The sequence below is a fragment of the Alteromonas sp. K632G genome, from assembly GCF_017653625.1.
Classification (GTDB): Bacteria; Pseudomonadota; Gammaproteobacteria; order Enterobacterales; family Alteromonadaceae; genus Alteromonas; species Alteromonas naphthalenivorans.
The window spans coordinates 1-57,671 of record NZ_JAGGDM010000021.1; the positions used below are offsets into that span (position 1 = coordinate 1).

The 57,671-nt window shown below is 43.8% G+C and carries 52 protein-coding genes and 1 other RNA gene; 27 read left to right on the forward strand and 26 right to left on the reverse strand.

Annotation, left to right across the window (positions count from 1 at the left end; all coding sequences use genetic code 11):
* Positions 1 to 51 precede the first annotated feature (51 nt).
* Positions 52 to 1,926, forward strand: a complete 1,875-nt coding sequence (locus tag J5X92_RS17805) for a cache domain-containing protein (protein ID WP_208806226.1) — start codon at positions 52 to 54, stop codon at positions 1,924 to 1,926.
* 37 nt (positions 1,927 to 1,963) lie between these two features.
* Here the strand turns inward: J5X92_RS17805 and mgtE are convergent, their stop codons facing one another.
* The 12 genes from mgtE to J5X92_RS17865 form a co-directional block, all read right to left on the reverse strand.
* On the reverse strand, positions 1,964 to 3,322 hold the full coding sequence (mgtE, locus tag J5X92_RS17810) for a magnesium transporter (protein WP_013785365.1): 1,359 nt from the start codon (positions 3,320 to 3,322) through the stop codon (positions 1,964 to 1,966).
* A gap of 158 nt (positions 3,323 to 3,480) precedes the next feature.
* Complete coding sequence (locus tag J5X92_RS17815) at positions 3,481 to 3,753, reverse strand: HPr family phosphocarrier protein (RefSeq protein ID WP_013785364.1); 273 nt, start codon at positions 3,751 to 3,753, stop codon at positions 3,481 to 3,483.
* Positions 3,753 to 4,598 carry an RNase adapter RapZ gene (gene rapZ / locus J5X92_RS17820; protein WP_041453031.1) on the reverse strand — a complete coding sequence of 282 codons (846 nt, stop codon included), beginning with the start codon at positions 4,596 to 4,598 and terminating at the stop codon, positions 3,753 to 3,755. The genes J5X92_RS17815 and rapZ overlap by 1 nt, the downstream gene beginning before the upstream one ends.
* Positions 4,599 to 4,636: 38 nt before the next feature.
* A complete protein-coding gene (gene ptsN / locus J5X92_RS17825; protein ID WP_013785362.1) occupies positions 4,637 to 5,080 on the reverse strand; it encodes a PTS IIA-like nitrogen regulatory protein PtsN in 444 nt (147 codons plus the stop codon).
* 8 nt (positions 5,081 to 5,088) lie between these two features.
* Entirely contained in the window at positions 5,089 to 5,376 is a 288-nt protein-coding gene (hpf, locus tag J5X92_RS17830; protein ID WP_013785361.1) for a ribosome hibernation promoting factor, read from the reverse strand.
* Positions 5,377 to 5,405: 29 nt separating this feature from the next.
* Positions 5,406 to 6,890, reverse strand: a complete 1,485-nt coding sequence (locus J5X92_RS17835) for an RNA polymerase factor sigma-54 (protein ID WP_013785360.1) — start codon at positions 6,888 to 6,890, stop codon at positions 5,406 to 5,408.
* 75 nt (positions 6,891 to 6,965) lie between these two features.
* Positions 6,966 to 7,691, reverse strand: a complete 726-nt coding sequence (gene lptB / locus J5X92_RS17840; protein WP_013785359.1) for an LPS export ABC transporter ATP-binding protein — start codon at positions 7,689 to 7,691, stop codon at positions 6,966 to 6,968.
* Positions 7,692 to 7,693: 2 nt separating this feature from the next.
* A complete protein-coding gene (lptA, locus tag J5X92_RS17845) occupies positions 7,694 to 8,257 on the reverse strand; it encodes a lipopolysaccharide transport periplasmic protein LptA (protein WP_013785358.1) in 564 nt (187 codons plus the stop codon).
* Positions 8,226 to 8,804 (reverse strand): LPS export ABC transporter periplasmic protein LptC, encoded by a 579-nt coding sequence (gene lptC, locus J5X92_RS17850; protein WP_013785357.1) that lies wholly within the window; start codon positions 8,802 to 8,804, stop codon positions 8,226 to 8,228. Before lptC ends, lptA begins: the two co-directional genes overlap by 32 nt.
* On the reverse strand, positions 8,801 to 9,367 hold the full coding sequence (gene kdsC / locus J5X92_RS17855) for a 3-deoxy-manno-octulosonate-8-phosphatase KdsC (RefSeq protein ID WP_208806227.1): 567 nt from the start codon (positions 9,365 to 9,367) through the stop codon (positions 8,801 to 8,803). The genes lptC and kdsC overlap by 4 nt, the downstream gene beginning before the upstream one ends.
* Positions 9,367 to 10,341 (reverse strand): KpsF/GutQ family sugar-phosphate isomerase, encoded by a 975-nt coding sequence (locus J5X92_RS17860; protein ID WP_013785355.1) that lies wholly within the window; start codon positions 10,339 to 10,341, stop codon positions 9,367 to 9,369. Before J5X92_RS17860 ends, kdsC begins: the two co-directional genes overlap by 1 nt.
* Entirely contained in the window at positions 10,341 to 11,297 is a 957-nt protein-coding gene (locus tag J5X92_RS17865; RefSeq protein WP_129740554.1) for a calcium/sodium antiporter, read from the reverse strand. Before J5X92_RS17865 ends, J5X92_RS17860 begins: the two co-directional genes overlap by 1 nt.
* 435 nt (positions 11,298 to 11,732) lie before the next feature.
* Here J5X92_RS17865 and mlaF point away from each other — a divergent pair, with 435 nt between their 5' ends.
* The 7 genes from mlaF to murA all read left to right on the forward strand — a co-directional run bounded on the left by mlaF (position 11,733) and on the right by murA (position 16,437).
* Positions 11,733 to 12,533: a phospholipid ABC transporter ATP-binding protein MlaF gene (mlaF, locus tag J5X92_RS17870; protein ID WP_126872501.1), complete on the forward strand. Its 801-nt coding sequence runs from the start codon at positions 11,733 to 11,735 to the stop codon at positions 12,531 to 12,533.
* Entirely contained in the window at positions 12,530 to 13,306 is a 777-nt protein-coding gene (gene mlaE, locus J5X92_RS17875) for a lipid asymmetry maintenance ABC transporter permease subunit MlaE (RefSeq protein ID WP_013785352.1), read from the forward strand. The genes mlaF and mlaE overlap by 4 nt, the downstream gene beginning before the upstream one ends.
* Before the next feature lie 9 nt (positions 13,307 to 13,315).
* Positions 13,316 to 13,789: an outer membrane lipid asymmetry maintenance protein MlaD gene (gene mlaD / locus J5X92_RS17880; RefSeq protein WP_208806228.1), complete on the forward strand. Its 474-nt coding sequence runs from the start codon at positions 13,316 to 13,318 to the stop codon at positions 13,787 to 13,789.
* A 98-nt stretch (positions 13,790 to 13,887) separates the two neighbouring features.
* Positions 13,888 to 14,553: an ABC transporter substrate-binding protein gene (locus J5X92_RS17885; RefSeq protein WP_126872502.1), complete on the forward strand. Its 666-nt coding sequence runs from the start codon at positions 13,888 to 13,890 to the stop codon at positions 14,551 to 14,553.
* On the forward strand, positions 14,550 to 14,858 hold the full coding sequence (locus tag J5X92_RS17890; protein WP_126872503.1) for an STAS domain-containing protein: 309 nt from the start codon (positions 14,550 to 14,552) through the stop codon (positions 14,856 to 14,858). The genes J5X92_RS17885 and J5X92_RS17890 overlap by 4 nt, the downstream gene beginning before the upstream one ends.
* 44 nt (positions 14,859 to 14,902) lie before the next feature.
* Positions 14,903 to 15,160 (forward strand): BolA family protein, encoded by a 258-nt coding sequence (locus J5X92_RS17895; RefSeq protein ID WP_126872504.1) that lies wholly within the window; start codon positions 14,903 to 14,905, stop codon positions 15,158 to 15,160.
* A gap of 14 nt (positions 15,161 to 15,174) precedes the next feature.
* Positions 15,175 to 16,437: a UDP-N-acetylglucosamine 1-carboxyvinyltransferase gene (gene murA / locus J5X92_RS17900; protein ID WP_013785347.1), complete on the forward strand. Its 1,263-nt coding sequence runs from the start codon at positions 15,175 to 15,177 to the stop codon at positions 16,435 to 16,437.
* A gap of 114 nt (positions 16,438 to 16,551) precedes the next feature.
* Here murA and J5X92_RS17905 read toward each other — a convergent pair whose 3' ends face one another.
* The 3 genes from J5X92_RS17905 to J5X92_RS17915 all read right to left on the reverse strand — a co-directional run bounded on the left by J5X92_RS17905 (position 16,552) and on the right by J5X92_RS17915 (position 19,762).
* Positions 16,552 to 17,622 (reverse strand): trypsin-like peptidase domain-containing protein, encoded by a 1,071-nt coding sequence (locus J5X92_RS17905; protein ID WP_041452585.1) that lies wholly within the window; start codon positions 17,620 to 17,622, stop codon positions 16,552 to 16,554.
* A 254-nt stretch (positions 17,623 to 17,876) separates the two neighbouring features.
* Complete coding sequence (locus tag J5X92_RS17910) at positions 17,877 to 19,244, reverse strand: DegQ family serine endoprotease (protein WP_126872505.1); 1,368 nt, start codon at positions 19,242 to 19,244, stop codon at positions 17,877 to 17,879.
* Between the two features lie 80 nt (positions 19,245 to 19,324).
* Positions 19,325 to 19,762 (reverse strand): DUF1043 family protein, encoded by a 438-nt coding sequence (locus J5X92_RS17915; protein ID WP_013785344.1) that lies wholly within the window; start codon positions 19,760 to 19,762, stop codon positions 19,325 to 19,327.
* A 263-nt stretch (positions 19,763 to 20,025) separates the two neighbouring features.
* Here J5X92_RS17915 and zapE point away from each other — a divergent pair, with 263 nt between their 5' ends.
* Positions 20,026 to 21,123 carry a cell division protein ZapE gene (gene zapE / locus J5X92_RS17920; protein ID WP_126872506.1) on the forward strand — a complete coding sequence of 366 codons (1,098 nt, stop codon included), beginning with the start codon at positions 20,026 to 20,028 and terminating at the stop codon, positions 21,121 to 21,123.
* A 120-nt stretch (positions 21,124 to 21,243) separates the two neighbouring features.
* Positions 21,244 to 21,966: a YebC/PmpR family DNA-binding transcriptional regulator gene (locus J5X92_RS17925; protein ID WP_013785342.1), complete on the forward strand. Its 723-nt coding sequence runs from the start codon at positions 21,244 to 21,246 to the stop codon at positions 21,964 to 21,966.
* 179 nt (positions 21,967 to 22,145) lie between these two features.
* On the opposite strand, the gene J5X92_RS17930 is transcribed toward J5X92_RS17925, so the two are convergent.
* On the reverse strand, positions 22,146 to 23,072 hold the full coding sequence (locus tag J5X92_RS17930) for a DUF2306 domain-containing protein (protein WP_126874039.1): 927 nt from the start codon (positions 23,070 to 23,072) through the stop codon (positions 22,146 to 22,148).
* 199 nt (positions 23,073 to 23,271) lie between these two features.
* Between J5X92_RS17930 and J5X92_RS17935 the strand changes: the two genes are divergently transcribed.
* Positions 23,272 to 24,471: a helix-turn-helix domain-containing protein gene (locus tag J5X92_RS17935; protein WP_126874038.1), complete on the forward strand. Its 1,200-nt coding sequence runs from the start codon at positions 23,272 to 23,274 to the stop codon at positions 24,469 to 24,471.
* 28 nt (positions 24,472 to 24,499) lie between these two features.
* On the opposite strand, the gene J5X92_RS17940 is transcribed toward J5X92_RS17935, so the two are convergent.
* Both J5X92_RS17940 and J5X92_RS17945 read right to left on the reverse strand, forming a co-directional pair.
* On the reverse strand, positions 24,500 to 25,024 hold the full coding sequence (locus J5X92_RS17940) for a YetF domain-containing protein (RefSeq protein ID WP_013785336.1): 525 nt from the start codon (positions 25,022 to 25,024) through the stop codon (positions 24,500 to 24,502).
* A gap of 83 nt (positions 25,025 to 25,107) precedes the next feature.
* Positions 25,108 to 25,536, reverse strand: coding sequence for a ferritin-like domain-containing protein (locus tag J5X92_RS17945; RefSeq protein WP_013785335.1), 429 nt, complete (start codon positions 25,534 to 25,536; stop codon positions 25,108 to 25,110).
* A 199-nt stretch (positions 25,537 to 25,735) separates the two neighbouring features.
* Between J5X92_RS17945 and J5X92_RS17950 the strand changes: the two genes are divergently transcribed.
* The 5 genes from J5X92_RS17950 (at position 25,736) to J5X92_RS17970 (ending at position 31,975) form a co-directional block, all read left to right on the forward strand.
* Entirely contained in the window at positions 25,736 to 26,131 is a 396-nt protein-coding gene (locus J5X92_RS17950; RefSeq protein WP_126873034.1) for a hypothetical protein, read from the forward strand.
* A 69-nt stretch (positions 26,132 to 26,200) separates the two neighbouring features.
* Entirely contained in the window at positions 26,201 to 28,792 is a 2,592-nt protein-coding gene (gene secD, locus J5X92_RS17955) for a protein translocase subunit SecD (RefSeq protein ID WP_126873035.1), read from the forward strand.
* 90 nt (positions 28,793 to 28,882) lie between these two features.
* The gene (locus tag J5X92_RS17960) at positions 28,883 to 30,343 is read left to right on the forward strand and encodes a potassium/proton antiporter (RefSeq protein WP_126873036.1); all 1,461 of its coding nucleotides are present in this window, start codon (positions 28,883 to 28,885) and stop codon (positions 30,341 to 30,343) included.
* Between the two features lie 53 nt (positions 30,344 to 30,396).
* Positions 30,397 to 30,746: RNase P RNA component class A (gene rnpB, locus J5X92_RS17965), an RNA gene on the forward strand.
* Between the two features lie 44 nt (positions 30,747 to 30,790).
* On the forward strand, positions 30,791 to 31,975 hold the full coding sequence (locus J5X92_RS17970) for a glycosyltransferase family 2 protein (RefSeq protein WP_208806229.1): 1,185 nt from the start codon (positions 30,791 to 30,793) through the stop codon (positions 31,973 to 31,975).
* A gap of 107 nt (positions 31,976 to 32,082) precedes the next feature.
* On the opposite strand, the gene J5X92_RS17975 is transcribed toward J5X92_RS17970, so the two are convergent.
* From J5X92_RS17975 to J5X92_RS17985, 3 genes are all read right to left on the reverse strand, one after another.
* Complete coding sequence (locus J5X92_RS17975; protein ID WP_208806230.1) at positions 32,083 to 34,953, reverse strand: ATP-binding protein; 2,871 nt, start codon at positions 34,951 to 34,953, stop codon at positions 32,083 to 32,085.
* Positions 34,953 to 36,092 carry an ABC transporter substrate-binding protein gene (locus tag J5X92_RS17980; RefSeq protein ID WP_244361030.1) on the reverse strand — a complete coding sequence of 380 codons (1,140 nt, stop codon included), beginning with the start codon at positions 36,090 to 36,092 and terminating at the stop codon, positions 34,953 to 34,955. Before J5X92_RS17980 ends, J5X92_RS17975 begins: the two co-directional genes overlap by 1 nt.
* A gap of 211 nt (positions 36,093 to 36,303) precedes the next feature.
* The gene (locus J5X92_RS17985; protein ID WP_208806231.1) at positions 36,304 to 37,218 is read right to left on the reverse strand and encodes an AraC family transcriptional regulator; all 915 of its coding nucleotides are present in this window, start codon (positions 37,216 to 37,218) and stop codon (positions 36,304 to 36,306) included.
* Positions 37,219 to 37,302: 84 nt separating this feature from the next.
* Here J5X92_RS17985 and J5X92_RS17990 point away from each other — a divergent pair, with 84 nt between their 5' ends.
* A complete protein-coding gene (locus J5X92_RS17990) occupies positions 37,303 to 38,451 on the forward strand; it encodes an iron-containing alcohol dehydrogenase (RefSeq protein WP_126873041.1) in 1,149 nt (382 codons plus the stop codon).
* Between the two features lie 213 nt (positions 38,452 to 38,664).
* Positions 38,665 to 39,195 carry an exonuclease domain-containing protein gene (locus J5X92_RS17995; protein ID WP_185864176.1) on the forward strand — a complete coding sequence of 177 codons (531 nt, stop codon included), beginning with the start codon at positions 38,665 to 38,667 and terminating at the stop codon, positions 39,193 to 39,195.
* Between the two features lie 27 nt (positions 39,196 to 39,222).
* Here J5X92_RS17995 and J5X92_RS18000 read toward each other — a convergent pair whose 3' ends face one another.
* Entirely contained in the window at positions 39,223 to 39,723 is a 501-nt protein-coding gene (locus tag J5X92_RS18000; RefSeq protein ID WP_208806232.1) for a hypothetical protein, read from the reverse strand.
* Positions 39,724 to 40,041: 318 nt separating this feature from the next.
* On the opposite strand from J5X92_RS18000, the gene J5X92_RS18005 reads away from it, so the two are divergent.
* Complete coding sequence (locus J5X92_RS18005) at positions 40,042 to 40,569, forward strand: adenylate cyclase (RefSeq protein ID WP_126873044.1); 528 nt, start codon at positions 40,042 to 40,044, stop codon at positions 40,567 to 40,569.
* A gap of 151 nt (positions 40,570 to 40,720) precedes the next feature.
* Here the strand turns inward: J5X92_RS18005 and metK are convergent, their stop codons facing one another.
* The gene (gene metK, locus J5X92_RS18010) at positions 40,721 to 41,866 is read right to left on the reverse strand and encodes a methionine adenosyltransferase (RefSeq protein WP_126873045.1); all 1,146 of its coding nucleotides are present in this window, start codon (positions 41,864 to 41,866) and stop codon (positions 40,721 to 40,723) included.
* 388 nt (positions 41,867 to 42,254) lie between these two features.
* Here metK and tkt point away from each other — a divergent pair, with 388 nt between their 5' ends.
* The 4 genes from tkt to J5X92_RS18030 all read left to right on the forward strand — a co-directional run bounded on the left by tkt (position 42,255) and on the right by J5X92_RS18030 (position 47,552).
* The gene (tkt, locus tag J5X92_RS18015) at positions 42,255 to 44,249 is read left to right on the forward strand and encodes a transketolase (protein WP_013785321.1); all 1,995 of its coding nucleotides are present in this window, start codon (positions 42,255 to 42,257) and stop codon (positions 44,247 to 44,249) included.
* 17 nt (positions 44,250 to 44,266) lie between these two features.
* Positions 44,267 to 45,277, forward strand: coding sequence for an erythrose-4-phosphate dehydrogenase (gene epd, locus J5X92_RS18020; protein ID WP_208806233.1), 1,011 nt, complete (start codon positions 44,267 to 44,269; stop codon positions 45,275 to 45,277).
* A gap of 77 nt (positions 45,278 to 45,354) precedes the next feature.
* The gene (locus J5X92_RS18025) at positions 45,355 to 46,530 is read left to right on the forward strand and encodes a phosphoglycerate kinase (RefSeq protein ID WP_126873048.1); all 1,176 of its coding nucleotides are present in this window, start codon (positions 45,355 to 45,357) and stop codon (positions 46,528 to 46,530) included.
* Between the two features lie 122 nt (positions 46,531 to 46,652).
* Positions 46,653 to 47,552: a fructose bisphosphate aldolase gene (locus J5X92_RS18030; RefSeq protein ID WP_126873049.1), complete on the forward strand. Its 900-nt coding sequence runs from the start codon at positions 46,653 to 46,655 to the stop codon at positions 47,550 to 47,552.
* 130 nt (positions 47,553 to 47,682) lie between these two features.
* On the opposite strand, the gene ppx is transcribed toward J5X92_RS18030, so the two are convergent.
* From ppx to J5X92_RS18045, 3 genes are all read right to left on the reverse strand, one after another.
* Positions 47,683 to 49,212 (reverse strand): exopolyphosphatase, encoded by a 1,530-nt coding sequence (ppx, locus tag J5X92_RS18035; protein ID WP_041453025.1) that lies wholly within the window; start codon positions 49,210 to 49,212, stop codon positions 47,683 to 47,685.
* Positions 49,213 to 49,235: 23 nt separating this feature from the next.
* A complete protein-coding gene (gene ppk1, locus J5X92_RS18040; RefSeq protein ID WP_013785316.1) occupies positions 49,236 to 51,317 on the reverse strand; it encodes a polyphosphate kinase 1 in 2,082 nt (693 codons plus the stop codon).
* Between the two features lie 146 nt (positions 51,318 to 51,463).
* Positions 51,464 to 51,970 carry an ACT domain-containing protein gene (locus tag J5X92_RS18045; RefSeq protein ID WP_126873050.1) on the reverse strand — a complete coding sequence of 169 codons (507 nt, stop codon included), beginning with the start codon at positions 51,968 to 51,970 and terminating at the stop codon, positions 51,464 to 51,466.
* Positions 51,971 to 52,220: 250 nt separating this feature from the next.
* Between J5X92_RS18045 and J5X92_RS18050 the strand changes: the two genes are divergently transcribed.
* The 4 genes from J5X92_RS18050 to phoU are packed head-to-tail and all read left to right on the forward strand — an operon-like array spanning position 52,221 to position 57,542.
* Positions 52,221 to 54,404, forward strand: coding sequence for an ABC transporter permease subunit (locus tag J5X92_RS18050; protein ID WP_208806234.1), 2,184 nt, complete (start codon positions 52,221 to 52,223; stop codon positions 54,402 to 54,404).
* Positions 54,397 to 55,974, forward strand: coding sequence for a phosphate ABC transporter permease PstA (gene pstA / locus J5X92_RS18055; RefSeq protein WP_208806235.1), 1,578 nt, complete (start codon positions 54,397 to 54,399; stop codon positions 55,972 to 55,974). The genes J5X92_RS18050 and pstA overlap by 8 nt, the downstream gene beginning before the upstream one ends.
* Positions 55,975 to 55,982: 8 nt before the next feature.
* Entirely contained in the window at positions 55,983 to 56,789 is an 807-nt protein-coding gene (pstB, locus tag J5X92_RS18060; protein WP_013785312.1) for a phosphate ABC transporter ATP-binding protein PstB, read from the forward strand.
* Positions 56,790 to 56,825: 36 nt separating this feature from the next.
* A complete protein-coding gene (phoU, locus tag J5X92_RS18065) occupies positions 56,826 to 57,542 on the forward strand; it encodes a phosphate signaling complex protein PhoU (protein ID WP_013785311.1) in 717 nt (238 codons plus the stop codon).
* The last annotated feature ends 129 nt before the right edge of the window (positions 57,543 to 57,671 follow it).

Here is a 57,671-nt window from a genome sequence, read left to right on the forward strand (position 1 = left end):
TCACTGGCATTTTCGATGATGTGGCTACCCATGTACTGCTGAGTGAAATATATGCAGCAAAGATCAACAGGCCCTAGCACCAAAGAGAAATTTTCTGAGTTACAAGGTCGGCTCATTCAAAACCTGATGAAAGAGCATTTATTGACGCGTTTGGCTGACGATCATAATAAATCTCAAGTCGCTATCGATATTCTGATTAGAAATTTGTTTGAGCGTACTGCCGATGTAGGCTTTTTGGCTACTGATGATGATATCCGAGCTTTCTTGCTTCACACCGATAGGCAAGTCGAAGACATTGAAAATATTCGCCACCGTTTAGCGGAATACGTAAAAAAATATAGCGTATATGATGAGATTGTTCTTCTCGATACCCAGGGGCGGGTTAAGGCTAATTTGGATATTGATAGCTCAATTGAATTTAGCGAAGATCCGCTAATTTCAAAAACCTTGGCGTCTACAGATGACTATACAGAAACTTTTCGTTATTCAGATCTTCAGCCTCACAAGCGCAATTCATTAATTTATTCGTGTGTCATTAAGGAAAGTAACGAAAAAGATGCCAAAGCACTAGGTGTTCTTTGTCTATGCTTCAAATTTGACGATGAAATGCAGTCAATTTTTAGCAACTTACAATCTGAACGTGCCGCCAGTAGTATTATGATTTTGTCTGAAAGCAGAGAAGTCATGGCAACTAGCCATTCACAAAAGTTTAAAGTGGGTGAAAAAATACCTAACAGTGGGTCTCCTGATTTAATCACCATAAAAAATAAAAGCTATATATCTACAACGTCGGAAACTAAGGGATACCAAGGTTTTAAAGGTTTATCTTGGCAGGGTGTAGCTATGACGCCACTCAACGATGCTTTTAAGCATTCAAAAGAAACTGGAAAACCTCAAACAGACTCTTGTCAGTTACTCAATTCTCAACTCTTTTCTGATGATTTAAAGCAAATATTCAAAACGTCGATGTTAATCAATGACGATCTGAGTTTAGTGGTATTGAATGGCATTATTGCAGCAGCGCGTAATAATGCTGTTGAATTCATGCCTGTACTTTCTGAGATCAAATCGACCGGTGAGAGTATCGCGTTAATCTTTTCTGACTCTATCGATAACCTACAATCTACAGTGATAAGCGCACGGCTTGGTGACGTAAGGTTTTGCGCAAGCTTAGCAGTAGATATTATGGACAGAAATCTGTACGAGAGAGCGAACGATTGTCGCTGGTGGGCGCTTACCACTGTGTTTCGACAGTACTTGCAACTTCCCACCGTAGGGCCTGATGCTCAGCAAGAAATTTCAAATATTCTTGGTTACATTAATGACCTATACACGGTTTACACCAATTTATACGTTTATGACAAAAATGGCATTATTGTCGCGGTATCTAACAAAGACCATGCGTCAGTCATTGGAGACAAAGTCGATACACAGAGCGGCGCTATAGATGCGTTGAGTTGTACAGATTCACAAAAATATTCCGTGTCGAAATTTGTTCCTAGCGCGCAGTACGATAATAAGCACACCTACATCTACAACGCATCAATCACCAGTTTAGAACAAAACAACGTATTTGGCGGTATAGGAATTGTGTTTGACAGTGGGCCACAATTCACTGAAATGTTAAACGACTCGCTACTTAAAGATGAAAGTGGGCATACTGTAACCGGGTGTTTTGGCATGTTTTGCCAGCGTGATGGGATGATTATTTCTGCTACCGAAGGTAGCCCTCAGCAGGTGGGGGACGTTATCGAGATAGACGACACACTTTTAGGTTTAAAAAACGGCGAGAAAGACTCTCGAATTACAAATTACCAAGGTAAGAAATACGCAATTGGTATTGCCGCGTCTAAAGGGTATAGAGAGTACAAAACAACCGGTGATTATCAAAACGATGTGGTGGCGTTCATCATGATGCCAAGCTAAATAGCATTAGAACAACGCCTACACGATTGTCGCGGCATTACATTAAAAACAGGGTCGCAGTGCCTAAGAACGCAAATATACCCACCACATCAGTGATGGTGGTCAGAATTACGCTTCCTGCTAGTGCAGGGTCTATTTTCAAACGCTTCATGATGAGCGGCAAAGTAGCGCCTGCCATTGCTGCGGCTATCATGTTAACCAGCATGGCAAAGGCAATAATAATCCCTAACATGTAGTCTTGTTTCCAAAGCGCTATTACCGAAGCAATTAAGATTGCCCAAATAGCACCGTTTAAGAAGCCAATAGATATCTCTTTGCTTATTAACCAGCGGGAGTTGTTGGCATTAACGTGCCCAAGCGCCATACCGCGAATAACAAGGGTAAGGGTTTGGTTTCCGGCAACACCGCCCATGCTTGGTACTATGGTGTTCAATATGGCAAGTACGGCCAATTGGCTTAGCGTTGCTTCAAACAAGTCGCTTACCATGGCTGCCATTAGCGCGGTAACCAGGTTTACAGCCAACCAAACGGAGCGTCGTTTGGTACTTTGAAGCACAGGGGCGAAAGTATCTTCGTCATCATCTAAACCCGCCATACTCATCATGGAGTGCTCAGCGTCCTCACGAATAATATCTACCACGTCATCAATGGTAATTCGGCCGACTAAGCGGTGTTTCTCATCAACCACGGGGGCCGATAGCCAGTTATAGCGCTCGAATAAGCTCGCCACTTCATCATCTGGCATATGCACAGGAATCGCTTCAGACTCTTCATCCATCACATCAGACACTTTGGCTTCAGTCTCAGCGGTGAGTAATCGCGTTACCGGTACAATACCCACCAAATTATCGGTGCGGTTAACCACATAAAAGGTATCGGTATTTTCAGGTAATTCACCTTTGAGGCGAATATAACGAAGGACCACATCAATGGTGACATCAGGGCGAAGTGTAATGGTGTCGGTATTCATAATGAAACCGGCAGTTTCTTCGCCGTAAGACAATGCCTGTTCAGCACGTACCCTGTCTTGTGCATCCATAGAGTCTAGAATGTCCTGTAATACAGGCTCAGGCAGACTACTAAGGGTAACCGCTAAGTCATCGGTATCCATCTCTTCTAACGCGTCTACCACGTTAGCAGGCAGCATTTTGGTGATGATACCGTTACGTACGTCGTCAGAGAGTTCTTCTAAAATATCACCATGGAAATCACCATCGATAAGCTCCCACAACTCGTCACGAGTACGACTGGGGCTAGATTCTAGAATGTGTGCAACATCAGATGGGGGTAATTCAAGCAGAAGCTTACGTACAGAAACAAATTGGCCATTATTCAACGCGCCATTTAGTGCCCTTAGTTGGCTTTGTACGTATTTTGAGACCAGCGCTTCTGCCACTGCTTTCGCCTAAAAAATGGAATTTCAATAATGGTAGGATATCGCACTTGCCATGACGCTGTCATGACAAAAGCGCAGTAGGTACAGACAATTACGAGCCGTATGGTGAAATTATAGACGGCTTTTAGCAGAATTTCTCAGTCGTATTGGAAGCTGCATTATTCGTCTTCGTTGAAACGGCCTTCAATTAACGTTTCAATGGCGTTTAATGCCGCTTCGGCATCATTACCTTCAACCACAACGTTTACCTGTTCACCTTGGTGGCTTTCCAGCATCATTAAGCCCAGCACACTGTTAGCATCGGCTTTCTTATCGCCTTTCACCAACACGATTTTTGCGTCAAATTGATTGGCTAATTGAACCAACTGTGTGGCAGCGCGGGCGTGTAAGCCCAATTTATTGACTATGGTAAGTGTTTTTTCGATTGTCATTACTGATTTAACTCGCGGTGGCGAATTTGTACATCGGGATGCATTTCGCCAAAGGTTTTCGCTAACGATTGAGCAATAAATACTGAGCGGTGCTGACCGCCGGTACAACCAATCGCAATGGTGACATAACTACGGTTATTGCGTTCTAAGTGTGGCAGCCATGTAGTGATTAGGTTCTGAATTTGCCAAATAAATTTGGTTACAACAGGCTGGGAACCTAAAAATACTTCTACGGGGGCATCTAAGCCAGTTAAGTGTTTTAAATCGGGTTCCCAATGCGGGTTGGGGAGAAAGCGGGCGTCAAATACATAGTCGGCGTCTTTGGGGATACCGTGCTTAAAGCCAAACGATTCAAACACCAATACTAGGCGAGAGCTTTTCTTGCCTAGAATTCGCTCGCGAATAAGCTCTGCGAGTTGATGAATAGTGAGTTTATCCGTATCAATATACAAATCGGCGCGCTCAACAATAGGCGCAAGTAAGTCTGATTCGGCTTTTATCGATTCAGATAAAGATTTGTTGAGCTTAGCTAGCGGATGTAATCGGCGGGTTTCGCTGAAACGCTTCACCAGTACATCGTCACTCGCGTCGATGTACACAATGGTCATAGACCACGATGAGGGTAGGTAATCTAAGATCTCTACCAAGTCCGCTGGATTTTTGGGTAGGTTTCTTACATCGATACTTACCGCAACTTGGTCATATTCATCAACCACGGTATGGGTCAGAGTAGGGAGAAGGTTAACCGGAATATTATCTACGCAATAGTAACCTAAATCTTCAAGGGCACGTAGCGCAACTGATTTTCCTGAACCGGATCGACCACTGATAATAATCAGTTTCACCTGCATTTCTCCCTTTTAAAATATGGTGCAGTGCTTTTTTAGCTTAAAGCCGTAATGATGTCATCACTGGTGGAGGCCCGCCTAATGGCTTTCACCGTTTCTTTATCACTTAGCTTACCCGCCACGGTAGCGAGTGTTTGTAAGTGACCTTCTGTTTTCTCTTCTGGCACTAATAGGGCAAAGAATATATCTACGGGCTGATCGTCAAGCGCATCAAAATCGATGGCAGGGTTGCTGGTTACAATAATGGCGATAACGTGTTCTAAGCCCGGTAATCGACCGTGGGGCAGAGCAATACCATTGCCAATACCCGTACTCCCCATTCGTTCACGGGTTAGTAGACTATTTAATACACTAGCCTGATCGATGTCGGGATTATTTTTAGCAGCAATGTCGCTAATAATCTCTAGAATACGTTTTTTACTGTTACATTGAACCGCACACTCGGTGCGGTCCAAACTTACTATGGCTTGAATTTCCATACTAATATTTAGTGCTTTTTCAGCTTTTCCTTATGCTTGATAACTTGCCTGTCGAGTTTGTCGATCATGCTGTCTATCGCCGCATACATGTCTGTATTATGAGATGAAGCAAACACTTCTGCGCCGCTAAGGTGCATGGTGGCTTCGGCTTTTTGATTGAGTTTTTCGACGTTCAGGATGACATGCACATTAGATATGTGATCAAAGTGACGCTCTAGTTTGCTGAACTTAGTATCGACATAGCTACGCAAAGAATCAGTAATTTCGACATGATGACCGGTAAGGTTGATTTGCATATTTCGTCTTCCTTAAATTATCAAGGCCTTTAAATAAGGCTTTTGCGTTGGTTTGACGGCGGAATCGATAACGATTCCCGGTATTTTGCTATTGTTCGCCGGGCTACTTTAATGCCTTGTTCGGCCAACAATTGAGCAATCTTGCTATCGCTTAATGGCTTGCTGGGCGTTTCCGCTGCCACAAGCTTTTTAATTAGTGCGCGAATAGCGGTAGATGAACACTCACCACCAGATTCCGTTGCTACATGGCTAGAGAAGAAATATTTCAACTCGAAAATGCCACGAGGGGTATGCATATACTTTTGCGTGGTGACTCGTGAAATGGTGGATTCATGCATATCTACCATTTCTGCGACATCATTTAGCACCATTGGTTTCATCATTTCTGGGCCGTGCTCGAAAAAGCCCATTTGTTGCTGCACAATACAGTTTGCTACTTTCATCAAGGTGTCGTTTCTTGACTCAAGGCTTTTTATAAACCACTTGGCTTCTTGCATATGCGAGCGAATAAATTGCGAATCGCTGCTGTTTTTAGAGCGTCGGCTCATGGCAGCGTATTGTTGATTTACGCTTAATTTTGGCAAGCTGTCGGGATTAAGTTCTACTACCCAACGGCCATTCTTTTTGTTTACCGAAACATCAGGAATAACGTATTCGGGTTCTTTAGTAATTAATGCACTGCCAGGACGAGGATTCAACGTTTGCAATAAGCGCATGGCTTCGCGAAGTTGATCTTCTTTCAAACGACTCTTGCGCATTAACGTACGGTAATCTTTGCTGCTCAGCAGGTCTGAGTACTCATTAATAAGCTGTCTGGCTTCGGTAAGCCATGGCGTATCGTCTGAGAACTGGCGAAGCTGCACGAGCAAACATTCTTGCGGTGTACGTGAACCTGAACCAATAGGGTCGAACATTTGAATACGTTTTAGTACACATTCAACTTCGTCCATTTCTACCAACTCTTCAACATCGTCAGAGTTTACCGATTCTAAAATCTGTTCAATGGGTACGTTAAGGTAACCAGATTCATCAATTGAGTCGATAATGGCGGTAGCAATGGCGCGGTCTGTATCTGAAAACGGGGTTAAGCGCATCTGCCAAAGCAAATGGTCTTGAATATTGTCGGTGGTTTCACCCTGAAACAATTGGTCGTCATCATTATTCGATGGGCCAGGAGCGGGGGCAGAAGAGGCCGAGTAATACTCATCCCATGTGCTGTCGATTGGCAACTCGTCGGGAAGATCGTTCTTTTCAAGCGCGTCACCAGCTTCTAATGAATCGCTAGAAGCAGTAGGAGCAGCTTCTACAGAAGGGTCGTCGCCGTCCATGTTGTTTTTCTCAACAGGGTGGTCATCACCGCCTTCTTCAACTTCTAAAAGAGGGTTTGAGTCAAGTGCTTCCTGAATCTCTTGTTGCAGGTCGAGCGTAGACAACTGCAGCAGCTTGATTGCCTGCTGCAACTGCGGTGTCATGGTAAGTTGTTGACTGAACTTTAGCTGTAAAGATGGTTTCATCTACGTCTTATTTTTAAACTCTTGTTGTGAATATACCCGTGCTTAAAACTGAAAATGACAATTCGGTTACAGTAACTATAGCCTGAATTGTTCTCCTAGGTATACATCCCTTACTTTCTGATTACTTAAAACTTGTTCTGCCGTCCCTTGCGCGATGAGTTCGCCTTGGCTCACAATATACGCTTTCTCACACACATCCAGTGTTTCTCTTACGTTGTGATCGGTGATGAGGATTCCAATTCCTCTGTCACGAAGATGTTGAATGATCTTCTTTATATCATTAACCGATATAGGATCAACACCAGCAAATGGCTCATCAAGCAAAATAAATTGCGGATCGGCTGCTAATGCTCGTGCGATTTCTACTCGGCGGCGTTCACCACCGGATAAACTCATACCCGTACTATTACGTATATGGTTGATATTAAATTCATCAAGTAGCGCATCGGCTTCTTGTTCTTGTTCTGATGAACTTAACCCTTTACGGGTTTGCAAGATAGCCATGATGTTCTCAAACACCGTCAATTTTCTAAAAATAGAGGCTTCTTGCGGCAAATACCCAATACCGCGGCGAGCACGTTCGTGCATGGGCTCGTGGGTTAATTCGCTGTCATCAATACTGATTTTGCCCTTATCTAGAGGAACTAAGCCAACAATCATGTAGAAGGTAGTCGTTTTACCGGCACCATTCGGGCCGAGTAATCCAACGATTTGCCCCGTCGATACTGATAAGCTTACATCGCGAACCACTTGACGTGCTTTATACGCCTTTGCAAGGCTCTGTGCGCTCAACGTTGCCATGATTAATTGTCGTCCGCCTTATCGTCTTCGTTATTCGATGACGCTTTACGTATTGCCTCAGGGGTAAATACGGTAGTGACTCTGCCACCTTCGCCGTCTTCGCCGCCTGTTGCAAGTAATTGTTCAGTGACCATGTCGAAGGTAATCTTATCACCTTGTACTTTACTGGTGTCTTGCTGTAGCTCAGCATTTCCTTGTAAAGAAATAGTTCGATTTACTACTTCATAGCGAATTTCGTTGGCCTTCGCTGTGACAGGAGCACCGTCTTCAAGTTTTTGCGAATAGCTGGCTGGTTTGCCGCGAGCCACGAATATCTCTCGTCCATCACCTTCGCTGGCAATCACTTCAACTTCATCGGCATTTATCACCAAAGAACCTTGAGTAATCCGTACATCATCTTTAAACAATGAGGTTTTGTTTTTACCGTCAACAAATTGCGATTTCGAGTCAACTTTAATCGGTTTATTAAAGTCGCTTTCAGCCGCTATAGCCGCAGTAGCAAATAGGCTAACAGCGAGGCTAGTCGCTAATGCTTTAGTGGCTAGGCGAATAAATGGTTTGTACATGGTCTATTAACTCGTATTCCTGGGTACGCAAATTAGCGTTAAACCCATTGCTGTTAATCACATATTGTAAGCCACGTATTTCCACGGGCTGATCAGATGTCATTTGCTTAGTGTACAGGTTTATCTCTATAAACGCTGTGCGTATTGTTCTTACAAAGTCATCGACACTTTGGTTTTCAATAACGACATTATTTTCTAGCTGTATCAATTCGTTATTATACAAAGTGCCTTCTGTCGCGGTAACTTCCCACGGTGACTGTGCATCGTCGGTATACAATGTATATCTGGGCTTTTGGAATAAAACAAAGCCCAATTGGTCGTAATGTTCCATCGACGCTGCAAATACTTTGTGATTTAGCTGTCCTTCTTGATTGTATAAGGTGGTCGTTAGGTTTTTGGCTTTATATGCAGGCTTTAATGCGTCCGGCCCTTGATCAGATTGCTGAGCAGGGTCTTCGTCCATCCAAATAGGGATATACAGGGCGGATGCCAATATAAATAACACCGAAATACTTAAGCCTAATCGATCAAAACCTAATACCTTCATACGCTAGCACCTTGAATTCCGTGTAGCTTGTCGTTTGCTTGAAGCAAGGTGTCACATATTTCGCGAACGGCCCCGAAGCCGCTGGGCAACGTGGTGATCCAATTCGCTTGCTGTGCAACCGCAGGGTGGGCGTCTTTTACCGCAATTTTTACATTAGCGTGAGGATACATGCCCGTATCAGGCATATCGTCACCTACTACCGCCACATGCTCGGGCTTAAGTGATAAGCGAGCCATCAGTTCAGCAAGGGCGTCAGATTTATTTTCTTCACCCTGCACAATGTGTGCGACATTCAGTGCTTTCATTCTATTTTCGACAATGGCAGAACGCCTGCCCGTAATAACCGCCACTGCCACACCTGAATTCACAAGCGCTTTAACACCATAGCCATCACGGGTATGAAATGCTTTTAACTCTTCGCCAGCATTACCAAGGTAAATACGGCCATCTGAAAACACACCGTCTACATCACAAACTAATAATCGAACTTGTTTTAACGAGGAATACAACGCCGTTGGCATAGCGGTATAAAGTGTATTTACGGCTGTTTGGGTGTCGTTCATTATAAAACTCCCGCTTTAAGTAGCATGTGCATATTGAATGCGCCCACAGGCTTGCGGGCATCATCCGTTACCATAAGCGCACTTATCTTATGAGTTTCCATTACATTTAGCGCTTCTACGGCGAGTTGTTCAGGCATGGTTGTTTTACCGCCTTTGGTCATCACCTGCGTAACCGTGGCGGTATGCAAGTCTATGCGGGCATCTAAAATACGACGTAAATCACCATCGGTGAAAATTCCGACTAAAACACCATCGCTATCGATAACCCCGGTCATACCCAGCCCCTTTTTGGATATCTCCAATAGTGCTTCTGCAACCAGGGCGTTTTCGTCTACCAAGGGTAATTCGCTACCTGTGAGCATGATGTCACTCACTTTCAGCAGTAATTTTCTGCCTAAGCTGCCACCCGGGTGGGAAAGCGCAAAGTCGTCAGAGGTAAAACCTTTGCGATCTAGTAGGGCTACGGCAAGGGCGTCACCCATTACCAAGGTAGCGGTGGTGCTAGAGGTAGGTGCTAACCCTAAAGAACACGCTTCCTTTTCTACACTAATATTCAATACCACGTCTGCGTGCTGTCCTAACGAACTAGTTACGCTGTTGGTCATTGCTATAACAGGTACATTTAATCGCTTCACAATGGGCAGTAAATTAACTAGCTCTGCGGTTTCACCAGAATTAGAAATAGCGAGTAGCACATCACCTTTGCTTAGCATGCCTAAGTCGCCATGGTTGGCTTCGCCTGGGTGCATGAAAAACGACGGCGTTCCGGTACTGGCAAGTGTTGCAGCAATCTTGTGGCCAATATGCCCTGATTTACCCATTCCGCACACGACAACTTTACCCACACAGTTTTGTAATAAATTACATGCGGTAACAAAATCATCGTTCATACGCGATGAAAGCGCTGAAATTGCCTGCGCTTCAATCTCTATAACGCGCTTGGCTGAAGTGATGAAGCTATTTTCTTGTGACATTACGCAAAAAGCCAAAATTGATAACCAATAAAGCAAGCAATCAATAAGCCGCCATTTCTTCGGCTTATTCGTCGATTGCCCATTAAGGTGAAACTAAACAAAAATAGCAATAGGGTTAGCCCGAGCACAACGAACATATCGCGGTTATACACATCAGGGTCTAATGTGCCAGGCGCTATTAGGCCAGGCATGCCTAGTACAGCTAGCAAGTTAAAAATATTAGAACCAATAATATTGCCTAACGCTAGGTCATCTTCCCCTTTAAGCACACCAGCAATACTGGCAGCCAGTTCGGGCAAACTTGTGCCCAACGCAATAATGGTCAAGCCGATAACTAAATCTGACATACCTAGGTATTGGGCTATTTCTACCGCTGAACCCACTAAGAAGTGTGCACTTAACGGTAACAGTATTAGACCAACGACAATCCAGAAAACAGCGGAAGAGGTGGGTACATCGTTAGGAATTTCATCTGTCGTCTCACTTACTAATGGGTCTTCTTTATCTACTTTCATAGATAGCCAGCCCATTAGACCCAAAACAATCACGAAGAGGCTAATAAGGATGATGCCTTCAAGGTGAGTCAGTTCTCCATCGAAAAGAAAAGCAACAGCGATGACGGTAATAACAAGCAGAGCAGGGAGTTCACGCTTTAACGTAGAGGACGCAACAAGAAGCGGTTTGACTAGTGCAGTAATACCAAGCACAAGGGCAATATTAGTAATATTTGAGCCTAATGCGTTACCTACGGCCGTATTCATATTACCGTTAATAGATGCCGCGGCTGACACCACAATTTCAGGTGCAGACGACCCCATTGCGACAATGGTTAAGCCTATCATCATGGGCGCCATACCAATATTCTTGGCGAACGCTGATGCACCGTAAACAAAACGGTCTGCACTCCAGCTAAGTACAATCAGTCCAACTAAAAAAATGACTACGTTTAAAAGCACAACAACCAGCATAGTTAGGAATTTCACAAGATTGTCGCAAAAACAATGCCATTTGCCTATGGGAACTATCGCTTATTTTAGCAAAGGTGGTATTAAGTGCCCCTTTGATCGTGGTTACTGATTGAAAATCATTCGAATTTTCTAAATTCGAATAAATCGAACATAACTTGTAACGTTTTGCTTTTGTGCCGCGCTTGAAAAAGCGTACAATGTCACTAAATTACACTGCTCAGTAAACTTTATCGATTTAACGTACTCAAAGGCATAGAACTTGCCTTGGCTTTAGCTGTTATGTAAAGCCGTTATGGAAAACAGTTTAGCGTTAAAGGCGACTTAAGTAGCTTAAACCTTACATCTATAGGAAGTGAGTGATGTGCATCATTACTTGCTTTGCTGGTATCACTTATTATTCAAGGGTCGATAAATAAAATCGCTATGGACCATTTAGTCGAGATAGACAACCTAACCTTTCGACGCGCAGACCGTGTTATTTATGACGGTATTACGCTGAGCATTCCGAAAGGAAAAATTACGGCCGTTATGGGCCCCAGCGGTATAGGGAAGACCACCTTACTGCGCCTTATTGGCGGGCAATTAACACCAGATGAAGGTGATATACAGTTTGATGGCGACTCTGTTGTCGCTATGAGCCGTAAAGAGCTTTATCAAGCACGTCGTCGAATGAGCATGCTTTTTCAAAGCGGTGCTTTGTTCACAGACATGACCGTTTTTGACAATGTGGCGTTTCCGCTGCGTGAACACACCAAGTTATCGGAAGATCTTATCGCCACAACTGTCGCATTAAAGCTACAGGCTGTAGGCCTAAGAGGCGCAGCGCAACTCATGCCAAGCGAACTTTCTGGCGGTATGGCACGTCGTGCAGCATTAGCCAGAGCTATTGCGTTAGACCCAGACCTTATTATGTACGATGAACCTTTTGCCGGCCAAGATCCGATTTCAATGGGTGTACTGGTTAAATTAATCAGAGGGCTTAATGACGCACTAAACTTAACCAGCGTAGTGGTAACCCACGACGTGACTGAAGTGCTCACTATTGCCGATTATATTTATATTTTGGCAGACAAACGGGTAATTGGTGAAGGAACCGCGCAGCAAATTAGAGAAAGCGACTCAGAGCTGGTTCAGCAGTTCCTAAAAGGTAAAGCCGATGGCCCTGTGCCGTTTCATTACCCTGCTCCGGATATAGAAAATACCTTTTTCGGAGGGGATAAATGAAGTTCTTCCAATCGATAGGCGCTAAAACCATTGGCAAGTTAACTGCCATTGGCCGTGCTACCTACATGTTAATGGGAGCGCTACTTGCCCTTCCTAGATTAAAAAACATTCCGCTTACCATTAAACAGGTTCATGTGGTGGGCGTTCAGTCTTTGTTAATTATTATCGTGTCAGGATTGTTTATTGGCATGGTAATGGCGTTGCAGGGCTATACTATTTTAGTTGATTACGGCGCTGAAGGTAGCTTAGGCCCTATGGTGGCGTTATCGCTGCTTCGTGAGCTTGGTCCTGTAGTTACCGCATTATTGTTTGCTGGTAGAGCTGGTTCTGCACTAACTGCGGAAATTGGCTTAATGAAGGCAACTGAACAAATTAGCAGTTTAGAGATGATGGCGGTTGACCCGCTAAGACGTATTGTCGCGCCGCGCTTTTGGGCGGGCATCATTTCAATGCCAATGCTAGCGCTGATATTCAGTGCGGTCGGTATTTTAGGCGGTCACCTAGTGGGCGTTGATTGGTTGGGTGTAGATGTTGGCAGTTATTGGTCAATTATGCAGTCTACGGTGGAATGGGGCGAAGATGTGGTAAACGGCATCATTAAAAGCCTTGTTTTTGCCTTGGTTGTCACCTGGATAGCCATATTTAAAGGTTACGATTCTATTCCTACATCGGAAGGGATCAGCAAAGCTACTACAGAAACTGTAGTGTATTCTTCATTAGCAGTATTAGGGCTGGACTTCGTGCTTACCGCCCTTATGTTTGGCATTGAGTAGGGTTGAGTCATGAATAAATATAAATCTGAAGTATTGGTTGGCATGTTCGTTGTATTAACCATTGGTGCAGTTATGTTGCTGGCACTAAAAGTGGCTAATCAATCGGTAGGCGGCGATGGTGATACCTACACCCTATACGCTAAATTCGACAACATCGGTGGTTTGAAAGCACGGTCATCTGTAAAGGTCGGGGGTGTGAACGTTGGTCGAGTTTCTTCCATCACACTTGATCAAGAAGACTTCACGCCCGTAGTAGAGTTATTGATTTTGAAAAGCTACGACGGCTTTCCAGAAACCAGCTCAGTTTCAATCCTGACTTCTGGCCTGCTGGGTGAGCAATACGTTGGCTTCCAGCCAGGTTTCTCGTTTGACGGGGTAGCAAATCTTAAAGACGGCGATTATTTGCAAGATACGAAGTCGGCATTGGTATTAGAAGATTTGATAGGGCAATTCTTATTTAGTCGCGGTAGTGACGAAGAATAAGAATACGAAGGTTAATTAGAATTAATAAAGACCTGATGAAACCAAAAAGGGAATTGTCAGGTCTGTTGTAATAAGAATTTAGTTTCAGGAGATAGGCATTGAAAAAGTTAATGGTAATAATGAGTGTGTTGATGTTCTCTTTAGTGGGAATGGCGCAAGCTCAAGAAATCAACGAGCAAAACCCGTATGAATTGGTTAAAGGCGTTGCTTCTAAAACCTTCGATAGAATTAAAGCGAACCAAGAAGCGGTTAAAGCTGATCCTGAAATGTTGCGCACCATTATGGAAGAAGAGCTAGTCCCTCATATCGACTATAAATTTGCTGCTTTCATGGTATTGGGCAAGCACTTTAAATCGGTTCCACAAGAAAAAATGGGTGAATACATTACCGTATTCAGACAATATCTTATTACGTCTTACGCGGTAGCTATGGGCTACTACGACAACCAAACGGTTCAGTTTGAGCCTGAGTCATCGTTTGATGATAAAAAATCAGTAACGGTTCGCGCCGTAGTACAAGATCCTAAGCGCCCAGAAATCAAAATTGCGTTTAAAGTACGTAGAGACTCAAAAACAAATGAGTGGAAAGCATACGACATGGTAGCTGAAGGTATCAGCATGCTAAATAGTAAGCGCAGCGAGTTTGAATCTATCCTTCGTCAAGACGGTATTGATGCAGTGATTGCGCTAATGAGAGATAAGATTGGTAAGCCTGTTGAGCTAAACCAAGATGAGCCTATCGATTTTGACGGAGAGAGTGCGTGAGCCTTTTTCAGGTTAACGATAACGCCCAAGTCAGCGTGCACGGTCATTTAGATCGTGACACTCTGTCTAAAAATTTTTTTGAAAGTTTAACCTCATCGCAAAGCGCTATATTGGCTAAAGCCGGCACGTGTTGTATAGATTTGGGCGATGTTGAGCGAGTAGACAGTGCTGGATTAGCTTGGATATTAAACGCAATTAGGGATGGAAAGCGTGAGGGGATTAATGTTAGCTTGCGTGAACTCCCAGAAAAATTACGTAAACTGGCTAAAATAAGCGACGTTGATGGCTTTTTACCAGTAGAATGATCCTAATTAGCTAGGTAAAGAACAAGCAGGTAAAGAAGTAAGTTATGGAATTGTCCGAAATTGAAAAAATTCTCACCGACGCCCTAGAGCTTCATGAAGTTCATGTAAAAGGCGAAGGTTCTCATTTCAACATTATCGCGGTAGGCGATATTTTTAATGAAATGAGCCGCGTTAAACGCCAGCAGGCTGTTTATGCACCTTTATCAGATAAGATTGCAGATGGGTCTATGCATGCCATTACCATCAAAACCTTTTCAGTAAAAGACTGGGAGCGTGAGCGCCAGTTTCACATTCCTCAGTAAGCAGGTCTTTTTTCGTGGATAAACTTGTTATAAAGAAAGGCCCTGCACTACAGGGAACCGTGCGTATTTCCGGTGCTAAGAATGCTGCGTTACCACTACTAATGACCAGTTTGCTTAGCGACCAGCCATGTCGTTATACCAACGTGCCTCGACTGCGTGATATTAATACCACAGTAGCACTACTACGAGAGCTAGGCGTTGAAGTAGCACAACCTGCTGCGAATGACGTGGTGTTAGACTCAAGTACGCTGCAAAGCATTACAGCTTCATATGAATTAGTGCGTACCATGCGTGCCTCTATTTTGGTGTTAGGCCCTTTGCTTGCAAAGCAAGGTAAAGCAAACGTATCACTTCCTGGCGGCTGCGCGATAGGTGCACGCCCTGTTAATCTTCATTTGACTGGCCTTGAAAAGATGGGCGCTAAAATTGAAGTAGACGAAGGGTATATTCGCGCTGAAGTCGATGGCCGTTTAAAAGGTGCTCGCATCTTCATGGACATGGTGAGCGTTGGTGCTACTGAAAACCTAATGATGGCAGCGGCGCTGGCAGATGGCACAACCGTGCTAGAAAATGCCGCACGTGAGCCTGAGATTGTCGATTTAGCTAACTGTCTTATTCAGATGGGCGCGGTTATTTCTGGCGCAGGTACTGATAAAATTACGATTGAAGGGGTAGAAACCCTAAATGGTTGTGATTATCGTGTACTGCCAGATCGTATTGAAACTGGTACTTTCTTAGTTGCTGCTGCGGTAACTGGCGGAAAAATTCGTTGTACTCACGCTGCACCGGAAACGTTAGAAGCTGTTATCGATAAGCTTGAACAAGCCGGTGCGGTTATCACTTTAGGTGAAGACTGGATTGAGCTAGACATGCAAGGCAAGCAACCTAAAGCGGTTCGCGTTAAAACCGCACCACACCCTGCATTTCCCACCGACATGCAAGCCCAGTTCGTTACATTAAACTGCGTTGCGGAAGGCACAGGTGTTATTACCGAAACGATATTTGAAAACCGTTTTATGCACGTGCCAGAGCTACAACGCATGGGCGCTGAAATTGCCCTTGAAGGTAACTCTGCGGTATCTAAAGGGAGTTCTGCGCTTAAGGGCGCACCTGTAATGGCAACCGATTTACGTGCATCTGCAAGCTTAGTGATTGCTGGGCTTATTGCCGATGGCGAAACCCATGTAAACCGTATCTATCACTTAGATCGCGGTTATGAAGCCATTGAAGAGAAGCTAGGTGCACTTGGCGCCAACATCGAGCGTGTAAAAGAATGAAGCGCTAATTAACGGCTCATAAAAAAAGCGCCTTATGATTATTTATCATAAGGCGCTTTTTTGTGCTTGATATAAAAGCTTTTGCTTGTAAGCGTAGGCTTGCGCTACAGCGCCTTATTCTTGGGCACGCAGCTCAGCAACTAAAGCGTTAATAGTAAGCGGGTTACCACCACGGCTAATTTCAAGCTCTAAAGTAGTACCAGGCGCAGTTTCTGCAATCATGTCTAACGTTTTAGATGCACTTTCTAACCGGATGCCGTCAATGGCTAATATAATGTCACCTGGTTGCAAGCCAGCTTCATCAGCAGCGCTACCGTTAGCCACCGCTGTAACTTCAATTCCAGGGCGATTTCGGTACTCACCACCAATAAATCCTAGTTGACCACGAATAACACGGCCGTTATTGATAATTTTGTCCATCACTCGCTTAGCGAGTTCGTATGGTACCGCGAAGTTAATACCATCTACATTCCGAACACGATTACGAGAATCACGTACCTGGAAATTTGCGTTGGTAATACCCAGCAATATACCGTTGCTATCAACCAGTGCACCGCCCGAATTACCTTGGTTCAGCACGGCATCGGTTTGAATGAAATCAACGTAGTTAGATAGACCGTTGCGTCCAGCGCGGCTCACAATACCTTGAGTAATCGTTTGACCTAAATCGAAGGGGTTACCGATAGCCATTACCACATCACCTACATGAATATCTGGCTCAGAAACTTGGGGAATAATGTGTAAGTTGTCTGCAGTAACTTTCAATACTGCTAAATCGGTAAGTGGATCGTTACCAACTATTTGTGCTTCCAGAATTCTTCCGTCTTGTACTGCAACATAAATACTATCAGCATTTTCTACCACATGGTGACAGGTAAGAATGTAGCCGTTTTCGGTCATGATTACGCCTGAACCTAAACTGGCGCGCTCTCTAGGCTGATTACGAAACAACCCAGTGTCGTTCTCGATACTGACACTATAAATATTCACTACAGCAGGGGCAGAGCGGCTTAAGGGGGCAAAATAGCTCTCACGGCTAGCACTCACAGAGGGCTCAGTGAAAAGTCCTTGTGTCAGGCCGCTACCTTGACGTAAATCCGGCAGTAAAAACAACAGAAGCAAGGCTACTATTGTTCCAAGGAATATTGATTTTATGATGAAATTAACTATCGAGCTGCCAGTCACAAGCCACACTTACGTTGTTTTTAATGCCAAAGCACTTCAGCCCACAAATTTGAGCCAAAATAGATGGCAAAATAAGGCTATGTGTTAATGGTATTTTTTATTTGATTAAGTTAAAGGATATCACCTTATCCGTCAATCTGTCGTCTTTAATCCGATTGGGTATAAGCATTTTACGACAAACCCACATTTTCACTAAATTACGCACAAAAAAACAGCGCCTATGGGCGCTGTTTTAATGCATAAGTTTGCTACAACTACTGACGAATCAATAAGTAAAGCGTAGAGTTACCGCGTTTAACATTAAGGGCAATCACCCCTTTTGCTTTATCTAACGCGTCTCTAAACTCAGCCACAGATGGCGTGCGTAGGCGGTTCACGCCCATCACAATATCATCAGGCTTCAAGCCAATACGTGCGGCGGGGCTGCCGTTAGCCAGTTCAGAAATCACCACGCCCGCATTACCTGCTTCATCAGTGCCATTCGTTAAGGTCGCCCCTTCCAATGCAGGGTGAATTTGTGCAGCCGTGACGGTTGATTGTGTAGCATCGCCAAGTACCACATCCATATTCATTTCCTTACCTTTACGCATAATGGTAAGTTCAACTTCTGCACCTGCTCCCATGCTAGAGATTTTAGCTCTCAACTCTTGGAAGCTATGCAAGTTTCTACCATTAATACCGGTAATGATATCACCCGCTTTGATACCTGCTTTGTCAGCAGCGGAGTCTGGGGTTACTTCGCTTACAAATGCTCCAATATTAACATCAGCATTCATGGCTTCTGCAAGACCAGCGTCTATGTCACTGCCTAGAATACCTAATAGACCACGTCGAACTTCACCGTACTCAGCAATTTGATCGACTAAGCTTTTCATCATGTTACTAGGAATAGCGAAGCCAATTCCCACATTACCGCCGTTAGGACCGAAAATAGCGGTATTAATACCAACAAGTTCGCCGCGCAAACTAACTAAAGCCCCACCAGAGTTTCCACGGTTAATCGCAGCGTCGGTTTGAATGAAATCTTCATAACCTCCAATGTTTAAACCCGAGCGGCCTAATGCACTCACAATACCCGAGGTAACCGTTTGTGAAAGACCAAAAGGATTACCGATAGCGACCACAAAATCACCCACTCGTAGTGCATCTGAATCGGCTAACGGCAATGCAGTGAGATCATCTGAGTCGATTTTTAATAAAGCGATATCACTTTGTTCATCAGAGCCTAGTTTTTTCGCTTTAAACTCACGGCCATCGGTAAGCTTGACAGTAATTTCATCGGCATTATCGACAACGTGGTTGTTCGTTACCACATAGCCTTTATCCGCATCAATAATAACACCAGAGCCAAGGCCCCTAAACGGTCGCTCTTGAACCTGTTCTTGCGGTGCGCCGAAAAAATACTGAAACATTTCTGGCACTTGCTGACGAGAAGTTTGCGTTCCCTCAACAGCAATACTCACCACCGCAGGGGTCGCTTCTTCTAGCATGGGCGCTAGAGAGGGCACCTCATCCTTTTTATCTGAAAAGAACGGCAATGCCGCATAAGAGTTCACGCTAAAGCCAAGAGAACTTACTAATACTGCAGACGCCACGATATACTGACGAAAAGACACTTTCATGCTCGCTTATACTCCTTCAGGTTATTGCGATATTGAATCATTTAACTAAAGACTCTGAAATAACTGAAAAAGTTCCTAAATTATGATTTGTCTGCGGTAGATTGCTCAGAACCGCCGACAAATAGCCCCGACCCTGAATTTGCGAAATCTTTTGGTTGGGTGTCGGAAACTTTATTCACTTTAGACTTTTCAGAACTTTTTAAATTGTTGCGAAGGTAAGACGTCGCTTGTTCACCATAGAAGGGGACTTTAGCGTCTTCATCGTCACTGCTTTGCGTGAGCAATGCTTCGTATTCTTCAATTTGTTGCTTCAGTGTTTCGCACTGACTTTCAATACCTTCAAGGCTTTGACGAGTTTGATGAATATGATGTTGAGCTTGCTGAGCTAATATCTCTTTCACTTGTTGCTCAGTTTGAGCCGCACTATTCCCGCCCGTTTTGGTTTGTACAAAACGACCTATAAAAAAGCCAATGATTAAACCCACCACTAGTAAAGCAAGAGACACTAACAGTTCCATTCTATTCTCCGAATTAACGTACTACTCACATTAAGTACACCTTGATACGTGCTACTTAATGCATTCGACCATTACTTGAATATAGCAAGAGCCGGTATGAAAAGCGCATAGAGATCGCATTAATTGTGTTTATACGAGCTATGCAAATTAACTAGGTGCGATTCTACCGTGATTTCCATTAAAATTAAGGTCATAATTGATAATTTCAAGCAGGTCGGTGCAGCCACGGCCACTATTGACATTTTGCGGGAGTGGAATAGGCGATGACGCCATGGGAAAAATATCAAGCAGATTTGACGTCGCCTGAGTTTCAGTACGATGCAGCACAAGAAAATGCAGTTAAAGAATTACAACGTTTGTTCGACGAGTTAACCCAGCCAGAGAGAAAGCATACCTGGCGGGTAAAACTTAAGTCGGCGTTTGGTAAAGGTCAAAAGAACGCAGGCATTCAAGGCATTTATTTTTATGGCGGCGTAGGCAGAGGGAAAACCTACTTGGTAGATACCTTTTACGACTGCCTGCCGTTCGAAAATAAAATGCGAGTACACTTTCACCGGTTTATGCACCGAATTCATGACGAGCTTAAGCAGCTTACAAACGCACAAGACCCATTAAAAACGATTGCTGCCAAGTTAGCGAAAGAAACCAAGGTGATTTGTTTCGATGAGTTTTTTGTATCGGACATTACCGATGCCATGATTTTAGGCACGCTAATGGAAGAACTTTTCGGTTATGGCATTGTGTTAGTGGCGACATCAAATATTGTACCGGATGACTTGTACAAAAATGGCCTTCAGCGAGCACGCTTTTTACCTGCGATCGATTTAATCAATCAGAATACGCGAGTAATAAACGTAGATAGTGGCGTGGACTATCGTCTTCGTACTCTTGAGCAAGCTGAAATTTATCATTATCCATTAGATGGTGAAGCGATTAAGAATTTGCATGGTTACTTTGCTCAGTTGGCGCCTGAAGCGGGTTCTGAAAACGAAACGATAGAAGTTAATAATAGGCAAATAGACACGCTTAGAGATGCCGATGGTGTGTTAATGATAGAGTTTAATGCACTTTGCGGTGGCCCACGAAGCCAAAGTGATTACATAGAACTAAGTCGTTGTTACCATTCAGTGTTACTGGCTAATGTGAAGGTGATGGGGCAACACAACGACGACGTTGCACGCCGCTTTATTGCCATGGTGGATGAATTTTACGAACGCCACGTAAAGCTGATTATTTCTGCCGAAGTTGCGATGGAAAATTTGTACGGCGAGGGGCTGCTAAACTTTGAATTTAGACGCTGTTTAAGTCGTTTGAGCGAAATGCAATCGCACGAATACTTAGCTACTGAGCACTTACCTTAACCAATAAAAACAGCGAGAGTGCCCGTGGCACTGTATTGTTGGGCATAAAATCGGTAGAATTTGCCCAATTTTTTCTGCTACTGATGGCAGAACTCCATTTGTAAAAAAGAGAATCTTAAGATGGGAAGAGCATTCGAAGTAAGAAAAGCCGCCATGGCCAAGACCGCTGGCGCGAAAACTAAAGTGTATTCTAAGTACGGTAAAGAAATTTACGTGTGCGCTAAAAACGGCGGCGCCGATCCAGATACTAACTTGTCGCTTCGTCGCTTAATGGAAAAAGCGAAAAAAGACCAAGTACCCGGTCACGTTATCGATAAAGCGATTGATAAAGCCGCTGGTGGCGCAGGTGAAGATTTCCAACCAATGCGTTATGAAGGCTTTGGTCCAGGCAACTGCATGGTAATTGTGGATTGTCTTTCTGATAACGCTAACCGTACCATTACAGAAGTACGCAACTGCTTCACTAAGACTAATGCAAAGCTTGGCGCTCAAGGTGCGGTATCGCACATGTTCGATCATCAAGCGGTATTCCAGTTTGATGGTGACGACGAAGACGCTATTTTGGAAGTCTTAATGGAAGCGGATGTTGATGTGACTGAAGTGGAAGGCGAAGACGGAAAAATTACCGTTTATGCACCGCATACTGAGTACTTCCAAGTTAAAACTGCGCTTACTGAAGCTTACCCAGATATTAGCTTTGATGCAGAAGAGATGAGTTGGATCCCGCAAACGGAATCAGAAATCAGCGAAGAAGACATGCCAATGTTTGAAAAATTCATGGACATGCTGAACGACTGTGACGACGTACAAGATGTTTACCATAACGGTATAACACCGAACTAGACCGAACACGATCTACTCTTTAAAAGCCCTCTATGATTGAGGGCTTTTTCGTTTGTATAGGCTTGGCAAAAGTAATAGAGGAATGGGGGACAGAGTGCTTTTAGTCTAGATTCACACAGCCTCTATTTTCTGGCTCTATTTCCTAGGCCCAATTCCTAGGGTCATTTACTAAGGTAAAGCTAGGCGACAACGGCGGGATACCAACTCCCTAATGTTAAGCCAAAAAGACCAATAATAAACACAGCAGAGACAACAAGCAGCGTTACGCTTATTAGGTTTTTGAGTAGGGATACTCGATTAGTATTGCCAGCAGCACTGCCAGTAGCACGGTCGGTAGCAGTTACTTTAACTACCCAAATTAACTGCACAATAATATGAGGGGCTACGTAAGACAGTACACTTACACTTATTACGGCAGGACCAGTAAAGTCGGCAGTATTAATGCCAAGGGTGCCAAAAAGTGTCATCCAAGCGAATATGAATAACCTAAAAAAGAGCACGCCATTGGCGGCTAAAAACAAATGTAGCGCCCACCTTTGATGCAGCGTCACGTTAGCGTTTCTTATGGCACGAATCGCAAAGAAACTACTTACAATCACCATCACGCCTGAAAAAGCCGTTAACCCATGTAGTAAAGGATTCCCAACGGTACCCCGAGATAACAGGAGATACATGCCCGCTAGCGAGATACTGCACGCAAGGGTGACAAAAAGCCGGCCATTGTATTTGTGAAACGTTTTATAGTTACGCCTAATGGCTGGTACTAGCTGCAAGCTTCCGCCAATAATCATTACTATCGCCAATAAAACATGCGCGGCGTACATCCCATTGCCAAGTGAGTCGCCCGCAACATAGGCCGTGCTATTAAAGCGATTCCATTGAGATACTCCAACAGTCACAACTGTAAAGCCATAGCCTGCAATCAGATAACTAACAAAAAAAGCTTGTGCGATGAGCAAACAAGAAAATGCTATTTTCTGACTCGCCTCATAAAGTTTCGATGCGGCTGATAAGCTAGTGGGTGTCGCAGTAGTGGGTGTTAGTGGATCGGGAGTTGGGGGGTCAGGTTTAAGAGAAACCGGTGCTAAGGTACTTTTCGCCAACATATCTTTGCCTCTTGAATAAATGCTTTGCCCTCTAATGTCCCTCTATCGTATAGAAAATAAGGGCTCATTCTTCTCAAATTCGAAAAATGAATACCTTAAGTTGGGGCTTTTGACATACTCCTTAACAAAGTTCTTTTGTGCTTGGCGGTGATTCTTCTTACACTGAGGGCAGAGCTATATATTAAGGCGTAGAACCCCTGTGGCATGGCATAACGAGTTACCTTATTACCTTTTAGTGTGCTGTAGTTTGAGCACAATGCTTACTCATGCACTTAAAAAAGATAAGCAATCGGTAGACTATTTAGTTGCCATATTTAGTGCATCGCTTTGTATGATGGCCACGCAGAAATTGAGTGCTGACACCCTTGGTGTATATCAATATGTTATTGGGCTAGCAACCTGTGCGACATGCAATGTGGTTTGGTTAATTGCAAGAACGTTATTTCGAGAACACAACCCCTTAAGTCGTAGGCACTTTGCAGTCGCATTTGTGATTGCAGGATTAGTGATATTTAATCAAACGTGGCACTTAGTAGTATCGAGCGATATTCCACACCTGCTAAACCAAGCACAGATGCTTAAACTTAAACAGGGAATGAATGAAATTACGACTTTGCTTTCATCAAGCATTTTAGCGTTGTCTTTTTGGGAAGCTCTACGCGGGTTCGAGAACAAAAATACCACACAAAAGCGCCAGTCGATTGTTTTTGCCACTGCCTTTTTCCTAGGCTTATTTAATTCTTCAATATTACCTAAGTTTCTATTCACGCCCTCAGAAATTGAATATTACGCACCCTGGTTAATATGTTCTTCGGCAATGCTAATTCTTGGCGCTATTCAGTACGTGGTTCACGCGCAAAAAATGAGTGTTCGACTTAGCGGCCAAATAAAAAAACAACAACAGAATGAACCACGAAATCAAGTTAACGCTGACACAGCTAGTCAATCATTAAATGGCGGCATGTCTGATTCTTCTTGTCTCACTAGCACTTGCAGTGAGGGCGGTGCAATACAACAAGATGAAGCCATTGATATGTCTATAGTGAAAGGAATAAATAGGTTAATTCATCAAGAACAAATATTCCTGCAGCCAAACTTAAAAATTGCTCATTTAGCGCAAGCGTTGAACACGTCGGAATACAAAGTAAGCAAGGTCATCAGAGGCTATTTTGCTACTGCCAACTTCAACCTTTTCGTAAATCAGTTCAGGGTAAAACACGCTAAGCAATTATTACGAAGCAACGAATGCCAGCAATGGAGCATTTTGGTAATAGCATTGGAGAGTGGGTTCTCGTCCTTAGCAACATTCAATCGGGTGTTTAAAGCTATTTCAGGGCAAATGCCAAATGAATATAGAAAGCAGGGAAGCACAATGAATTGTAGTGTGCCAATCCTATAAAAACAGCAGTTCAGATTTACACTAAGAATCATCGATGACCAATAGTTTTAGTGCCTTCTAGCATGTCATCTGCACAATGGTTGCCGTGAAGCACAGAAATGTCGCCGGTGGTTTCCAGTACTACCGCTCTCACTTGCTGCATGTTAAGCACGTTCGCCTCTCGAAGCTTTGCCATGAGATCGCTACGGGCGACCCGCGTTTCGGCTAGCGCAGAATCGATAATTTCACCGTCGCGCATCAATATAACAGGGGTATTCTGCATAAGTGCTTCAATTTTATCGGAACGTCTGCGCAATCGGGCAGTGACGAACTGCACTAAGAACAATGCTGCCATAGCAATCATTGCCTGAAAAAACGCGCTCCAACTATTAGTTTGAGACGCACTTGCTAGCAATGAACCTACTGCTACTGTCATCACAAAATCAAAATTGGTCATTTTAGAAAAGGAACGCAACCCATTCACGCGTACCAGCAGCACCACCCAGAACATCCCCATGGTGGTTAACAGTAAGCCTTTTAGCAGTAAATCTAGGGTAGGGATGGCGCTAAACATGATGTATTCCTTCACGTGGCTGTTGACAACGAAAAGGGTCAGTGTGCTTTTAGGTTTAACTTACACTGACCCCATTAATTTATTTATTCGCGTTTCGCCGCTTCAGAAAACCAATGCTTGTGACGCTTTTCATCGGCCCAATGCCCTTCAATTGCGACTCGCTCTGCTGCAGAAAAGCCATCATGATCTAAGGCTTTTTCATAAGCTTTGGTGGTAACTTCTTCGTTCACTACCATCGCTTTTAAGATAGCTTTGTCATTAATAAGCCCAGCTATCACCACTTTGCCTTTGGTTAGCACTTTCTTAAAGTCAGCCTCGGTAACTTTATCTTCACCTCTTTGAACCAACATGGTGTTAAGAGCGTCGATATGAGCTTTATGATCGTCTCTGAACGTGGCGATAGTGTCTTTAAGACTTGCATCTTCAATACGTTCAAGAGAGGCCTCATAAGCCGCTAGGGCGTCAAAATCCAAATGACATAATTCTGATAAGACTGTTGATGTTGATGACATGAAATTCTCCTTGTTCTGCCTGTTGAGATAATTTGTACCGAAGTAGTCGCCAAAGAGATTAATATTTTTTAACTTGTCTAGAGGAGATTTTTGTATGGATCAAGGTTGGTCGACTTCATTTGCTTTTCACTATTTCGTACCCATATACAGCGCAACGGAATATTAGAAAGTTATCATTACCGCCCTTATGCATCGTTTTATGCCTGAACGTCACAATGACGCTCATTCACCTTCTCAGAAAAACTACGCGTCTTCAGTTTATGCGTGGGTCTTTTCTATTGTGGTGTCGGTGCTTGTGTTCAGCGCGCCATTTTCAGCCTATTGTGCAAACGATACCGCATCTTTTAATGAGCAAACCCCGCAGGTATCCTTTTCCGACTTCGGGCTTTCTGTTGCTACACGCTTTGGGTTTGCCCAGCACACTCAACCGCAAGATGCCGATTTAGATAATTCAGATGAACATCTACTTCTCTTTGGATATCAAAATCATTTAGCTTTCGTCGATTTCTCGAATGCTATCTTTAGCACTCCTTTTGAATATATTGCCCTTTATTGGAAGGGCATATCGAATCGCGGCCCACCTTCTTCCCTGTAATACCTTACTGATATCACGCGCTGCAGTTGCAGTGCTTCTCAACTTTTAAAGGTTTATTGCAGGATTTTTATGACACGATTTTCATTTCGTGGCCTAGTGTATGCGCTGGTTATTTTACTAGGCCTACTTAGCGCCGCGCCCAATATATTGCCCGATTCACTTAAGCAGCATGTACCGCAGTGGTACAGCCAACACACGCTTTCGCTTGGTTTAGATTTACAAGGGGGCTCTCACTTATTGCTGGAAGCTGATACTGACGCGTTGTTTGCTCGGCAATTAGATACCTACTCTTCTGCGCTTTTTAGTGACTTGAGAGAGCAAAACATTCGCTATGTTAAACATACTTCCAAAAACGCGTTAGCAGTACAATTTACGCTTTCGAACCCCGATGACCTTTACAACGTTAAACAGCGGGCAAATGAAGTGTCGCTGCAATCAGATGGCAGTAGCGCGTTGCTTCTGACACAGCAGGGCACTGCTCCAAAAGGTATCAGCCAAAAAGGGAATGTGATTAACCTTTCTCTAGCCCTTACTGAGGAATACCAAGAAGCAGTAGTAAAAGATGCGATTAATCGTAGCCTTGAAGTGGTTCGCAAGCGACTTGACGAGACTGGCCTCACAGAGCCAAGTGTAACCCGCCAAGGTAGCGATGCTATTTTAGTGCAAATGCCCGGTATTTCAGACCCAGCAAGTGTAAAAGCCTTACTAGGTACTACAGCGCAAATGCGTTTTCACTGGCAAACGCAGGTGAAAAATAGCGAGAGCTTTACTCGGGCTGACATTAGCGGCAGGCAGTACTTACTTGAAAAGCATGTCGCGCTAGAAGGTGAGCATATTACAGACGCAGCAGCAGTGTTTAGCCCTGAAACCAGCCAACCCGTGGTGACGTTTCGTTTAGATAACGATGGCGCTCGACAATTCGCTACCATGACAAAAAACAATATTGGTCGCGTGTTAGCGGTAGTGCTAGATGACACGGTCGTCACGGCGCCGGTTATCAATAGCGTTATTTCTGGGGGCAGAGGCGAGATTACCGGTAGCTTTACCATGAGCGAAGCGCAAGACGTGGCACTGATGCTCCGTACTGGCGCATTACCTGTACCGCTGCATATTATTGAAGAGCGCACAGTAGGGCCGGATTTAGGTAGCGATGCTATTGAAACCGGCGTAAAAAGTGGCATTGCGGGGGCGCTGGGTGTTTTAGTCTTTATGGTGGGTATTTACGGTCGCTGGGGCGCAATTGCGAGTGTTGCGCTTACGGTGAATATGGCGCTGGTATTTGGTGTGCTTACGTTGTTTGGCGCCACACTTACTCTGCCTGGTATTGCTGGGCTGATACTCACTATGGGCATGGCGGTAGATGCAAATATCCTTATTAACGAACGTATTCGTGAGGAAACGAAAAAAGGCAGGCCAGCAGGTAGTGCCCTGAAAATTGGTTTTGATAAGGCGTTTGGTACTATTGTTGATTCAAACTTCACAACCCTTATTGCCGTTAGCTTATTGTTTGTTTTTGGTAGTGGACCAGTGAAAGGTTTTGCCGTCACTATTGCAATAGGCTTGATAACTTCACTGTTTACTTCGGTGGCGCTTACTAAGTTGCTTATGCAGCGAGCAACAAGAAAGCATCAAAGAGAGCCAATCAATTTATCTTCGCCATTGTTAACCATGGCGGATAAATTAGGGCCGTTTAACTTTCTAAAATCTAAAAAGATAGCTTTGAGTGTTTCACTGATATTAACCCTGTGTTCCATGGCGTTCTTCTTTAAACCTGGCTTGCAATACGGGGTAGACTTCACCGGCGGTACCATGATGGAAATTTCTGCGCCTCAACTTTCTACTGAACAATTGCGCACAGTGCTAAAACAACACCATTTTGAAGACATTGCTATTCAAGAATATGGCGCCGAAAATCAGTACTTATTGCGTGCGCCCGTATCAGAACAATCGAACACTGTACCTATTGCAGAAGCTAATGCCGGATCCAGTACCGTAGCCACGCAAGGTAGTAATATCGAAGCGCTAAAACAGGTGATACAAGACGCCGACAGTACCGTGATATTCAACAAGGTTGATGTTGTAGGCCCGAAAGTAAGTGATGGCTTTGCCGACTTGTCTATTCTAGCTTTGCTTATTGCTGGTGGTGGAATGTTGGCCTATTTGTGGTTTCAGTTTGAAGCGCATTTTGCTACCGCCGCCTTACTTACCGTGCTACTTGATTTAACCAAAACTATTGGCTTTATTGCCTTAACCGGTATTGAATTTAATCTTACCGCAGTGGCCGCGCTACTGGCCTTAATAGGATACTCAATTAACGATAAAGTGGTAGTGTTAGACCGCGTAAGAGAGTTGCTGCGCATTAGTCCAGAGCGTTCCCTGGCCGATATTATCAACGAAGCGGTAAATAGCACGCTAAGCAGAACGGTATTTACTTCGTTAACCACACTGCTTGCTTTGCTACCGATGGCGCTAGTAGGGGGAGATGCAGTTAACAGTTTTGCCGTACCCATGGTATTTGCAGTGGTTATTGGCACCTCATCGACCTTGTTTATTACTTCATCGTTACTTCACATGCTGGGTAAACGTAGAGAGCAAAAAGGGAAGGCTCAACTTCGTCCTACTTCTGAGGAGGTGAAAGCGTCGCTGGCACATATACCTTAACCGCTCAAATCGAAATTGGTGGAGCGGTGAAATACCGCTTTGCTCATTTCATCTGTATACTGTTATTACTAAGTTAAAGGGAGATAACGTGTGTTTGCTGTAGACCAAATTATTCTACTCAGTGCTTTGTTAGCTATATTTGGCGTGTTGGTCAGCAAACTGTCCCCCCGTTTTGGCGTGCCGGTATTGGTCCTCTTTTTAGGTGTGGGCATGCTGGCCGGTGAAGATGGTATCGGTCGCATTTCTTTTGATAATGCCGATGCTGCCCATTCCATTGGTACCTTTGCACTTATACTTATCCTGTTCGATGGCGGCCTTCAAACTTCAAAGAAGTCTATAAAACGGGCGTGGAAACCCGCCGCATTGCTGGCATCATTTGGTGTGGTAGGTACAGCCGCCATAACAGGCGTAGCAGCTATGTATATTTTAGATTTGCCACTCTATCTAGGTCTGCTTCTTGGCGCGATCGTAGGGTCTACTGACGCCGCAGCTGTCTTCTCTGTAATGCGCAATGCGGGCATTACTATCCCCTCTAGGATAAAAGCGACGTTAGAGCTTGAGAGCGCATCAAACGATCCTATGGCTATTTTCCTCACAATCGGATTAATTACCCTAATTCAAGACAGCAGTACTAAGGCGTCTGATTTAGCGTTGTTGTTTATTAGTCAAATGGGCGTGGGAGCCATTACAGGTGCTTTGGTAGGTGGCCTAGCGGTTGCACTGTTTAGGCGCGTAACGCTTATGGCGATTGGTTTGTATCCAGTGTTTGTTATGTTATTCGGGGTCTTGGCCTTTGGTTTAGCCTCGAATTTAAATGGTAGCGGATTTTTGGCGACTTTTATTACCGGCGTAATTGTGGGTAATAGCCGATTTTCCTATCAACGAAATACCTTTGTATTCATTGATGGCTTGGCTTGGTTAAGCCAAATAGCGATGTTCGTTATTTTGGGCTTGTTGGTTACCCCTTCTGAGCTTCTACATACTTGGAAAGAAGGCTTGTTGATTGCGGTAGTACTTATTTTTGTGGCCCGGCCGCTGGTGGCAATGCCTTTGTTATTGCTCAGTCGGTTTTCATTTAAAGCTTCAGTGCTTATTTCTTGGGTAGGACTTCGTGGGTCTGTGCCTATTATTCTGGCAATTTTTCCACTCATTTTTGAATTACCCAGCGCCGAGCTTATTTTTAACGTGGTGTTCTTCATTGTGATGATTTCAGCCTTACTGCAAGGGGCAAGTTTACCCTTTGCTGCGCGCAAATTGGGGTTGGTGCTAGAAAACCCCAGAGGCGAATCGAATACGCTAGAAATTGTTAAAGTGGCTAAAGACAAACGGGAGCTAATTGAAATAGTGCTTCACGCTAGGTCAATTTCCACCGGGAAATGTATTTCAGAGTTGGGGTTACCCGAAGACACCGTTGTGGCGTTAGTCGCCCGTGGTGAAAGTACGCTTATCCCCAAAGGAAGCACAGTATTACGAGCAGAAGATCAGGTTTTTGTGATCACAAAACTGCTTGATAAGAACACGGTTGAAACATGCTTTTATGGTGATACCTAAAAGCTCACATGTGGTTGTCGCTATATGAGGCATCTTCATGTAGAATGCGCCGCGGAGTTGGCCAGGCAATCGCCGCTTTCGTAAGAAAGGGGAGGAAAGTCCGGGCTCCAAAGGGCAGGGTGCCAGATAACGTCTGGGCGGCGCGAGCCGACGACAAGTGCAGCAGAGAGAAGACCGCCTAAGCCAGCAATGGCCGGTAAGGCTGAAAGGGTGCGGTAAGAGCGCACCGCACACCTGGTAACAGGTTGTGGCAAGGTAAACTCCACCCGGAGCAAGACCAAATAGGATCCCTTAACGTGTGGCCCGCATGGGGATCGGGTAGGTTGCTTGAATCAGTGAGTAATTGCTGATCTAGAGGAATGGTTGCCCACGACAGAACCCGGCTTATCGGCCAACTCCACCTTTAGTGCAAGAGATTGGAAGAAGAAAATTAGAGGAACTTCTACTATGGAACCTATCGTAACTAAGATTATTGCTGTCGCAAAGGATGAGGGAGCATACTTGGCTGAGTGGATTTTTTATCATCTCTACAAAGGTTTTGATGAAATAGAAGTTCTAATTAATCGCACTACAGATCCTAGTAGAACTATAATTGATAGGATTAATAAAACCTATCCGCAAGTTTCTTTTACTAATGTTGATTTTGTTGATTGGGTTCCTGGAGCAGTACATCAAAAATTTCAACAAATCGCTTATGCTAGCGCGTTAGAAACGACTATAAACTCTTCTGAAAATCAAACCACCCATGTAATGTTTTTAGATATCGATGAGTATTGGGTTCATGAAGATTTTTCGGTTTCAATTTCTTCTTATTTAAACCAAGTTGGTTCGGAGAAAGCCATTTCATTTTGTTGGTTGAATGAGCATCCTAGCGACAAGCCTTTTACTTACCTTGATAAAACGCTTAAAGGGAATAGATCTCAACTGGTTAAATCTATTTTTCCTTTGTCTCGTGGAATGAAAAAAGTACAACTGCATCAACCTATTTTAAAAACTGGCAGATTCGTTAACGCTGATGGTTCTCGATGGGAAGCTTCCGATAGCTCTTCAGAACAGTCTATACATTCGATTTATAAACCTGCTTTCATATGCCATAGGCTTTATCGGTCACCTATGGAATATACATCTACCTTAATGAAAGGAAATATTCGAGGCGGGGAGATTCCTTTTAAAACAAATCGTCACGGGTTACCAAACGGAACATTAATTCCTCAAGTATCATTAGAAATGGACCATATGAACTGGGTTGAATATGAAAATGAGAGAGACGATTTTATTCGAAAATTAGATTTGCAGTCACTTATAGATGATTCTAGAGAATTTGTAAAAGAGCGTTATGATGCCTCTGTGGATACTTTAAGGAAGTTATTGCCAGTCCATCACAAACAATTAATTAAGTTATTTTCAAATGCAGAATGTGAAGAAGTAGAGGCTACCTTTAGTGCATATCATGATGAATTGATACGTTCTTTCGAAGAGCAAGTAGAGAAAGTCAGAGATTTAGCTCTCCTTGTAGAACAGTATAGTACGGTGGAGGCTCTCAGAATAATGGAGATAGCGTTGAGTTTAAGGCCTGATGGACCAAAGATTAAAGCTAAAGTTATGGCATACAGAGAAAAATTAGATATATAAAATTTAATGAGTATTATAAATATAGTATGTATTTTCAGAACCCGCTTATCGGCCAACTCCACCTTTCTTTTGAGTAAGTGAAGCGTCTGCTTCACTTGCCATTCCCATCAGCTAAGCTGCAACTTGGCTTCAGTGCTTTTTTCAGTCCAGTAGTCTACTTTTTCCAGTAGGTCTTGAACATCGAAGGGCTTACTTAAATAATCGTTCATACCAGCGTTAAAGCAGTCTTCTCTATCACCTTTCATGGCATTGGCTGTTAGCGCAATGATGGGGGCATTAACATATCGCTCGCCGGCTTCACCCCGTCGAATACGGCGGGTTGCTTCAAAACCGTCCATGTCAGGCATTTGACAGTCCATCAATATTAAATCAAAAGTCACTTTCATTTTCTTTAAGGCTTCTAATGCTTCAATACCCGATTTCGCACTCAAGGTTTTGTGGGCACTTAAGTGCTGCTTCACAATGACCTGATTGATGTCGTTATCTTCAACAATAAGAATTTTACGTTTTTGTATTGCGGCGTTGTAACTATGGGCCTTACTTCGTTGGGGTGCTATTAGGCTATCGTCGCCCTCTTTTAGCATGATGTTGAAAGTGAATGTACTTCCTTTGCCTTTTTCACTTTCTAAATGAATTTCACCATCCATAAGCTCACACAACTGTTTACTGATAGAAAGCCCAAGGCCTGTACCGCCAAATTTGCGGGTTGTAGATAAGTCTTCTTGCGTAAAAACCTCAAAGATTCCCGCTTGTTTTTCTTTCGCGATACCTATTCCTGAATCTTTGACTGCGCAGGTTAAGCGGAGCTTATTGTCACTGGTATGCGCTAAGGTGGTAGTTACGTCAATTTCACCCTTTTCGGTAAACTTCACTGCGTTGCCAATCAAGTTAGAGAGAATCTGACGGAAACGAACAGAATCTCCAATGACTACGTGAAAGCCTTGTAGGTTAAAATGAAAATGAAGACGTAGCCCTTTTTCTTGACATAAAATGGCGTATTGCGATTGCAAGCTTTCAAGGGTTTCTAGCAAATCGAAGGGTTGATCATCAATTTGAAGCTGCCCTGCTTCAATTTTAGAGAAATCAAGAATGTCATTGACGATGTGGAGTAGGCCTTGAATGCTAAAAGTAGCAAGCGAGAGGTAATGCTTTTGCTCGTCGTTCAATGGGGAATTCGATAGCAACTGTAGTACCCCAGAAATACCGTGAATAGGCGTGCGTATTTCATGGCTCATACTGGCAAGGAAGCCAGATTTCATATGTGCTGACTCTTCCGCCTTTTGCTTCGCGTCTTGTAAATAACGCTCCGCTTGTCGCTGTTGTGTAACGTCTTGTTGAAAGCCAATGTAGTGGGTGACTTCGCCGTCAGACTTTACTGGCGTGAGGATGAGTTTGTTATAGAAAGAGACACCATCTTTACGGTAATTAAGAATGGTGGTTTCAATTGGCTCGCGGTTTGCAATCGCTCTTCGTATCCGCGAGGTGGTATGACTATCGGTGCCTTCACCCTGCATAAACCTGCAATTTCTACCAATGATATCTTCTTTATTGTAACCAGTAAGGCGATTGAACGCATTGTTAACATAGATAATTGGTTGACCCGTACGCTTTATATCCGCAATAACAATAGAGACCGTGGCTTCGTCCATGGCGTGATTAAGAATTTGCACATGACTTTCTAGCGAACGCTGAGTGCTATAGTCAACCCCAACGAAAATAGCGCCTCTGATGTTATGGTTAGCATCTTCGAGTGGCGTATTGGTCCATTTAATATGCTTTTCCAATCCGTCTTCTACCGAGAAATGTTTTAACTCTCCAGAAGGTTTATTAATGAGCTTATTGAGTATGTACTTAACCGTACCTTCACGCTCTCCGTATTGATCTTCACAAAAAGCATCGAACCGTTTGTTGCTTAACATCACGCGATGGTTTTCATCTACCACTAAGAGCATATCTCCCATCGAATCAATAACATTAGAAAACTGTTCGTTCGATAAAGACATTTCCGCAAGGTCAGAAATTAAGGTATCAAATGCACTGCGAATATTGGCTAATTCTCTAGCCTCTTCTACAATCACTGACTCTTGTGAGTCGGTATCTTTAATACGGTTAACTATATCTTTATAAAGGGCTGATAAGGTGTTCTCTGCAAGTAGTGCAGTGGTTCGAATCATGTGAAAATTAACTAAGATAATACCTACAATAATGGCCAGCATGAGTAGCGCCAACCAATACAAGCCTTTCAGAGCATTGCCGATAGGTTTAATGCTATACAGGGTTAAGTTTTGATAGCGCGAGTCTTGCAACACATAGCCCATGGTGTCGACATCACTAAACGATGTACCGGGAATAATAAATTCCGGCTCACTACTGAAAAGTACTACGCCATTTTGTTCAGTAACAATCTGGTTAGTTAGCCTTGGGTAGGGGGCTAGCAAGTCTTGAAGGCTCTCTACATACATAACCAGCGCACCTTCTGCTGCACCACCTAAAAGTACTGGGACAGAAAAAAGCACGCCATTGTGAGAGATTGAAGAAAATGAAAGAGACGCGCCTAGTGTTTTTTGTTGCCACGCAGTATCCAGTTTTTCAGAAATAGAATGACTCCAGTTTTTCTGAATAACCATTTCGCCGGAAAAGTCGTACAACGCAAACTCCACATTACGGGTTTGGGTTAACTTTAACGACCTAAAGAACATGGGAAGATAATTATCACGCTGCTCTAAATCTACCAGAGAATTAATAATGATATCGTTAGATGCAAGGTCAGATAATTGCCGAGTGGTATCATTAACGATAAAAGAAAGGTCTTGTTTTAAGCCTTCAATAGACTGTTGTTGTACCGTTTCGATCTGCTGCTTGGCAAAAAAGAAGGCAAACGCAAAAAGCATTAACGCAACAACTAAAATCAACCCGAACAAACGGGGTAGCATGCTGGTTAATAAGCGCTTTCTAAGCGGTGGTGGCTGAAATTGCATTACTGATTTTCCAGAACGACCAAGTTACCTTTTTTATCAAATGAAGCCATAAAATAGTCCTTAGCCATTAATGCGTCATGCTGTGTGGGTGTAAATGCTGGGTCATAAGTTTTGATTACACCTTCAAAACTCCCCAAGTCTTCTAGTGAATTTCGTAGCGCATCTACATCATGACTGCCTGCTTTTGCCACGGCTTTAGCTAGCATGTTAACTAAATCATAAGCGTGCGCAATGCCTGTTACAGCTGGGATAGATTTAGGGTCTACGAGCCCATACTTACTATGATAAGCTTCTAACAATTGTTGGGCTTTTGTATGTTTTTGATGATCAAAGTGGAAGGTTTGTAATACTGACAAATTAAGTAAGTCGGGCTCAACGTTCAAACGCTCTATAAAATTGCCCGAAGCAATGCCCCAATGGGAAATTACAGGTAAAGCTGTGAGGTTTTGTGCTGCTAATTCGTTTACGACTACTGCCCCTTCAGGTGCGTTGGCAACCAAAATGATGGCTTCTGCTTTGTCTGATTTGATAGCAGATATATCTTCTTCAAATTTTTTCTGCTGCCAGTTAATCCAGCGAGTAGTCGTAATGGTTATCCCCATTTCGGCAGCGGCTAAGGTGAGCGATGCCTCGTTAGAACGACCCCACCCAGTACGCTCTAAAACCAGCGCCACACGTTTAATACCGCGAGAAACAGCATGCTGAATAAGTACTTTTCCCGCCTCTGCATCACGAACTGATACGCGAAATACATTGTTAGGAGCATATTGGTTGTCAACCACTTGTGTACCTGCCGCCCAAGGCACGAGATATAGCAAGTTAAGTTGGTGAATAGACTCAAGCTCGGCTAACGCAACAGGCGTATGCACACCTCCTATTACCGCAATTAAGTCGCCATTGGTGGCGAGCTGTTCAATGTTATGAATGCCCCGAGCAGGGTTGCCTCTATGATCTTTTAAAATGATATTAAGGGGGCGGCCTAGCAATCCCCCCTTTTTATTAATTTCATCTACAGCAAGTTCAACGCCTCGTTTAATGGCTACACCACCGTCCACAGCGACAGCCGAAAAGTCTGCATCTATACCAATATAAAGTGGTGTCGACGCCTCACTGCCGTTAGAGTGAAAACTTAATGCCATTAACGTTAAGAACCAAAATGTGAAACGTAAGCGCATAAAATCTTGAAGTTGATGGTAAGGCTAGTAATTGTATAGCATTAATTGGTTAGTTTTACCTTCCAAACATTATTCTTTCGTCTATCTTTGTTTAATTATTAGCCATGAATAAACCGCACTTTTAGCAAGGTTTTATCACGTGAAGAACAGCGTTAAGTTATTTATAGTACGGCAATTAATGAGCAGATTGACGATCTTGTACAGGAGTGAATTGGTAGTAGCGTTTAAACTCTCGAGAGAATTGAGATAAGCTGTTATAACCCACCGCTTCGGCAGCGTCTCCCACTCGATAACCTAATGCGATTAACTCTCTGGCTTTCGATAGTCTAAATTTCTTTATATATTGAACGGGTGAATCCATTACTACATCCCGAAATGTGCGGTGGAAACCAGAAACACTCATGTTCGCACTAGCGGCAAGTGAGTCTACGTTTAACACAGAGGAATACTCATCATGAATGGTCCGCAAAGCTTGGGCGATTCTCGCATAATGCCCATTGTCGGTAAGGCCGCAAAGAACATGACCGGCAGGGCCATTAAGGATGTAATATACAATTTCTCGCACAAAACCTGCACCCAATGCTTTGGCACTATTACTGTGAGTTAATGCTTGAAGTAGTCTGCGTGTTGCATCGGTTATGTTTGCATCTAATGACTGCTGACTTACTGTAAAAATAGGAGCGGGGCTATTTTTGGCCTTGTCGTCACGCCATTGTGAAAGCTCTACAAGCAACGACGCGGGAATATCAATGACTAAACCTAATATGCAATCGTCATCATCTAAGGTGGCTGCACATTGAGCAGGCAAGGGCACACCGAAAACAATGTAATCGCCTTTTTTGTATTCGATTTCACGATTATCAACATACAAACGTTTAGTGCCTTGTAGCATGATAATAATGCCAGACTGATAAAGTAATGGCTGCTTAGGGCAGCCATAAGGATCGCGAAAAACTCGTACGCCATCTATATCCGTCTTGCTCACGCCACTAAGCGCTGATTTACCTTTTGCGTGTAAAAACTGTTTCAGAATTTGACTTAAAAAAGCCAAATTATGAGTAGAGCCTGGGTTGTTTGTAGAAATAGGCAAATTTTTTCCAGAAATAGACGGTTTGTTTACACTAAATGGCACTATTATGCATTAACACAGGCATGTAATGACAGAGGAAAGACCATGAAATTTTCATTCAGCAACCCAACTCGGATCCAATTTGGCCAAGGACAAATTGGCTCAATCAACACCCTAATCCCAAAGGACAGCCACGTTTTAGTGTTATTTGGTGGCGGTTCCATCAAAAAAAATGGTGTTTATGAGCAAGTAGAGAACGCGCTAGAAGGCTACAACTGGGAATCTTTTGGTGGCGTTGAGCCAAACCCAACCATTGAAACACTAGACAAAGCGGTTGCACTGATTAAAGAAACAGGCGTTGACTATATTCTTGCAGTAGGCGGGGGAAGTGTTATTGATGGCGCAAAATATGTGGCGGCAAGCGCCGTATATGAGGGTGAGGGCTGGGATATTCTAACGGGCAAGCATACCGTTGATAACGCGCTACCTATTGGGGCCATTCTAACCTTGCCAGCAACAGGTTCTGAATCGAACGGTGGTTCGGTGATAAGTAAGAAAGCAACCAAGCAGAAGCTGGCGTTTATGTCTCCGTTAGTTTATCCGCAATTTGCTGTATTAGACCCTGATGTAATAAAAAGCCTTCCGCATCGACAAGTAGTTAACGGTTTAGTGGATGCCTTCGTTCACGTTTGCGAGCAGTACTTAACCTTTCCACAAAATGCGCCGGTTCAAGACGGCTACGCTGAAACCTTGCTGAAAACCTTAATTCAACTTGGCGGAAAAATTGATAACAAAGATGATGCATGGCGCGCTAACCTTATGTGGTCAGCAAACCAAGCACTAAATGGCCTTATCGGTTCAGGTGTTGCGCAAGATTGGGCTACCCATATGATTGGCCACGAACTCACGGCACTGTATGGCGTAGATCATGCTCGTTCATTAGCGATTGTCCAGCCGTCACTACTACGGGTTCAACTTGACACTAAGTCAGCAAAGCTATCACAGATGGGTCAAAACGTATTTGGTCTAGAAGAGAGCGATGATATTGCGCTTCGAACTATCGACGCTATCGAAGCCTTCTACCAGAGTCTTGAAGTCGCTACCCAGCTTACTGAGCATGAAGGCGACAAGCAAAGTGCCGTTAATGCTGTGGTAGAAAAGCTGAAAGGAAACAAAATGCTTTCACTCGGTGAAACGGGAGCCATTACCCCAGAAGTGAGTGAGCAAATTCTCAACTTGGCAGTGGCTGAGTAATCCCTACCTAAAAGCGGGCTATCACTTTGTATTCAGCCCGTGCGTTGATGTTAAAATGATACAAACTGGCACGATTCTACTATTAACAAAGTAGATGAAGTGTCGGTTTGTTTTTTAATTATACAACAGAAGTATGATTTTCAATTCCGTTTGCGCTTTCTGAGTTCATTTATTAGGTTTAAAGAAGGCAAGTCGTGTTTTACGCCAGCGTAGATGGGAGTTAGCTTGCAGAGAAATTATCCCCCTTCCATTATTGATTTGGAAGCCAGTGGGTTTGGTGCCCGTAGTTATCCTATTGAAATAGGTATAGTGCGCTATGATGGTGCAAAATGGTGCAAGCTTATTCGTCCTTTTGATAGTTGGGTTCATTGGGATCAAGAAGCAGAGTCTTTGCATGGCATCACCAGAGCCATGTTGAACACTTACGGAGTTTGTCCGGTCAAAGTGTGTCACGAGCTTAATGCCTTTTTAAGTAATACCATTGTGTATACTGACGGATGGGTGGTAGATAACCCTTGGCTCATTAAGCTTTTTGCAGCAGCCTCGGTTCAAATGTCTTTTTCATGTCGTGCATTAGAGTATGTTTTAAGCGAACCTCAAATGGCGCTTTGGCACGACGTTAAATCAAGTATTGAATCGCAAAGCGACGCTCGACGTCATCGAGCAAGTACTGATGCAAAAGTTATTCAAAGTACGTATGTTGAAACCCGTAATCAGGTAGAAGCGGCAAAACACAAAAATTAGAACCCGCTTTAAGGGGGCGTTCATGTATTAGAAAAAGTATTGAACACCTAACGTAAGCGCATTATTTTCTTTATCTCCTACTTCTCGATGTTCAAATTCCAACGCCATATTTAAACCACTCTCGTCACCAACTAACCAACCCAGTCGAGTAAAAGTGCCTAAGTCTTCAGGTATATAGCGCCATTCAGGATAGTACTGCAAAGGTGAGTGGCTCGTATTAAACGAGGCATATATTTGTTGTTCGAAAAGTAGCGTTAACGCACGGTGAGCGCGAATTGATAGTTGGCTATTTTTGCTAGCATTAAAATGACTATCGTAGCCAGGTATGGATTCAAGGCGTGTTTCATTAAAGCGGCTTTTAATCTTCCACTTTGCTATTTTTTCACTTTTGAACACGATAGGGCCGTAGTAGTCATTCCAATCAGAAGCATCCCAATCAGAAACATCCCAATCAGCGGCTTCGCTGTAAGCGGCACTCAATGAGGCAAGCAATATTAAACAAACCACGCAAGTTGGGTAAGTTTTCATGGATAAATTCCTAGTTGAGTGAGACAGCGTAAACTTGTTCTTATGACTACCGATTATTATAAATGTAGGTGGTAGCTTCATAACCACAAGGGTGTTTTGTTCGCGCTATATGCCGATCTCTAACTTAAAAATATGACACAAAACGGTAACAAAAAATAAGTGCTGAATAGTAAGTGTAGTCTTTTATCTAAAAGGTTAAAAATAAACTTGTTAGATATTTCTATTGTGAACTAACTTTTAAAGGGTAGTAGTAAGACTTACTTCAATTTAGTAGGCAAAGCAGTACTTTCAAATAGGGAACTTGGCCGGAGGTGAGTGATGCAAACGGAATGGGAATTTGAACGAAAGTTTTTAGTAAGTTATGTGCCAGAAGGTTTGTTAGATACACGAAAGCCTGTTGCAATAAGACAAGGTTACTTAGCTACCGAGCCGGATAAGCATATTAGAATTAGGGATGAAGGTGGTAATTACACCATGGCCGTTAAACAAGGTATCGGCCTTAAACGCAGAGACACGCGAATTACGTTGGATTCTGAGCAATTCGCTGATTTATGGCCTTTAACCCAAAATATGCGGGTGGAAAAACAGCGATATCGTATCGACTTTTTTGGAGCTCAACTGGTGATAGATATTTTTACCGGTAACTTAGCACCTTTAAAAATGATGGAAGTTGAATTTGACAGCGAAATGAGTAGTCGACAATTTTTGCCGCCAGATTTTGCGGAAACGGAAGTGACCCATAAGAAAGAATTTCAAAATGTTGCGTTAGCGCGATTTGGCTTGCCTGATATGGTCATAGCGAGTGGGAGTACGAAAAGTGTCTCCATTCATGCAGGTTCCATATAGATAGCCAAAATATAACCACGCTATCGCCACGCTATCGCCAAGCTATAGCAAGATAATAGCCTGAAATTAAAAAGGGTCGCTTCATTATGAAGCGACCCTTTTTCTGTTTTAAGCTTTCAACAGCCTAGCGCAAACTATACCGCTGAGCAAACTATACTGATGAACGTAGTGCTTCAGCTTTATCAGTTGCTTCCCATGGGAAGGCTTCGCGGCCAAAGTGGCCATAAGCTGCAGTCGGTAAGTAAATAGCACGTTCTAAATCAAGCATTTTGATTAAGCCATAAGGACGTAAATCGAAATGTTCACGAACCAAGGCTACTAGCGTTTTCTCGTCAACCACACCAGTACCGAAGGTATCTATACTGATAGATGTTGGCTCAGCCACACCAATGGCGTAAGACACTTGAATTTCACAGCGCTTAGCTAGCCCAGCAGCAACAATGTTTTTAGCAACATAACGGCCTGCGTATGCCGCGCTTCTGTCGACTTTTGAAGGATCTTTACCTGAGAAAGCACCACCACCGTGACGGGCCATACCACCGTAGGTATCTACAATGATTTTACGTCCAGTTAGACCACAATCACCAACAGGTCCGCCAATAACAAAGCGACCAGTAGGGTTGATGTGGAATTGGGTATTGCTATCAAGCCATTCACTAGGTAGCACAGGCTTGATAATTTCTTCCATTACTGCTTCGCGTACTTGCGCAGTAGAAACTGAGTCACAATGCTGAGTAGAAAGTACTACGGCATCGATGCCTACAGGCTTATCGTTTTCGTATTTAAACGTAATTTGGCTTTTCGCATCTGGGCGCAAAAAGTCTAGCTTGCCAGATTTTCTCACTTCAGCTTGTTTTTGTACTAAGCGGTGAGAATAAGTAATAGGCGCTGGCATTAATACGTCAGTTTCGTCACTGGCGTAACCGAACATAAGACCTTGGTCGCCTGCTCCTTGTTCTTCTAAGCTCTCGCGATCAACACCTTGGTTGATATCTGGCGACTGTTTGCCAATGGCGTTTAATACTGCACAAGAATCAGCATCGAATCCCATATCTGAGTGAACATAGCCTATGTCTCTTACCGTTTTACGTGTGATTTCTTCAATATCAACCCACGCAGAGGTAGTGACTTCACCACCAACTAATACCATTCCGGTTTTAACGTAAGTTTCGCAAGCCACGCGGGCACGAGGATCTTGTTCTAGAATAGCATCTAGAACCGCATCTGAAATTTGATCGGCGATTTTGTCCGGGTGTCCTTCAGACACAGACTCGGAGGTGAATAAATGCGTGGCCATACATGCTCCATAAGCGTTTATTGTTCAAAATAGGTGAGTATTGTACTAAAACAAGGTATAAATACCAGTCTTTACTTCTAGACGTCTAAAAGTCCTTTCGTTACGATTTGTTGACAGTCGTGGATCACTTTTATAGATAATTGAGTAAAGTTAGCCACGCTTTCCTAATGAAGCGACATTGGCTGGTGAAGGAATGATGAGAATATTCATTATTTTAGCCAACTTTCGGTAATGGCAATGAAAAGCCATTGAACTGAATGGTGGCATGGGTAAGAATAACGCCCACATTACGATATACAGCAAAGCAGCGCTTTAAGGTTGAACAAAGGGATTTTGCCCACAGTGTTCCCTTAGCGAAATTCAGCTACAAAATAAACCAGGAGACAACATGCCCTCTCGTCGTGAACTTGCCAATGCCATCCGTGCTTTAAGCATGGATGCTGTTCAACAGGCCAAATCTGGTCACCCAGGCGCCCCTATGGGGATGGCCGATATTGCCGAGGTACTATGGGGTGATTTTCTATCACACAACCCGGCAAACCCGTCTTGGGCAAACAGAGACCGCTTTGTGCTTTCAAACGGTCACGGCTCTATGCTGTTGTACTCTTTGCTTCATCTTTCAGGCTATGAACTGCCTATTGAAGAGCTTAAGAACTTCCGTCAGCTTCATTCTAAAACACCGGGTCACCCTGAATATGGGTATGCACCGGGTGTTGAAACTACCACTGGCCCACTTGGTCAAGGCGTTAGTAACGCAGTAGGTATGGCGCTAGCTGAAAAAGTATTAGCGGCGCAGTTTAACCGTGATGGTCATGATATTGTCGATCACTACACCTACACTTTCATGGGCGATGGCTGCCTGATGGAAGGTATTTCTCATGAAACCTGTTCACTAGCGGGCACATTAGGCCTGGGCAAACTTATTGGTTTCTGGGATGACAACGGCATTTCAATTGATGGTGAAGTAGAAGGTTGGTTTACCGACGACACACCAGCACGCTTTAAAAGCTACGGCTGGGAAGTGATTGAAGGTGTTGACGGTCATGACGCTGAACAAATTAAAGCCGCTATTGAACAAGCTAAATCGAACAGCGCTCAGCCTACGCTAATTTGCTGTAAAACCGTAATTGGTTTCGGTTCACCAAACAAAGAAGGCACTGAGTCTTGTCACGGTGCACCATTAGGTGATGACGAAATTATATCTACCCGCGAAAAGCTAGGATGGAAGCATGGCGCGTTCGAAATTCCTGATGATATCTACGCAGGATGGGATGCAAAAGGCAAAGGTGGCGAAGCTGAAAGTGCGTGGAACGACGCCTTCGCAGCATATGAAAGTGCTTACCCTGAGCTTGCCGCAGAATTTAAACGCCGTGTGAACGGTGAGTTGCCAGCAGATTTCAGTGATAAAGCGGATAAAATCATTGCTGATTTGCAAGCTAACCCACAGAACATTGCATCACGTAAAGCATCACAAAATGCATTAAATGCATTTGGTCCTTTGTTACCAGAACTTCTAGGCGGCTCTGCCGACTTAGCCGGTTCAAACCTAACCATTTGGGATGGCAGTAAAGGCGTTGAAGCCACTGATGCATCGGGTAACTACATTTATTACGGTGTACGTGAGTTCGGTATGTCGGCCATGATGAACGGTATTACCCTTCATGGTGGTTTTAAAGCGTACGGTGCTACATTCCTAATGTTTATGGAATACGCACGTAACGCGGTACGTATGGCGGCGCTTATGAAGCAACCTGCTATTTTCGTATACACCCACGATTCAATTGGTTTGGGTGAAGATGGCCCAACGCACCAGCCGGTAGAACAAGTAGTGGCACTGCGTGCTACACCAAATCTAGACAACTGGCGCCCATGTGACCAGGTTGAATCTGCTATTGCATGGAAGTTCGCGATTGAGCGCAACGATGGTCCTTCAACGTTGATCTTCACTCGCCAAGGTTTGCCACAGCAAGAACGTAATGAACAGCAAGTTGCTGACGTTGCCAAAGGTGGTTATGTGCTTAAAGATTGTGCAGGCACGCCTGAATACATCTTTATTGCTACAGGGTCTGAAGTTCAACTTGCTGTTGAAGCAGCAGATAAACTAAGTGCAGATGGTAAAGCGGTTCGCGTAGTTTCTATGCCTTCTACCGACGTGTTCGATCGTCAATCCGCGGATTACCGTGAAAGCGTATTGCCTTCTAGCGTAACTAAGCGTGTTGCAGTTGAAGCGTTATCGAAAGAAAGCTGGTACAAGTACGTAGGTTTCAACGGCGCCATCATTGGGATGGATACGTTCGGTGAATCAGCACCAGCGGGTGACTTGTTCAAACATTTCAATATTACTACTGAAGCAGTGGTAGAGGCAGCATTGTCTCTTAGCTAACGAGGTCACCGCAGTCTATGGTAAACATTGCCATAAACGGGTTTGGTCGTATTGGTCGCAATGTATTGCGTGCGCTTTATGAAAGCGGGCGCAATAGCCACTTTGATGTGGTTGCGATTAATGATGTCGCCGAGCCAGAAGGTATAGCTCACTTATTAAAATACGATACCGCCCACGGGCGGTTCGGTTTTGATGTGACACTAGAAAACAACACACTGAACGTGGCAGGCGATGCTATTCGCTTGTTGGCACAGCCAGATATCAATTTACTGCCTTGGCGTGAAATAGGGGTAGATATTGTGCTGGAATGCACAGGTAAGTTTGATGACAGAGTATCGGGGCAGGCACATATTAATGCAGGCGCAGAAAAGGTACTTTTTTCCTCGCCAGGCTCGCCAGATTTAGACAACACTATCATTTTTGGTACTAACGATGACACGCTGAAAGCGGAGCATAAGTTGGTGTCTAACGGGTCGTGCACTACTAACTGTATCGTGCCGGTTATTCAAGCGCTTGACGCGGCCTTTGGGGTTGAAAGCGGCACGATTACCACTATTCACGCTTCTATGCACGACCAGCAAGTAATTGATGCTTACCACCCAGATTTACGCCGTACTCGCGCAGCCAGTCAGTCTATTATTCCAGTAGACACACGGTTAGCGGCGGGAATTGAGCGTATTTTGCCTAAATTTGCAGGTAAATTTGAAGCTATTGCGGTAAGGGTGCCAACCATTAATGTAACTGCAATGGATTTAAGTGTAACCTTAGGTACGCAAGTGACTATTGCGGATGTCAATCAAGCACTGAAGCGAGTGAAAGCAGGGCGATTACAGGGTATTTTAGATTACACTGAAGAGCCGTTAGTTTCTGTTGATTTCAATCACGATCCTCACTCTTGTATTGTGGATGGTACGCAAACCCGCGTAAGTCATAAGCAGCTGGTAAAAACACTGGTGTGGTGTGACAACGAATGGGGTTTTGCAAACAGAATGCTCGACACTGCGCAAGCAATGTATGACGTAAGCTAATTAAGAATTTTGCTGCCAAGGTTGGTAGCGCCAGCCTTGGCAGCTCTCACAGTTATTCGATTAACAAGGGAAAGACTATGGCAATTCCAAGTATGAGCGATTTGGCCCTAAGCGGTCAGCGCGTATTAATTAGACAAGATTTAAACGTGCCAGTTAAAGATGGTGTAGTCACCTCTGATGCACGTATTAAAGCTTCCATTCCTACTATTAAAGCTGCGCTAGATGCTGGCGCTGCGGTAATGGTCATGTCCCATTTAGGCCGCCCTACTGAAGGTGAGCCTGCGGAAGAATTCTCACTTCAGCCTGTTGTGAATTATTTGAACGACGCGTTAGACGTACCAGTAACCCTAGAAAAAGACTATTTAGACGGTGTTGATGTTGCACCTGGCTCGTTAGTTATTCTAGAAAACGTACGCTTTAACGAAGGTGAGAAAAGCGACGACGAAACCCTATCAAAGCAATATGCAGCCCTTTGCGATATTTTCGTGATGGATGCATTTGGCACCGCGCACCGTGCACAAGCGTCTACACATGGTGTGGCAAAATTTGCTACTAAAGCGTGTGCAGGCCCTCTTCTTGCTGCTGAATTGGACGCGCTAGGCAAAGCCCTAGATAACCCTAAACGTCCAATGGTAGCCATTGTAGGCGGATCTAAGGTATCAACTAAGCTTACCGTACTTAAAACCTTAGCTGAAAAAGTTGACCAGCTTATTGTTGGCGGCGGTATTGCCAATACCTTTATTGCTGCACAAGGCCATAACGTAGGTAAGTCGTTGGTTGAAATGGACTTAACGGAGCAAGCTACGCAGTTGATGAGCGATGCAGTATCAAATGGCGGAAATATTCCAGTGCCTACCGATGTGGTAGTGGGCAAAGCCTTCGATGAAAACACAGAAGCGACACTTAAAGCCGTTAGTGATGTCGCTGACGACGACATGATTTTTGATATCGGCCCAGATTCATCAAAAGCCCTTGAAAGCATTATTAAAAATGCGGGTACTATTGTATGGAATGGCCCAGTAGGTGTATTTGAATTTGAACAGTTCAGTGCAGGTACAAAGGCGTTAGCCGAGGCTATTGCTGATAGCGATGCGTTCTCAATTGCAGGTGGTGGTGATACACTGGCAGCAGTAGATAAATATGAAATCGCTGATAAGATATCTTATATCTCTACAGGTGGTGGTGCATTTCTAGAGTTTTTAGAAGGCAAAACATTACCTGCAGTAGCCATGCTAGAAGAAAAAAACAAATAAAATTAGCAGACTACTAAAAAATCGATTCCGATTTTCGCCGGCGATACATTGAAGTACGTCGGCATATAACGATAAACCCTACACCTGTTCTTAGAGCAGTATTATAAAAAAGGAGTGTTGCAATGGCATCACAAGCACAGCAGGCCATGCTAGATAAACTTAAAACGCAAGTTGGTTTTATTGCAGCTTTGGATCAAAGCGGCGGTAGTACACCAAAAGCGCTACGTTTATATGGCATTGAAGAGTCAGAATACAGTTCTGACGAAGAAATGTTTAACCTTGTTCACCAAATGCGTACACGTATTATCACCAGCACCCCTTTCAGTGGCGAGCGTGTTCTAGGCGCTATTTTATTTGAAAATACCCTAGACCGTGAAATTGAAGGTATGTCTACTGCCCACTACTTGTGGCAGAAGAAGCGCGTTATCCCTTTCTTGAAAGTGGATAAAGGGCTTGTTGAAGAGAACAACGGTGTACAGGTGATGAAGCCGATTGTTGGTCTAGATGCGTTACTGGCTAAAGCCGTAGCCCAAGACGTTTTTGGCACCAAGATGCGTTCAGTGGTAAAACTGGCTAATCATCAAGGTATTAAAGATGTAGTAGAGCAGCAGTTCGAAGTGGGTAAGCAAATCATCGCAGCAGGTTTAGTACCTATCATTGAACCTGAAGTAGATATTCATAGTCCTCAAAAAGCGGAAGCAGAAGCACTGCTTAAACTTGAAATTCTTACTCAGCTTAATTTGTTGAGCGAAGGCCAAGAAGTGATGTTAAAGCTTACACTGCCTAATGAAGCTAACTTCTATAAAGAGCTTGTTGATCATCCTCGTGTACTTAAAGTGGTAGCATTGTCTGGCGGTTACAACCGTGAAGAAGCTAATGCGAAACTTTCAGAAAACCAAGGCATTATCGCAAGTTTTTCAAGAGCACTAACTGAAGGTGTTTCTGACAAACAGTCTGATGACGAGTTTGAAGCGACACTAGACGGTGCGATTGAAGGTATTTACCAAGCTTCAAAAGCATAAGTTTTATTGTTTAAAAGGGGCGCTTGTCAGCGCCCCTTTTTTATTAATTATGTCCCGTCCTAAAATACGTTGACATAAAAACGTAAAAAGGGAGCATTAATGCTCCCTTTTCTATTGCTCGCAAACCGGCTTATTTAATAGAAAGGGTTAAGTCTAACGCCTTCCAGTACGCACTTTCTCGAACTAAGTCGGCGGCTAGGATGGGTTTTTCTTCCAACCAATCTTTAGGAAAAGTAAGGCTTAAGCCGTTCTTATCTGCATCAATCTCTATATCCGGCAAGAAGCCTTCTTGGCGTTTGATATTGAGCAACGCGCCAATACGTAATAAAGCGATAAGCTTTTTAACGGCCGCTAAATCGTACAAGTTAAAGTTGGGAAAATCGTTAGCCCGCACTTTCTTTCTATGAAAACGTACTAGGGTGGCCAATAATTCTTGTTGTTCTTGCGTAAACCCAGGCATATCTACGTTAGCGAGAATATAGGCACTGTGGCGCTGCACACCGCGCGAGTTAATTTGAATGCCCACTTCATGCAACAACGCCGCCCAACCCAACATGCTTTTAAAGTCGTGGTGTTTAAGTTTCCAGGCTTTTTCAGCATGGCTAAAGAGGTTAAGTGACGTGTTAAGCACAAGCGTAGCTTGCGCGGTATCCACATCGTAGCGGGTAGCTAAGCTGCTAGCTGTTCTGCCGCGTATATCGGCATGATGCAGCTCATCTTCCATCTGGTAAATCACGCCTTCGCGTAATGCGGCAGGGGAATAAACCAAAGTGTCTATTTCTAGCGCTTTAAATACTGCCACTAATATAGCCAAACCGCCGGCAATAACCACGCGTCTGTCTTCGGTTAAATCAGGGTAGTTAAGTTTGTCGATATGACCTGCACTAATAAACTGCTTCATTAAGTTACGCAGACTCTTGAGCGTAACGGGTATATCGTGGTCGTTGGGTCTATCTTGTTGGCATAAAGTGAACAACGAGCGAATTGTGCCCGACGTACCAACACATTGTACCCAACCCAGCTTGCGGTACTTATCTTGAATAAATTCCAGCTCTTGTTCAGCCGCAGTAATGGCCAGCTCAAAAGATTTGTTTTTTAATGACCCGTCTGGGAAGAATCGCTTAGTGTAGCTAACACAGCCCATTTGCAAACTACGGCAAATAAGCGGGTTGAAGCCCTCGCCAATCACAAATTCTGTTGAGCCCCCACCGATATCCACCACTAACTGCTGTCCATCAGCATGGTTAGTATGTGCTACGCCAGAGTAAATCAGGCGGGCTTCCTCCACGCCTGAAATTACTTCTACAGGGTAGGGCAGAATATCTTTCGCGGCATTAATGAAGTGGTGGGCGTTTTTGGCTTTGCGCAGAGTGTGTGTGGCCACAATACGAACCGAGTCGGGTTCGAAACCGCGTAGACTTTCAGCCACAATACGTAGCATCTTTAAACCACGTTCCATGGCTTCATCAGACAAAATATTGTCGTCGTCCAACCCCTCAGCTAACCTTACTTTTTGTTTAACGCGATGCAGAATTTGGACAGACCCAGCAACAATACGCGCTACCACAAGGTGAAAGCTATTCGAGCCAATATCTAACGCGGCTACTTTATTAACCTCACGGCTTTCAACGGTATCAAAAACGGATTCATGCTGAGTCATTTCATGCTGAGTCATTTAAGGTTTTATTTTCCTGCTTCTTTTTCTTCTTCTTTCACAAGATAGTCGTAAATCTCTATTTGTGAACGTAATTTCTTGCGATTGCCTCGAGCAACGTACTTGTTGCTTTGTTCCTTGTCAATCACTCTCGCTTTAAGCGTATCACGGAATTGTATATCCATAATATCGACAATGCGCTGTTGCAGGTTTTTATCGTAAATAGGGCAGCCTACTTCTATGCGGTTGTCCATATTGCGGGTCATCCAGTCAGCAGAAGAAATAAACACTTTTCTCTCACCGCCGCCTTCAAATACCATCACCCTAGGGTGCTCTAAGAACCTATCGACAATAGAGATGATTTCAATGTTTTCGCTAATACCTTTTAAGCCAGGTATTATGGAACACATCCCGCGAACAATACCGCGAATTTTCACCCCTGCTTGACTGGCCCGATACAAATCATCCATTAATTCCTTATCAACAAGGTTATTAATCTTAAAGGTAATTTGCGCAGGACGGCCTTCTTTTAAATGCTGAATTTCTTGACGAATAAGTGACTGAATTCGGGTTCTCGCGTTTAACGGTGAAATCTGCAAATGCTGAAATTTATACCGGCGGAAAGGGTATTGAATAAGGTCAAATACTGCCACCGCTTCATTGGCCAATTCTTGGTTTCGAGTGAATAAACTGTAATCGGTATAGATTTTTGCGGTTTTTTCGTTGAAGTTACCCGTACCAAAATGCGCATAGTTAATCATCGCGCCACGTTCTTCGCGGGTGATCACGCAAAGCTTCGAGTGAATTTTTAAGGTTGGCACGCCGAGCACTACGCGAATACCCGCATCGGTCATGCGTTTAGACCATTCAATGTTGGCCTCTTCATCAAAGCGAGCGCGCAGTTCTACCACTACGGTCACCTTTTTACCGTTATCAACGGCATCAATGAGCGAGTTGATAATGCGAGAGTTACTGGCCACACGATAAATATTAATGCGAATAGATTTTACGCTAGGGTCGAATGCTGCTTGGCGGACAAATTCGGTAACATGTAAGAATCGGTGATATGGGTAATACAGTAGAATATCGTGGGCGGTAATGGCATCGAATACCGTATTAAATTTGGAAAAAGCATTGCTGTCGATAGCCGGCAGCGGAGCATGCTCTAAATATTCGCGGCCCACGTTTGGAAAGCCAATGAAATCTTTAAAGTTACGATAGTGCCCTGCAGCATGCATGGTATCGAGTTTTGTTATACGTAAACGCTTACGTAAATCCTGCATCATATCTTCAGGCATATCGTTGTCGTAAATAACCCGAACAGGCTCGGCAATTAAGCGCTGTTTCATGCTCTCAGACATTTTTTCTACATAACTTTCGTCAATCTCGTCATTGATAGAGTATTCGGCGTCTCGGGTCATCTTGAATGAAAATGACTCGACTTCGTCAAATTTAACAAAGCCGCGGAAAATGTCTTCCAAGCTAAGCTGAATCATGTCATCGAGCATAATAATATGCTTTTTCTTTCGACTCTTTTCCGGCGGAATAAGCATAAAGCGAGACATTTCAGACGTAGGCACCTGAATAACCGCATAGCGCGTGTTGCGGTCTTTACGGCGCAGCGCGACATACAAATAAACAGATGTGCCATTTAAACGGCTTAACAAGTCCATTTTCTTGTCAATAATGATAGGGGCTATATGGCGAAGCACCTTATTGACGAAGAAGTTACGTACCCACTGCTTTTGATACTCGTTTAATTCATGCTTTTGCAGAATATGAATATTGTATCGCGCGAGCGCTTTTAAAACGTCTTTATGAATATGGTCGAACTTGTCGGAAAGCTGAACAACCTTTTGCTGAATAATCGCCATTAGCGCGGTTTGCTTTTCCGCTTCTTCTTCGTTGCCATCATTTTGGGCAATGGTTATTTGGCGTTTTACGTCAGCAGCACGAACACGATAAAATTCGTCAAGGTTGTTGGAGTAAATACCTAAAAAACGAATACGTTCTACTACAGGGTTGTTCTTATCTGCAGCTTCCTGCAAAACCCTTTCATTAAATGCTAACCAGCTAAGTTCTTTGGGATAATATAGTTCTGGGTTATCCATAATTTATCGTTTTTTCACTTCTTAAAATGGCCAAAGACTGACATCAGTCAATGACATTACTGTGACAACCCTTAGATATAATAGGGTTAATTCGTAGTCCCTTACCTCAACGAGGTGATTTGAAACCTTTCTGTGTCGCTAGGGCCTTATTGCTTGGCCTGTATATCCACTACCAAGTCGTTCGCCAACGATTCAAGGGCGTCTTGCAACGCATCGTCATCAAACCCTTCAGGCACCGCAATAACTGCATTAGCTTTAAAGATTAAACTTCCCCAGTTAGGTGCGCTTTCGCAGCGTGATGAGAAGTTGAGGATGTTAAGGTTAAATTGGTTTAGCACCGAGGTTAACTCTTGCACTATGCCGGCTTTGTCGTTGCCCATTACATCAACGGTAAGTTGATTGGTTAATGAATTGGGCGATGTATTCACTGCCACAGACTGAACCGATAAATCGGAAATGGCATTTAGCGCGTCGACAAGTTTTTCGTTTTCGTCAGCGGGAACGTGTACTTCAACAAAGCCGGTAAACATGCCTGCCATATGTGCAAAGCTAGAGCCTTGCCAATTACCTTTGTGCTTGTAGATGCACTTAGCTAGCGTATCAACCAAACCAGGCTTGTCTTTACCCATAATACTAATAATGAGCGATTGCATGAGAAACTCCTATTACAGAATCTGTAGAAATACGTTTGCTACTGTGGTTTTACGGTAATACCATAAGCCACACTGAAAAAGCGCTACTGGTTAGTATTGTTAATAAACCTTGATAACAACAGTGTTTGAGGCTGCATACTTTAGGCGTTATTCACCGGAACTAATCCAAAAGTTTTCGCTTGCTATTAGCATAACAAAACTTACACTGCTCACCAGTGTAATTTACACCTGATAATATTATTAAATAAGAATGACTTCCTACAGCGATAGCATCAATAAAAAACGCCAGCGCAATGATAAGTGGGGGCGATATATCGTCACCGGCTTTGGTGGGCTGGTATTGCTGACGCTGGTTATCTTAATTTCGCACCTTGTTAGTCAGGCTTTACCTCTGGCGTTAGTGCCTAATATTGAGAAAGAGCACCAGCTTGCATTGCCCGAAGGTAGCCAAGTAGAAAGCGCTGGAGATTTGCTTGGCGGTCAATTAGTGGTAACTAACGGTGAAGATTGCCGTTTAAGCTTATATGGCTACAAACGTCACGATTTCGCTAAGCATCACGACTACATTCGCCCTTGTGATCATCAATTGGCGACGACCTCTTTAATGGGCGAAAATGCAATTGTGGATATTTCTGCTGGCGGGCAAGTTCGGGTGGTGCCCGTCAGATCGTTAGCGTATCGCAGTGTAATAATCGCGAATCATTCAGACCCTTTAGCTCAACCTTCAAGCCTTGTGTCCTCTACAATATCTTTTGCTCTACCGGGCAAGTATTGGTCACAAACTACGTCTTGGCAATTTGCGTTCTCATCTAAGTGGGCGGCAATAGCGCTACATACACCATCGGGGACTTTTATTCGCTGGGTGAACCAGCTTAACCCCACGCAAATGATTGATAAGTTCTTTGCCAATGTTGATAAAATACATTTGTTGCCTGGTGCACAAATGATGTTGGTAGAAAAAGAAGCACACTTGTTCCTTTCACGTCTTTTCGAAGATGAATCACAGCTCTCGCTGTTAGCGTCTTTTGAGAAACTCAGCCGTAATGACATTGCTATTTTATCTCTAGAGAAAGACAGAACGTTTTTCTTACAAGATGGCACTAACCAAGTCACCCGCTGGGTATTACATCGCGATGCGAACACGCTCGGTTTCATTGAAACCTACCAGTTCCTTTTGAACGCGGACGAACGGCTGATTGATATAAAAGAGCATGCCAGTATTAATGTGGTGGCAGCGCTTACCGATAAACAACGCCTACTATTTATAAATCGAGTATCAGGTGAAGTGGTTACGACAATTGATTTGCCTGAACCCATGCAATCAATCTCTTGGTTTGGCAACCGTCTTTACGGCTATAACGATGATTCTATTTTCATTTGGCGGGCGAATAATTTAAGCGGCATTACTACGTGGCGGTCGCTATTTGCGCCGCAACATTATGAGGGATATACCGAAGCAGATACGGTGTGGCAAACCACAAACGCCACGGATTTCCAAGAGGCCAAGTTTAGTCTTACGCCGTTAATTATAGGTAGCTTGAAAGCGTCGCTACTGGCTTTGTTTATTGCTATACCGGTAGCAATAGGTGCAGCGATATACACCGCCTTTTTTGCAAAAGAGCGACTTCGCCATGCCCTGAAGCCCGCTATCGAAATGCTAGAAGCTGTTCCCAGTGTGCTTATTGGTTTTATCGCTGCCATTTGGCTAGCCCCCATGGCTGAACAGTTTCTATTTTCTTTTGCTTTTTTTCTTATTGTTGTTCCATTTGTACTCATTGCCGTGGCGTTTTTTCAACGCCCTGTTGCCGACCGCCTACCCGCTAAACTTCGACATGGCGCTGAGTTGGGCTTTGCGTTACTTGGCGTTTTTATATTGGGTTACATTAGTGTGGCATGGGCGCCAGAATGGTTCTTTAGCTTAATTAATGTAGATGGTTTTGACATGCTAGCCGCTGAGTCTGATAGCCCCATAGGAAAAACGACGATAGTGGTGGCGATAGCCTTAGGTGTGGCTATTTCACCGAGTATTTACTCCATTGCTGAAGATGCCATTGGGGGCGTGCCCGATGAGTTAAAGCATGCATCATTTGCGTTGGGCGCCACGCGGCTTCAAACCCTTAAATATATAGTACTGCATGTAGCGTTTCCGGGCATTATGGCGGCGATTATGCTGGGTTTTGGTCGCGCATTCGGGGAAACCATGATTGTGCTCATGGTGACGGGAAACACCCCAATATCGAGCTGGGGCTTAATTGAAGGCTTACGGGCATTAACGGCCAACTTAGCCATAGAATTACCCGAAGCCGATGTGTCATCTGCACACTATCAAATTCTGTTCTTTACCGCTGGCATACTGTTTGTTTTCACGTTTGTTGTAAATACGATTGCTGAATTTACTCGTCAACGCTTACGCAGTAGATCTTATTATGAATAATATGTTCAAAGGCGGCTTTAATGCCGTTCATCGCCAGTCGCTAGTGATATCGTTAACGGCGTTTTTTACTAGCTTGCTGTTAATTGCTTTGGTGAGTGTGTTGTTCCTTATTACCTTTCGTGGTGGTGCGTATTTTTGGCCTGAGCCCATTTATGATGTGACATATAAAGTTACCGGAGCCAATGAAAGTGCTAAATCCGAACATAAAATGTTCGCTCAGCTTTATATGGCAGACGAAGTAGAGCAAATATATCAAGTTCACTTTGCTGACGAACAAAGCCCTTACGGCTCACAAATGCAGTTGGCCAGTGCGGATATTATTAACAAAGAACTTGCTTACGGCAGTGCCGAAATAAAAACAAAAGATGGTCGCTTTGTATTGGGACAGCCAGAGTTTTTATCTACACCAGACAGCCGACGGGAAGACTTGTCGCTGTTTTCAGATATTCAAAACAGAGTATCGGCACTAAGTGCTCAAATTGAGAAAATTAGACGCGAGCGACTATCGCCCATTCATGAATCTTTGGCATCACTAGATAGCAAAGGTGTTGATCAAAATGCACCGGCAAGAGAGCGCTTAGAGACTCAGTTTGAACGCTGGCAGCATGAAGTTATTCATCTAGAGGAAGAGCGAGACGAATACGAACTCAGCGTCACTTTTGCCAATGCGCAAGCGTACGCTATTCGGGTGTCGGAAATTAAAAGCGTCGATTATGTAAGCCAGCTTAGCTATTTTGAAAAATGGCAGGTGGTATTTAGTCGTATTGCTACCTTCCTTACTGATTCTCCCAAACAGGCGAATACGTCTGGAGGGGTATATCCCGCGCTATTTGGCACCGTGCTGATGGTATTTTTAATGACCATTATCGTGACGCCTTTTGGCGTACTTGCGGCTATCTATTTGAGTGAATACGCTCCAGATACGCCGTTTACCACCGCTATAAGAATAAGCGTTAGTAATATGGCGGGCGTACCTTCAATTGTTTACGGGGTTTTTGGTTTAGGCTTTTTTGTTTATACCTTGGGTGGCAATATAGATGCACTTTTCTTTGCTGATAGATTGCCAGCGCCCACCATGGGGACCCCAGGTGTGTTCTGGGCGAGTTTGACCATGGCTATTTTAACCTTGCCAGTCGTTATTGTTGCCACCGAAGAAGGCTTGCGGCGGGTACCAGAAGGGTTGAAGCGGGGAAGTTATGCACTTGGCGCCACCAAGGTAGAAACTATCGCTAAAACCATTCTGCCCATAGCGTCACCCGGAATAATGACAGGCGTCATTTTGGCAATCGCTAGGGCGGCAGGCGAAGTCGCGCCTCTAATGCTGGTTGGAGCGGTGAAATTTGCTCCTACGCTACCTATAGATGGAGAGTTCCCGTATCTGCATTTAGAACGTCAATTCATGCACTTGGGCGTACTTATTTATGATGGCGCTTTTCATAGTCATACTGATGCGAAGAATTCTTCAATGATGTTTGCCGCCTGCTTGCTACTGCTAATAGTGGTATCTGTATTGAATGTGCTGGCAGTTATACTAAGAACGCGGTTAAGAAAGCGCTATTTACAAGGGTAACCTTTTACATGCTGAAGTTGTTTGAACGCAATACGCTCAACGTGGCCGACATCACTGATGACACCACGGCTATCGATGTGCGTAACCTTAATTTATGGTTTGGAAATAAGCATGTGCTTAACGACATTTCTATGCGTATTCCAAAAAACAAAATCACCGCATTAATCGGGCAAAGTGGGTGCGGGAAATCTACCTTGGTTAATTGCTTCAATAGGCTTAACGATTTGTACGATGGCTGCAAATACGAGGGTGAAATTAATATTGGTGGTCGCAACATCAATAGTAAAAAAGTGAACGTGTCGCGGCTGCGTACCCAAGTAGGTATGGTATTCCAGCGGCCTAATCCTTTTCCCATGAGTATATACGATAACGTATGTTACGGACTTCGCCTGCAAGGCATTAAAACTCGTCGCCATCTAGACGATGCGGTAGAAAGCGCATTAAAAGAAGCAGCGTTATGGGATGAAGTTAAAGACAGGTTGTTTGAGTCGGCTAATGCATTATCCGGTGGTCAGCAACAGCGCCTTGTTATTGCCAGAGCGCTAGCACTCAAACCCGACATTTTGTTGTTAGATGAGCCTACCTCAGCGCTAGACCCATTAACGACCTTATTCATTGAGGAGTTGATGGCTGAGCTTAAGAAGCGTTGTACTATAGTGATTGTTACCCACAATATGCAGCAAGCCTCTCGAGTTTCAGATTACACGGCGTTCTTCCATCAGGGGCGATTGGTTGAATATGCAGACAGCGATTCGCTATTCACTATGCCAGAGAAGAAACAGACTGAAGATTATATTACTGGCCGCTACGGCTAATTAGCAAAATCAGCAGTAGTGAATAGGAGCGATACAATGCGTCAGGTTGCACTTAATACCCATATTTCCGGAACCTTTAATATTGAGTTGGAAAATTTAAGAAACTCGGTATTAACCATGGGCGGCGAAGTAGAACAGCAATTATTAGATACCTTAAAAGCGCTTAAATTAAACCACCCTGGCTTGGCAGAAAAAGTGGTGTTGAATGACCTTAAGATTAACTCTATGGAAATCCAGATAGATGAAGAATGTATTCGAATTATCGCCAAGCGCCATCCTACGGCAAGCGATCTGCGCTTAATCATGACCATTTCTAAAGCCATCACCGACATTGAAAGAATGGGCGACGAAATAGAACGTATCGCTAAGCTGGTCACCCGTAATAAATTACCCAGCTCTGACACTATTAAAAGCAGCATGTTGTTAATCGGCGAACGTGTAGCGGCGATGATGCGGGGTACGTTCGATGCGTTTGCGCGTCAGGATGAAAGTGCAGCCTTGGCGGTGTATAAACAAGACAACCGAATAGACAGCGAATATAAACGCCTGCTTACCTACACCACCACAGAAATGGAAAAAACCACAGAAGATATGCAAGACTGGCTAGACGTGTTGTGGGCCATGCGTTCCTTAGAGCGGATTGGAGATAGGTGTAAAAACGTGTGCGAATACGTAGTTTATTTAACCAGGGGGACGGATGTAAGGCATACGCCGCTAGAAAACATTCATCAAAAGTTAGAAGATTTGAGTTAAAAAATGCTCAAAAACTGTCACAAAACCGCAACACTTGCCCAAATTATCATCGTATGAATTTAATTCCGTTGCGTTTTCTGTTTTTTCGTAGATTTTCACTATGGCTCTGCAGACGATTACGCTATCATG

What these genes read in the sequence shown, in the direction of transcription:
- J5X92_RS17950 (WP_126873034.1), top strand. Translation starts at nt 25,736, where the DNA reads ATGCCTGAACGTCACAATGACGCTCATTCACCTTCTCAGAAAAACTAC.
- J5X92_RS17975 (WP_208806230.1), bottom strand. Translation starts at nt 34,953, where the DNA reads ATGCAATTTCAGCCACCACCGCTTAGAAAGCGCTTATTAACCAGCATG.
- J5X92_RS17980 (WP_244361030.1), bottom strand. Translation starts at nt 36,092, where the DNA reads ATGGCATTAAGTTTTCACTCTAACGGCAGTGAGGCGTCGACACCACTT.
- J5X92_RS17915 (WP_013785344.1), bottom strand. Translation starts at nt 19,762, where the DNA reads ATGGAACTGTTAGTGTCTCTTGCTTTACTAGTGGTGGGTTTAATCATT.
- J5X92_RS17940 (WP_013785336.1), bottom strand. Translation starts at nt 25,024, where the DNA reads ATGTTTAGCGCCATCCCTACCCTAGATTTACTGCTAAAAGGCTTACTG.
- J5X92_RS17835 (WP_013785360.1), bottom strand. Translation starts at nt 6,890, where the DNA reads ATGAAACCATCTTTACAGCTAAAGTTCAGTCAACAACTTACCATGACA.
- J5X92_RS18005 (WP_126873044.1), top strand. Translation starts at nt 40,042, where the DNA reads ATGCAAACGGAATGGGAATTTGAACGAAAGTTTTTAGTAAGTTATGTG.
- J5X92_RS17910 (WP_126872505.1), bottom strand. Translation starts at nt 19,244, where the DNA reads ATGAAAGTGTCTTTTCGTCAGTATATCGTGGCGTCTGCAGTATTAGTA.
- J5X92_RS17990 (WP_126873041.1), top strand. Translation starts at nt 37,303, where the DNA reads ATGAAATTTTCATTCAGCAACCCAACTCGGATCCAATTTGGCCAAGGA.
- ppx (WP_041453025.1), bottom strand. Translation starts at nt 49,212, where the DNA reads ATGACTCAGCATGAATCCGTTTTTGATACCGTTGAAAGCCGTGAGGTT.
- zapE (WP_126872506.1), top strand. Translation starts at nt 20,026, where the DNA reads ATGACGCCATGGGAAAAATATCAAGCAGATTTGACGTCGCCTGAGTTT.
- J5X92_RS17815 (WP_013785364.1), bottom strand. Translation starts at nt 3,753, where the DNA reads ATGACAATCGAAAAAACACTTACCATAGTCAATAAATTGGGCTTACAC.
- J5X92_RS18025 (WP_126873048.1), top strand. Translation starts at nt 45,355, where the DNA reads ATGGCAATTCCAAGTATGAGCGATTTGGCCCTAAGCGGTCAGCGCGTA.
- lptB (WP_013785359.1), bottom strand. Translation starts at nt 7,691, where the DNA reads ATGGCAACGTTGAGCGCACAGAGCCTTGCAAAGGCGTATAAAGCACGT.
- epd (WP_208806233.1), top strand. Translation starts at nt 44,267, where the DNA reads ATGGTAAACATTGCCATAAACGGGTTTGGTCGTATTGGTCGCAATGTA.
- mlaD (WP_208806228.1), top strand. Translation starts at nt 13,316, where the DNA reads ATGAATAAATATAAATCTGAAGTATTGGTTGGCATGTTCGTTGTATTA.
- hpf (WP_013785361.1), bottom strand. Translation starts at nt 5,376, where the DNA reads ATGCAAATCAACCTTACCGGTCATCATGTCGAAATTACTGATTCTTTG.
- lptA (WP_013785358.1), bottom strand. Translation starts at nt 8,257, where the DNA reads ATGTACAAACCATTTATTCGCCTAGCCACTAAAGCATTAGCGACTAGC.
- J5X92_RS17805 (WP_208806226.1), top strand. Translation starts at nt 52, where the DNA reads ATGCAGCAAAGATCAACAGGCCCTAGCACCAAAGAGAAATTTTCTGAG.
- J5X92_RS17945 (WP_013785335.1), bottom strand. Translation starts at nt 25,536, where the DNA reads ATGTCATCAACATCAACAGTCTTATCAGAATTATGTCATTTGGATTTT.
- lptC (WP_013785357.1), bottom strand. Translation starts at nt 8,804, where the DNA reads ATGAAGGTATTAGGTTTTGATCGATTAGGCTTAAGTATTTCGGTGTTA.
- J5X92_RS17860 (WP_013785355.1), bottom strand. Translation starts at nt 10,341, where the DNA reads ATGTCACAAGAAAATAGCTTCATCACTTCAGCCAAGCGCGTTATAGAG.
- J5X92_RS17930 (WP_126874039.1), bottom strand. Translation starts at nt 23,072, where the DNA reads ATGTTGGCGAAAAGTACCTTAGCACCGGTTTCTCTTAAACCTGACCCC.
- tkt (WP_013785321.1), top strand. Translation starts at nt 42,255, where the DNA reads ATGCCCTCTCGTCGTGAACTTGCCAATGCCATCCGTGCTTTAAGCATG.
- kdsC (WP_208806227.1), bottom strand. Translation starts at nt 9,367, where the DNA reads ATGAACGACACCCAAACAGCCGTAAATACACTTTATACCGCTATGCCA.
- secD (WP_126873035.1), top strand. Translation starts at nt 26,201, where the DNA reads ATGACACGATTTTCATTTCGTGGCCTAGTGTATGCGCTGGTTATTTTA.
- J5X92_RS17895 (WP_126872504.1), top strand. Translation starts at nt 14,903, where the DNA reads ATGGAATTGTCCGAAATTGAAAAAATTCTCACCGACGCCCTAGAGCTT.
- ptsN (WP_013785362.1), bottom strand. Translation starts at nt 5,080, where the DNA reads ATGGAAATTCAAGCCATAGTAAGTTTGGACCGCACCGAGTGTGCGGTT.
- J5X92_RS18000 (WP_208806232.1), bottom strand. Translation starts at nt 39,723, where the DNA reads ATGAAAACTTACCCAACTTGCGTGGTTTGTTTAATATTGCTTGCCTCA.
- J5X92_RS17970 (WP_208806229.1), top strand. Translation starts at nt 30,791, where the DNA reads ATGGAACCTATCGTAACTAAGATTATTGCTGTCGCAAAGGATGAGGGA.
- pstB (WP_013785312.1), top strand. Translation starts at nt 55,983, where the DNA reads ATGCTGAAGTTGTTTGAACGCAATACGCTCAACGTGGCCGACATCACT.
- pstA (WP_208806235.1), top strand. Translation starts at nt 54,397, where the DNA reads ATGAATAATATGTTCAAAGGCGGCTTTAATGCCGTTCATCGCCAGTCG.
- phoU (WP_013785311.1), top strand. Translation starts at nt 56,826, where the DNA reads ATGCGTCAGGTTGCACTTAATACCCATATTTCCGGAACCTTTAATATT.
- metK (WP_126873045.1), bottom strand. Translation starts at nt 41,866, where the DNA reads ATGGCCACGCATTTATTCACCTCCGAGTCTGTGTCTGAAGGACACCCG.
- J5X92_RS18030 (WP_126873049.1), top strand. Translation starts at nt 46,653, where the DNA reads ATGGCATCACAAGCACAGCAGGCCATGCTAGATAAACTTAAAACGCAA.
- mlaE (WP_013785352.1), top strand. Translation starts at nt 12,530, where the DNA reads ATGAAGTTCTTCCAATCGATAGGCGCTAAAACCATTGGCAAGTTAACT.
- mlaF (WP_126872501.1), top strand. Translation starts at nt 11,733, where the DNA reads ATGGACCATTTAGTCGAGATAGACAACCTAACCTTTCGACGCGCAGAC.
- J5X92_RS18045 (WP_126873050.1), bottom strand. Translation starts at nt 51,970, where the DNA reads ATGCAATCGCTCATTATTAGTATTATGGGTAAAGACAAGCCTGGTTTG.
- J5X92_RS17925 (WP_013785342.1), top strand. Translation starts at nt 21,244, where the DNA reads ATGGGAAGAGCATTCGAAGTAAGAAAAGCCGCCATGGCCAAGACCGCT.
- J5X92_RS17995 (WP_185864176.1), top strand. Translation starts at nt 38,665, where the DNA reads ATGGGAGTTAGCTTGCAGAGAAATTATCCCCCTTCCATTATTGATTTG.
- ppk1 (WP_013785316.1), bottom strand. Translation starts at nt 51,317, where the DNA reads ATGGATAACCCAGAACTATATTATCCCAAAGAACTTAGCTGGTTAGCA.
- J5X92_RS18050 (WP_208806234.1), top strand. Translation starts at nt 52,221, where the DNA reads ATGACTTCCTACAGCGATAGCATCAATAAAAAACGCCAGCGCAATGAT.